Below are 57,671 nucleotides of genomic sequence, written 5' to 3'. Positions count from 1 at the left end.
ACTGTGTGACGAACAATTGGAAGCATTATGTGATTACCAGGCTACGACGTCTGCAGCAACTGCCCATTAATGAAAGCTGGCTAGCCAAATTGATTGTAGCCATGTTGGCTGTTGTTTGGGCAGTTATAACGATTATGCTGGTTTCAAGCACATTGTATAAAGTGGTAATGATAGGCACAGCAATTATTTTATTAATTGCCGCTGCTATCGTATTTACGAAAGCCTCCAAGCACAGCGATTATAAGAACGATCAGGCGGCTGTTGTGGCCGCTATGATTCGGTCCGAGGCTGTTCCGCTAGTTATACTTGATCAAAGCTTTACGATTGTGGAGACGAACGAATCTGCAGATTATGTGTTAGGATTTCCGCATGAAGAAAATATTGGAAGCTATTTCTTTAATCGGGTCGATGCAGGCAGCAAGGCTGCCTTTCAACAGCTCGTAGATCAAGCGCTGCAAAGCGGAGAGGCAACCAAGCAAAATATGACGATTACGCATCGTACCGGCTTTCCTCTCGAGCTGCAAATCGTATGCTCTCCGGTGCTGAAGGAGGAAGCGCATTCAGGCGTTATTATCGTTATGCATGATATGAGCGACCGTAAGCGGAATGTTGAGCGAATCCGGTATATGGCCTACTATGACGATATGACCGGCTTGCCTAATCGCACCTTGTTCCAGATCAGGCTGGCTGAGCTGCTGGCGGCAGCACGCGAGGAAGAAAGCATGCTGGGCATCTGCTACTTGGATTTGGATCGATTTAAGCTCGTTAACGCGTCGTTTGGACGGGAATTTGGCGATATGCTGCTGCTTCAAGTAGCAGAAAGACTGCATCGCGACTTGCAGGATCAGCATTTTGTCGCGCGCATGGAAGGCGATGAGTTTGCTATTATTTTTACGCAGATAGATTCGGAGCTGCAGCTGCTGGAAAGGTCGCGCGAGCTGCTTAAGGTGATTGAGAGCCCCTACGATCTCAAAGGCTTTCCGCTCCATATAACGGCAAGCATCGGCGTTGTTTCAAGCAGTATGAATGAGGATGACGGATATTCGCTGTTCAAAAAGGCAGACATGGCGCTTGCCAAGGTGAAGGAAAGCGGCAAGAACGGCTGTATGCTCTATTCAGAAGGCTGGAACAATTCCTCATTAGAGCATTTGACCCTGCAGCATGAGCTGTATCATGCCATTCAGCGCGAAGAATTTGTTCTTCATTATCAGCCCCAGTATGATCTAACGAGCGGCAATATTGTCGGAATTGAGGCGCTTATTCGCTGGAACCATCCAGAGCGCGGTCTGCTGTCCCCTGGATCATTTATTCCGTTTGCAGAAGAGAGCGGTATGATCATTCCAATTGGAAATTGGGTGTTATATGAGGCCTGCCGCCAAAACAAGCTTTGGCAGGATCAAGGCTTGGCCAAGGTGCCTATATCCGTCAATTTGTCTATCAGACAGTTTGCGCAAGATGATTTAGCCAATAGCATTGCTAATGTGTTGAAGGAAACGGGACTTTCACCGAAGTACTTGAACTTGGAAATTACAGAGTCGATGACGACCGATGTTGGTCATATTACCCGATGCCTGCTTGCAATTACTAGCCTTGGCGTTGGCATCAGCGTGGATGACTTTGGTACAGGCTACAGCTCATTCCACTATCTCAAAAACTTTCCGATTGATCGTTTGAAGATTGATCGTTCTTTTGTAAGGGATATTAAACAAGATCCTAGCGATGCAGAAATCGTAGCCGCCATTATAGCAATGGCTCATAATTTGAATATTCAAGTTATTGCTGAAGGCGTAGAGACGCAAGAGCAAATCGAATTTTTAAAGAAGCATAATTGCGATGAGATTCAAGGCTTTTTCTGGAGTCCGCCAATTAATAGCGACAGAATGGAGCAATTGTTGATAGCATAATACTTGAGCAGTATTTTTAAATAACGGAATGGGCGAAGGCTATAGAGCTGCGCCCATTTTTTTTGAAAATATACGAAAGTATAAGTTTTTTTATCTTATACTTGTTCTAAAATTTCATTGGTAAACGCGCTCGTCCAAAGGATGGCGGAGCCGTTTATCCTTAGCTATTTTCGCTAAACAATATCTTCAATTTCGTAATGGTGGAAGGTGTAAACCTGCTTTTCATCAACATGATAAACAGTAATCAGCTGCTGCTCCTGGTCCATTCTAATAATGCGGCAAGGAATGCTTTTTTTAATGCCAAGACCTTTATTTATGAAAAGCCGAACAAGAGTATTATTGCTCATAAACAGCTGGACCTTTTGTAAAACGTCATTCGGGATTTGCGGGTCTGCTGCGGCTGGGGAAACCGGTTCCGCTGGAGCAGAGTTAATGTCAGGTAATGATGAAGCCGGATCAGCAGGTTGTACAGGAACAGCATGAATCGTGGCCGGAATAGATTTCTTCTGGTCTATAAGCTTACCTAATTGAACACCGGATAAAATGCGGTAGTCCAAAAATTCCCCCTGATTCATTCCATGTATAAGCTTCTCTAAAGCAGCGGCATGATGAACATCTTCAATTAATACTTCAAGATTGAAGATAAACGACGATTTCTCTTGAGCTGTTTGCTGCGAATTCATATAGAAATTCCCCTCACAATCATAAAAATTAACTGCCCTTAGTACTATAACATTTTTTTAAATAATCTTATATACCTATGGCTGGTTTTGAAGATCATTGGTTCTTTATACCTATATATACAATTGTCTAATCGCTTCAAAAAGACGGCGCATATAATAATAGTACGAAAAAAATTCAATGGTGCTGTCAAAGGAGGTGCAAAAGCGATGGTACGAATCGTACCTTTATCTCTGTCAGACGGTCAAACGGTTATAGGTGTTGAGGTGCTTCTGCCGCGAACTACTTTGCTTTCAATCTCAACGGATCGAGGATATATTATGTGCGGGGCGCTTGATGTGGCGCTGCTTAATGAAAAATTGAGGGAAAGGGGAATCGTTGCAGGCCGCGCTGTTGGTGTCCGCACCTTGGAGCAGCTGCTTGACGCGCCCCTGGAATCTGTTACTTATGCAGCAGAGCAGTTAGGCATTGTAACGGGTATGAAGGGCTATGAAGCATTAAAGCTGATGCTGTAGTCAACATTAAACAGCTTCACTGTCTCCCAAAGCGGATAGCAAAGCCCCGGAAGACATGCTTACAAGCAGATGTTCTTGCGGGGCTTCACTTATTTCACCAATAATTACCGTTTATCCTTATTCAAAAAGCTTGCGCAAATTTTGATCATAAGGAGCTTGCACAATGCCTTTTTCGGTAATAATCGCTGTTACATACTCATGAGGTGTAACGTCAAAGGCAGGGTTGTAAACTTTAATGTCTTTAGGCGCAGTCCGCTTGCCGAAGCCTTCTGTAATTTCCTCGTCATTGCGCTCCTCGATTGGAATTTCCGCTCCTGTCGGAGTTTCCAGATCAATGGTGGACATTGGACATGCAACATAAAAAGGTATGCCATGAGCTTTGGCCAGAACAGCTACGCTGTACGTGCCAATTTTGTTGGCTACGTCGCCATTGGCCGCTACACGGTCCGTACCGACGATAACCGCATCAACCCAGCCTTTGGACATGACCATGCCAGCCATATTGTCGCAAATCAATGTAACGTCAACGCCAGCTTGCTGCAGCTCAAACGCTGTCAGTCTTGCACCCTGCAGTACCGGACGCGTCTCGTCAGCGTAAACGCGAAGTGTAATGCCTTGCTCCAGCGCCAAATAAAAAGGCGCCAGCGCAGTGCCGTATTTGGCGGTTGCCAATCCGCCCGCGTTGCAGTGGGTAAGCACTCCCATGCCGTCCTTGAACAGCGAAAGGGCATGCTCTCCGATCGAACGGTTCGTCTCTTCATCTTCCTTATGAATGGCGATTGCTTCTTGTTCCAGCTTATCCTTAGCCTGTTCAAGTGCAACACCTTGTTCAGCAAAAGATTTGGCCGCAGCTTTCATGCGATCCAGCGCCCAGAACAGATTAACCGCAGTTGGACGCGACGTTGCAAGATATTCGGCCTCGCGAATGACGGACTCCAGCCACTCTTCGAGTGTGGCAGCATTGCGGCTGCCGAAAACGACGCCATAAGCCGCCGCGATTCCAATAGCAGGCGCTCCCCTTACTTTAAGATGACGAATCGCTTCCCATACCTCCACAGGCGTGGTAAGCGGCAAATAAACGATATCTTCAGGCAGCAGACGCTGATCTAACAGTTGTAAATGATCACTTTTCCAGATGAGTGATTGTAAAGCTTCTTGCTTGTGTGACATATTTCATAATCTTCCTTTCTAAATATCAATAAGACGACAAAAGTGTCGGAATTATATTTATTAGTATAAAGGATAGGACTGTTGTTTGTACATGGAATAGCTTAGCCAGCTGCATTTGAATGATGCAAAATTCGCTTGTATTCGTCAAGGGGATACAGCAAAAGGGATAGCTCCATTGATAATTATTCTAAACTATATTAGAATGATTATTGAGAATCAGTGAGAATCACCCGACTATCAATTCTTAGAGGATCAAATATTTCATGATTAACTCTGGAATTTGAATAATACCAACCATGGAGGGATCAGTATATTATGGCAACGCATTTTGTCATCGATGGGCTAAAAGCTGAAATCGAAGGAAAAGAAATTTTGAAGGGCATTAACCTTGAAATAAAAGGTGGAGAAATTCACGCGATCATGGGCCCTAACGGAACTGGTAAAAGTACGCTGGCTTCCGCATTGATGGGACACCCAAAATACGAAGTAACGGCTGGAACTGCTTTGCTGAACGGCGAAGATGTACTGGAGATGGGCGTTGACGAGCGCGCGCTTGCAGGCATGTTCCTTGCTATGCAGTATCCAAGTGAAATTTCGGGCGTTACGAACTCTGATTTCTTGCGCAGCGCTATTAACGCTCGCCGCGGTGAAGGAAATGAAATTTCCTTGATCAAATTTATCCGCCAGCTTGAAGGTGAAATGAAGGGCCTTGAAATGAACCCTGAATTTGCGCATCGCTATTTGAACGAAGGCTTCTCAGGAGGCGAGAAGAAACGCAACGAAATCTTGCAAATGAAAATGCTTGATCCAAAAATCGCAATTTTGGATGAAATCGACTCCGGTCTTGATATCGATGCGCTTCGTATCGTAGCAAGCGGCGTGAACGAAATGCGCTCTGAGGATCGCGGCTTCCTTATTATTACGCACTACCAGCGTTTGCTTGACTACATTACTCCTGACTTTGTTCACGTAATGATGCAAGGCCGCATCGTTAAATCCGGCGGTCCTGAGCTTGCTCATCGTCTTGAAAAGGACGGCTACGACTGGGTGAAGGAAGAGCTTGGGATTGTAGATGAGACAGTAGGTAAAGAATAAATCGGAGAAGGAGGCAATTCGAATGAGTACACAACTATCTGCTCCGATTAATCGCCAATCGGCAGAGGCGCTGGCTCGCGGCAATAAGGAGCCGGACTGGCTCGTACAACTGCGCGGAGACGCGGCTGAGCTTATCAGCACGCTTGCTTGGCCAAAGCCGGAGAAGATGAATATAGAGCGTTGGGAGCTGTCTGCAGTTGGCAGCTATCAAACATCTGAGGCTGTTTCTGCTGTTTCTGCTTTGCCAGAGCAAATTCGCGGCATGATTTCGGAGAAAAATAAAAATGTTATCGTTCAGCGCAATTCCACCAATGTATTTAAGGAATTGTCAGCTGACCTTGCCAATAAGGGTGTAATTTTTACGGATTTGGAAACTGCAGTGAAGGAGCATGGCGATCTTGTGAAGCCATATTTGTTCCAAGCAGTTGCCAAGGATGAGAATAAATTTACAGCATTGCAGGCTGCAACTTGGAACGGCGGCGTATTCCTATACGTGCCACGCAATGTTGAAGTAGAGGTGCCGCTTCAAGCGGTGCTATATAACGATAACGCCGAAGCTGCATTTGCCCCTCATATTATTGTAGTGGCAGAAGCGAACAGCCGTGTAACTTATGTTGACACTGTTTTGTCAGAAGGTGCGGCAAACGAGTCGGCATTCGTACACCCGTCTATCGTTGAAATTTATGCGAAACCAGGCTCGCTTGTCCGTTTCTCATCCATTCGTTCCATGGGAGCTGCCGGTGTAGATCTAAGCTATCGCCGTGCAATCGCAGAAGACGACGCGCGCGTAGAATGGATAATCGGTGATTTGAATGACGGCAACACTTTGTCGGAGACCAAAACGATTATGAAAGGCCGCGGATCGACTTCTGATACGAAAGTGATCAGCATCGGGAAAGATTCGCAGAAGATGAGCATTACAGCTCATGCCGTACATTTCGGAAAACATTCCGACAGCAATATGATTATCAGAGCCGTTATGAAGGATTCCGCTTCAGCGATTATTAACGGCATCACCAAAATTGAACATGGCGCTACAAAAGCGAACGGCGTTCAAACAGAGCGTGTGCTTATGCTAAGCCCGAAAGCCCGCGGAGACGCCAATCCGATTCTGCTTATTGATGAGGATGACGTTACTGCAGGCCATGCGGCAAGCGCAGGCCAGGTAAATCCTGAGCAGGTATACTACCTCATGTCTCGCGGTATTTCCAAACAGCAGGCTGAGAAGCTTATCATTAACGGCTTCCTTGCTCCAGAAGTAGCCGAGATCGCTGTAGAAGCAGTTCGTCAGCAGCTTGTGCGCTTGCTCGAAAGGAAGCTAGAAAGATGAACATAAATGCGATACGGGAACAATTTCCGATATTGCATCAAGAGGTAAACGGGCACCCGCTCGTCTACTTGGATAGCGCGGCGTCTTCTCAGAAGCCGCGTTCCGTCATTGATGCGGTTAGACGATACTACGAGCAGGATCATGCGAACGTTCATCGCGGCGTTCATACCCTAGGTTCTCGAGCGACTGACGCTTATGAAGGGGCGCGAGCGAAGGTAGCTGCTTTTCTAAATGCGAGCGAGCCAGAGGAAATTATTTTTACTCGCGGCACGACAACGGCGCTTAATTTGGTTGCTTCCAGCTATGCCAGGGCAAACTGTAAGGAAGGCGATGAGATCGTGCTCACGGCAGTCGAGCACCATAGCAATCTAATTCCATGGCAGCAGGCCGCGAAAGCAACCGGTGCAGTGCTTAAATATATTCCGCTTCAGCCAGACGGCACGTTCACGCTGGAGGATGCAGAACAAACGATTACAGATCGCACCAAAGTTGTTGCGATTGCATATATGTCCAACGTGCTTGGCACGATTAATCCGATAAAAAAATTAGCGGAAATGGCACATCGCAAAGGTGCGGTAATTGTAGTTGACGGCGCGCAAAGCTCCCCACATATGAGGGTGGATGTCAGAGAGCTTGATGTTGATTTTTATGCTTTATCCGGGCATAAAATGTGCGGGCCTACCGGCATAGGCGCTTTGTACGGCAAAAAATCATTGCTTTCAAACATGGAGCCGATTGAATTCGGCGGCGAAATGATCGACTTTGTCGATCTGTACGAATCAACCTGGAAGGATATTCCTTACCGCTTTGAAGGCGGAACGCCTATAATAGCAGGAGCTGTCGGTCTTGGAGCAGCTGTTGATTTTCTTGAAAGCATTGGTCTGGACGAAATTGATCGGCATGTTACAAAATTAGCTCAATATGCTTATGATAAGCTATCTGCAATAGATGGCCTTGAAATCTATGGACCGAAACAAAATCGAGTGGGGCTTGTTACGTTTAATCTGGACGATGTTCATCCCCATGACGTAGCGACTGTGCTTGATTCCAAAGGTATTGCAATTCGAGCTGGACATCATTGCTGCCAGCCGTTAATGCGATTTTTCAATGTTTCCTCCACTGCGAGAGCAAGCTTTTATTTGTACAATACCGAAGAGGAGATTGATCGGTTAGCCGACGCTTTAATTCAAACAAAGGAGTTCTTCGGTCATGCAATTGGATGATTTATATCGCAGAGTTATAATGGACCATTACAAAAACCCACGGAATCGCGGCGAAATGAATGAAGAGGTCGTCACGATTAATCTGAATAATCCTACATGCGGCGATAGAATTTCTCTTCAGCTGCAAGTAGAGGACGGAATCGTAACAAATGCGAAGTTTACTGGCGAGGGCTGCTCGATCAGTATGAGCTCTGCATCAATGATGACAGAAGCGATCAAGGGCAGGTCCTGCGAGCAAGCATTGGACATGGCTAACCGCTTCTCATCTCTGATGAAAGGCGAAGCTGTAGAGTTCGAGGAAAACGAAGATCTCGAAGCTTTGTCTGGCGTTAATAAATTTCCTGCAAGAATTAAATGCGCGACACTGGCATGGAATGCACTTCGCAAAGGAATCGAAGAGAAGGGCTAGCAGGGATAATCCGCTAATCGTTCAGCCAGGTAGTTACTATAAAAGAGGAGTGTGATTCAAATGGCAAAGACAATGCCGGAAATGGAAGAGTACAAGTATGGTTTCCGCGATGAGCATAAATCTATTTTCCAATCAGGAAAAGGCTTGACGGAAGAAATCGTACGTACAATTTCCGAAATGAAAAATGAGCCTGAGTGGATGCTTGAGTTCCGTTTGAAATCATTGGAGCAGTTCAACAAAATGCCGATGCCGCGTTGGGGCGGCGACCTTGACGGGCTTGATTTTGATGACATTCAATATTATGTAAAGCCATCTGAGAAGCAAGGGAAAACGTGGGAAGAAGTTCCTTCAGAAATTAAAGAAACCTTCGATAAGCTGGGAATTCCGGAAGCGGAGCAAAAGTTCCTTGCAGGGGTATCCGCCCAGTACGAATCTGAGGTTGTATATCACAGCATGCAGGAGGATTTGGAGAAGCAAGGGGTTATCTTTACAGATACAGATACTGCCCTTCGCGAGCATCCTGAACTGCTTAAAGAATATTTTGGTACAATTATTCCTCCAAACGACAATAAATTTGCAGCGCTTAATAGCGCGGTTTGGTCCGGCGGCAGCTTTATTTACGTACCAAAAGGTGTTAAGTGCGAAATTCCTCTTCAAGCTTATTTCCGTATTAACTCGGAAAATATGGGTCAATTTGAACGTACGCTTATTATTGCGGATGAGGACAGCTCTGTTCACTACGTAGAGGGTTGTACTGCTCCAGTGTACAGCACGAACTCGCTTCATAGCGCTGTTGTTGAAATTTTGTGCAAAAAGAACGCTCGCGTTCGTTACACAACGATTCAGAACTGGGCGCCTAACATTTATAACCTTGTTACGAAGCGTGCTGTTGCCGATGAGAATGCAACGATGGAATGGATCGATGGCAACATCGGCTCCAAGCTGACGATGAAATATCCAGCGGTTGTATTGCGGGGACGCGGTGCAAAAGGTATGGTTCTGTCGATTGCGGTTGCGGGCAAAGGCCAGCACCAGGATTCCGGTGCCAAAATGACGCATCTAGCGCCAGATACAAGCTCTACAATTGTATCCAAGTCGATCAGTAAGCATGGCGGTAAAGTAACTTATCGCGGCCTAGCATCCTTCGGACGCAATTCCGATGGCGCGAAGTCTAACGTGAAGTGCGATACGCTAATTCTTGACAATGAATCTACTTCTGATACAATTCCGTATAACGAAATCTTCAACGATAACATTACACTAGAGCATGAAGCGACAGTGTCCAATGTATCCGAGGATCAATTGTTCTATCTGATGAGCCGCGGCCTAAGTGAAGACGAGGCTACTCAGATGATCGTAATGGGCTTTATCGAGCCGTTTACAAAAGAATTGCCAATGGAATATGCCGTTGAGATGAATCGTCTTATCAAGTTCGAGATGGAAGGCTCTATCGGTTAACAAATAATTCCTGCCAAGTAATATGCTGCATAATCCGTGGTTGAACTCGGACATAGCATAGAGCTTGGCAGGTTTTTTTAAATATAAGAAAGTATAAGTTTTTGTAACCTTATATCTGTTCTTATATTTCATCGGCAAACGCGCCTGTCCAAAGAACGGCGGGGATTGTTCGATCACATTACATAGTTGAAAACCTGGCTGACGGCCTGCTCGCCAACATCCTCCCATTTGGTTTTGTTAGCAATTTGCCCGTCTGTATCGAGCGGGTCCTGGAATTGATTTAAGCCGACAGCACTTGCAAGTGAATTGGCATCTGTGTCTAGCCCTATATTAACAACATGTTTTACGACATATGGCGTTTGGAACATAATATAGGCATCCGGGTTATCCAGTTCTCCTTCCAAAACAGTGAAAGGCAATCTCAAATAAATAGTTTCCCCGGCTTCCCTCCATAAAATAGAATCAAAAAAGCCTTGTTTATAATCCCAATTTCCGCCCAAGCAATAGCCGTGCTTTTCAAGATCGCTTTGAATATTGCCAAAGTAAGCCCGTTTGCCCTCAAGGCCAGTTTGCAGTTTAATCATGCGAAAACCTCCATATCATCGAAATGGTTAGATATGAGGTATTTTCTCCTGAATCAGGCAAATCATACTGAACGGAATAAATAATGCATTTGCGTTTGCGCTAGGTTAGAATTTGTTCAGAATGGTGACAGTCATCCAATCAAAGGCTTCATGCTTGTCATATATATAGGTGAAGGCTATGTAACGCTGTTTCATCTAAAACAAGCATTACGCGAAAGGGAGCTGATTAGGATGAGTACAGAAAGCTATGCAGGTACGCCTCAGCTGATCATAGATCCTGGCCATGGCGGGACGGACAGCGGGGCTGTTGGCAATGGCATCACTGAGAAGAAACTTACCTTGGATATATCGTTATATCAATACAAACGATTCCAGGAGCTGGGGATAAGGGTCGCTCTGACAAGAAACAGCGACACGACGCTTGATCCCAGTCCAAGAACAACCAAGGTGAAAAATAGCGGCGCCAAGCATTGTCTCTCAAATCATATTAATGCAGCATCCGCATCAACCGCATTGGGAGCCGAAATAATTCACAGCATTCATTCCAATGGAAGATGGGCGAAGCTTATTGCTGAGCAGCTTAAAAATGCCGGTCAGGTTTTAAGGCCGACGCCGACTTATTCCAAGGCGCAGTCCAATGGTCAGGATTATTTTTATATGCAACGTTTAACGGGTTCTGTTGAAACAGTAATTACTGAATATGGGTTTTTAACGAATAAAGAAGATGCAGTGAGATTGCAAAAAAATTGGGAAAGCTATGCGGAAGCAGCGGTAAAAGCTTATTGCTTATACGTCAGCCATCCATATACGCCTCCTGGAACTAAGCCTGGAGAAACGGGGGAGCCTGGTCAGCCTGAAGGACCAGGCAAACCGGAAGAACCAGTAGAGCCGGAAAATCCAGGCGAAACGATTGAAGGATTTGAGGACATTGCTGGCCACTGGGCTCAGGATAGCATTGTGAAGGCAATCAGAAGCGGATTAATGAATGGCGTAAGCACAACCCGCTTTGCTCCTGATCAGCCGCTTACTAGAGCACAAATAGCGGTCATATTGGATCGGGCAGGATTAAGCGGCAACGATTAAATAAAAAACAGGCCGATAGGGACGGTGTGTCTCTTCGGCCTGTTTGTTCTCTTTTACTATGAAAGCGATTAAAATTATAGGTACACGTGAACAATTTCGTATTGGCGTTCTAACGTCAGATCAATAAATTCATCGTCTATTCTGACAAGCGGTCTGAAAAATTCAGTAGGATGAGTCATTACAATAATACCGTACTTATCATTGTTGAGCTTTACTTTTTTGCCGATAAAATTAGGTATCATATGGCGGATAAACATATGTGTTGTCGTCGGATCAAGCTCCTCGAAGCTTAGCCGATGCAGCTCTCTGAGTACGAAGAGCAGATCTCGTTCCTTTTGGTATACCCTTGCCGAGATCATGGCGCTGTAAATGTCGACAACAGCGATGATTTTGGCGATGGGATGAATGGCCTCTCCCTTTAGTCCATGGGGGTATCCGCTGCCATTTACCCGCTCGTGATGCTGCAAAGCGCCAAGTGCGATAATAGAGTCTGGCATTGAGTTGTTAATAATCTCGTAGCCGTAAATCGTGTGCAGCTTAACGTTTTCGAATTCTTCAGCCGTCAGCTTATCCGGCCTGTTAAGTATTTCGTAGTCGATTTTGCTCTTGCCAATGTCATGCAAAAAACCAGCCTTACCGATAAGGGAGGCGTCCTGAGGTGAGTAGCCCATCCAGGTAGCAAGATAATAGGAAAGCATGCCAACCTGTACGGAGTGCTGATATGTATAGTTATCGGTAGTATTGAGCAGCAGCAGCATAGAAACGACATCGCGTTCAAGCTGCAAATTATTTAATAGCGGATCGATGGCTTTGGAAACCTCGTCATCATCAATCTTGCCTTCATTTAAAGCCTTCTCAAAAAATGTTTCAATACTGCGGATAGTATGTTCATAGATTGGCTTTACATTTGGAAGCCATTTTGGACTGACAGTTGATTCGAGAGTACGGCTTGCATTTGGTACAGCAGCTCGGTCTTCGATTTCCACAAAATCAATTTGATGCTGCAGCAATCGCGAGATTTCTTGTTTGTTCAGGGTTGTACCTTTTGAAAGCACGTGTAAGCCATAATGGTTAAACACATCGTTCTTAAGCTTATCTCCATCAATTAAGTCCGTAATATGTACTCTCATTAAGACACCTCAGTCAACATTAATGAATATGCGCTATTTTAAGCTTATAAACATAATGGTAACAAGCATTTGATAGGATGGCAATAAGAGGAATTGAAAAATAAGACATAATACCTAAATTTTCAGCAAAATAAGACCTTGATTTTAATTTAATAAGTTAATTAGACTGCACTGTTAAAATGTTCTTGAGTATATTTGTCGGAAGATGCGTTTTCAATGAAAGTGTGTCATAGCTATGCAAGCGAGGCTCGTTTGTATACAAGCACAGACAACAATATTATAATAAATGAGTATAATGAACGTTTGTCATGCGTATTTACGTAAAACGGATTGGATATATATAACTAGTGGACAATAGTACATATATAAGTAGAGCTATAGGCAACGTTGAAGCTGCAGCAATAAGGAGGCGTACTTTCTTTGAACGATAAAGCAGATGCACGAATTGTACTATATCATAGCAATGATATTCATAGCCGTTTGGAAAATGCCGCCAGGATTGCATCAGCAATAGCACAGGAAAGACGACTGCTTGGAAGCGAACGGGTGCTTGCTGTCGATTGCGGCGATCATATGGATCGGATGAGGCAGGAAACCGAGGGAAGCGATGGCGCGGTCAATGTCGCCCTATTGAATGAAGCAGGGTATGAGGCTGCAACGATTGGCAATAATGAAGGACTTACCTTTTCCAGAGATACGCTGCATGATACTTATTACAACAAGACCAAATTTCCAATTATATGTGCAAATATGCTTCAAATAGAAGATGGCATACAGCCGGAATGGCTGCAGAAGCAGCTTATTATTCAAAAAAACGGGTTGAAAATTGGACTGACCGCAGCAACAGCTAATTATTCCGAAGTATATGCGCTGCTGGGCTGGAAAACGACAGAGCCGCTGGAAGCGATCAGGGAACAGGTGGAGCTGCTTCGGCCTTATGCAGATATCGTCATTGTCATATCTCATCTCGGCTTGCCGCTGGATAAAAAAATGGCGGAAGAAATTCATGGCATTGATCTTATTTTAGGCGCGCATACACATCATCTGTTGGAGGAAGCGCTCGTTATGAATGAGACAACCATTTGTGCTGCGGGCAAATTTGGCGATTATGTTGGCCGTGTTGCGATAAGCTGGGACAGCAGCGCCAGGAAGCCGATGTTCGAGGCAAGCTGTGTTCCTACCAGCGCATTCGAAGAGAAGGAGACAGCCGCAGAAATAATTGAACAATATAAAGCAGATGCAAGAAAGATGCTGAGCAGAACGATTACCCATTTGGATGAAGCGCTTGGCGCACGACTGGAGCGGGAGTCTGAGCTGCCAAATTTGCTTGCAATAGGGCTAAAGAATTGGACTGATGCGGAGATTGGTCTAGTAAATACAGGACAGCTGCTGGGCGGGTTAGCTATAGGAGAAGTAACGGCGGGCGAACTGCATGCGCTTTGTCCGTCGCCTATTAATCCTTGCCTTGCTGTGCTGGAAGGCAAGGATCTGCGTACTGCGCTGGAGCAGGCCTTGCAGGAGGAGTTTATATATAAGCCGATTAAAGGCTTTGGCTTTCGCGGAGAACGTCTTGGAACGCTTGCGGTGGCGGGAATTCATATCCTATATGATGCAAGCCGTGCACCCGGCAGCCAAATTGTGCAGATCGACATTAACGGCGAGCCTTTGCAGGAATCGCGCTGCTATAAAGTAGGCACAATCGACATGTTCAGCTTTAGGGTAGGCTATGAGACGATTGCCAACGCTGCTTCCTTTCAGTTTTTTATGCCGGAGTTTATCCGTAATGTGATTGAAAAAGAGCTAGGCTGCCCGCAGTCGCTGCGCAGCTGTAAGAAGCAGCATTGGACAGCTGCTTCACATTATAATAATTGATAAGTTAAACTTTTTGTGATGCGGCAAAAAGAAAGAATTTAGTGGAGAAATGTCGAATTTTATAGAAAAAGGTTGCGAATTTTTCTTTTTTCACGTACATTTAAGCATAACAAGACAGTTCGTTTATGTGTTCTATTTTTCTGTTTTTCATAGCTGCAACAAGCTTGGGGCTTGACCGGTTATGAAGGGAGACATCATGAGAATCATCATAATGGAGACTAGTGGGAAGGACCGATCGTATGCGCTTGCTGCCGATTTCAAAGTGTGTGCCTGGTATGAAGCTGGCCAAAAAAATATTTTCAGAGGAAGGCATTGTTTTGCTTGGCGAGAACATGGAGCTGAACAGCAGACTGATTACACGGCTTGAGCAATGCGGAATTCAGTATGTATATATTGAAGATCCCCGAACTGATGATATACAGTTGCCAACACTTATAAGCGAGGATACGTTTAGAGTAGCAATAAAGGAAATTCGCACTAATTTTCGAAGTATGATGGATCGCCCAAAGCAGAGAAAAGGCGTTACATATCCTTATATTGCTCAGCCCTTCAAAGAAATGATGAGCATGATTATAGATGACCTTTCCAACCACAAGGATGCTATGATTATGCTGATGGATATGGGCTCTGTAGATCATTATTTATTCCAGCATTCACTCAACGTATGTGTGTATACGACGTTGTTAGGCCTGTCGAGCGGATATGACCGGGAAAAGACAATGACGCTTGGCATGGGGGCGTTATTGCATGATATCGGCAAGACGCAGATTACGACGAATGTGCTGAAAAAGCCCGATCAGCTGACAGCTGAAGAGTATGAAATTATGAAGCAGCATACGAGCATTGGTTTCGAGCTGCTCAAGGACGAGCCGAATTTGCCGCTAATCGTTGCGCATTGCGCATTTCAGCATCATGAGCGGCTTGACGGAAGCGGTTATCCAAGAGGCATTAAGGGAAATGAAATACATGAATTTGCCAAGTGGATCGGCATCGTCGATTCGTATGATGCGATGACGACCAATCGTGTGTATCGAGCTCCTATGCTGCCGCATCTTGCTGTAGAAAGCTTGTATGCAGGTTCGGGCACATTATATGAGCAGCGCATGCTCCAGCAATTCCGCGATAAGGTAGCCATTTATCCAGTCGGCATAACCGTACATTTGCAGACGGGTGAAACCGGCGTAGTCGTTGATTTAAATCATTCATATCCTCATCGGCCAATCGTAAGAGTACTTTACAACGAGGCTGGCGAAGCGCTCAAATCTCCCTATGAAATTGATTTGTCCAAGCAGCTGACGGTTATGATTGACTCTGTTAATGATCACAAGCCAGATGTATCGATGGTGTCAGGTATATAGAAAGGAGCCGCGAGGCTCTTTTTAAAAAAATTCCAAACTTGATCGCATAGGACGCCGCCAGGCGTTTTTCTTATTGTTCAGATTCTATGAGCTTATCATTTTCATATATATATAATAAGGCTGGTATTGGTCTAAGTGCTGTGCTGGAGCGGAAAAGCCGTATTTGCTTCCAGCTAGCATGAATATTACAATAGAATAATAATATTAGATGTCAGGTGTTGAAATAATGAGTATAGTTGATGTGCAAACCGGTAATGACAAACATAAAATCCAGCAGAAGCTATCTCCTGCCTATGATCCGTGGGACCCAATTCGTTCCATCCGGCAATATGGTTCTCATAGACTAACGAGTGTTGAAATGACGGTAACGAATTTGTGCAATATGCGCTGCGAGCATTGCGCAGTAGGAGATACGCTCGTATATATCGAGCCGGACAAGCTTCCGCTGAAACAAATGCTCGAGCGTCTCGAGGAAGCGCAATTTTTGGAGACGATCAGCATTACTGGCGGCGAGCCGTCCTTTTCTGAAAAAACAGTAAAGGAATATATGCTGCCCTTGCTGAAGTATGCGCGTGATCGGGGGCTGCATTCACAAATCAATTCCAACGTGACGCTGCCATACAGCAGATACGACATCCTGGCTCCTTATTTGGATGTGATGCATATTTCGTTTAACTATACGTCTGCCGAGGACTTCCATCAGATTGGCTTTGCCAATGCAGGCCATGAAGTATCAAGCAAGGCCACTGCCAAAATGTACGAGCGTATGATTGAAAATGCGCAAAGGCTAAGCGAGACCGATGTGCTGGTATCAGCGGAATCCATGATCAATTATCGCACGCATGACAAGATTGCAGACATTCATCGGCTTATTGTAGAAATGGGCTGCAAGCGTCATGAAGTGCATCCGATGTATCCAAGCTCCTTTGCGAAAAATTTGCCGATGATCTCGCGCGAGCAAATGCTTGCAGCGATTGAACGGTTATTGGACAGCCGGGACCGTTCCGTATGGATGCTGTTCGGCACGCTTCCTTTTTATTCCTGCAGTGAGCAGAAGGCAGAGCGGGTATTGCTGAACAGGCTCGCAGCCGAGCCGAATGTGACCGTCCGCAATGATCCAGACGGGCGCAATCGTCTTAACGTCAACCTGTTTACAGGCGATGTATTTGTAACTGATTTTGCTGATGTGCCCGCGTTTGGCAATATTGCTGACTCAAAGCTGGATGAACTGTTCAGCCGTTGGCTTGATCATCCGCTCGCAGCGGGTGTCAACTGCCATTGTCCTGCAGCCGCCTGCTGCGGACCGAATTTGCTTGTAAAGGATATGTACTATAAGGATGTTGATTTTTTAACGCGAAGCGCTATTTTAGATGAATAGGACGAGGTATATTCATACAAAAAGGGGTGAAAAGGCTTGTCTGTTAAAGCAATACTGTCGATTGCAGTTGCATTGCTTTTGTTATACCTGATTTTCACAGTAGGCGCTCCATTTTTACTGGCGCTTGTCATCGCGATTTTTCTAGAGCCGCTCAATAAGCTGTTTATGCAAAAGTTCAAGATGAACCGTCTGTTCGCGGCTACGTTGTCGAGCTCATTGTTCACGCTGATTCTGCTGGGAGCGATTGCGCTGCTGGGCGTGAAAATTGTTGCCGAGCTGATTGCATTTTTTCAAAAGGTTCCGCTTTATTTCGATAACGCCAGTTCCTATGTAGACCAGCTCATGCAAAATGCAAATTTGCTCTATGAGAACTTGCCTCCGGACGCAGCAGCGGCTTTGGAGGAATGGGTATCAAGCCTTACGTCAACCATTACACAGATGGCCGGCTCCTTGTCGAAATCTGTAGTATCGATTGCGTCAACTTTACCAGGAATGTTTATATTCTTTATCGTATTTCTTGTCGCAGTATACATGTTCAGCTTTAGTCTGAATACGATGAAGCAATCGTTTCTGTCCTTTTTTGAAGAAAAATCCCGTCCACAGGTGGATCAGGTTTTAACGAATTTGAAAAAATCGATATTCGGATTTATTCGCTCGCAATTTATACTAAGCGCTTTGACCTATATTATTTCTTTTGTGGGACTGCTGATTTTGGGCGTTAAGTTTCCAATGGCGATTGCGCTGTTAATTATCGTAGTTGATATTTTGCCGATACTTGGCACCGGCTCTGTACTTGTTCCATGGGCTGCTTTTCTTTTGCTGACGGGTGACAATTACACGGGAATCGGGCTGCTGGTGCTGTTCCTGGTCATTACTGTATTCCGCCGGATTGTCGAGCCAAAAATATTGGGAGATTCGATAGGAATTGGCGCTCTATCGGCATTAATAAGCTTGTATGTCGGCTTTAAGCTGGTCGGCGTAGTCGGCGTATTTCTTGGACCGCTAGTCGTCATTATTTATATGGCGGCACGGCAGGCTGGCTTGTTTCAAACTAAAATAAAACTATAGCAAGAGTTGACAGCAGCTTTTTAAACGAGCTATAGTCGTATAAGGAAATCCACTAGGGGCGCCTTCAAGGCTGAGATAAAGCGAATGCTTTTGTCCCTTAGAACCTGATCTGGGTCATGCCAGCGTAGGAAAGTGGAAGGTCAAAAGTAGCGGAAGCTGCTTTTGCCAAAGCTTCATAAGGTTTATTTGTGCATGCAGGCAAGTTGAGTTGTCGGCTGCATTGATCGCTTTATGATGCATTCAACTTTCGCATATGTCTGTATTGGCCTCCAGGTGGGATTTTAACTATTCCATTCAGGAGGTTTTTTGTTATGTCAGCAAGCAATAAGCCGCTGCCAGGCAGCAAAAAAGTGTTTATTACAGGAAGTGATCCGTCTATTCAGGTCCCGATGAGAGAGATTGCATTGGCAAGCAGCACTGATCGCAGCGGAACCGAATATCCGAACGAGCCGGTTCGCGTGTATGACTCCAGCGGGCCTTATACGGATGAAAGCTACATAGCGGATGTCCGGGCAGGCTTGCCGCTATTGAGAAAAAAGTGGATTGAGCAGCGCAGAGATGTTGAGCGCTATGAGGCAAGAGCGATAAGGCCGGAGGATAATGGCTTTTCCTCCGAGGATTCGATGCTTAAGCGCGGAATCGAGCAATTTCCACTAGTTAATGCCCGGCCTTATCGCGCACTGCCAGGTAAAAACGTGACTCAGCTCCATTATGCGCGCAAAGGCATAGTAACACCCGAGATGGAGTTTATTGCTATACGAGAAGGCATGGAGCCGGAATTTGTCCGTGACGAGGTTGCGGCGGGCAGAGCGATCATACCGGCAAACATTAATCATCCTGAGAGCGAGCCTATGATTATTGGCCGGGGCTTTCATGTAAAAATAAATGCGAACATTGGGAACTCTGCTGTAGCCTCTTCGGTTGAGGAGGAGGTAGAGAAGATGAGATGGGCCGCGTATTGGGGCGCGGACACGATTATGGATTTATCTACAGGTAAAAATATTCATACGACGCGCGAGTGGATTATCCGCAATTCACCAGTGCCGGTAGGCACCGTACCGATTTATCAGGCTTTGGAGAAGGTAAACGGCAAGGCGGAGGACCTAAGCTGGGAAGTGTTTCGCGATACGCTGATTGAGCAGGCTGAGCAAGGCGTTGATTATTTTACAATTCATGCTGGCGTGCTGCTGCGGTATATCCCGCTTACAGCAAATCGAGTGACAGGGATCGTGTCCCGTGGCGGTTCGATTATGGCAGCCTGGTGTCTGGCTCATCATCAGGAAAATTTTTTGTATACGCATTTCGAAGAAATATGCGAAATAATGAAAAGCTATGATGTAGCATTTTCGCTGGGGGATGGGCTTCGTCCAGGCTCCATTGCAGATGCCAATGACGAGGCGCAATTTGCGGAGCTGGAAACGCTTGGCGAGCTGACGAAAATTGCCTGGAAGCATGATGTGCAGGTCATGGTAGAAGGGCCAGGCCATGTACCGCTCCATTTGATTAAGGAAAATATGGACCGTCAGCTCGCAGCGTGCGACGAAGCGCCATTTTACACGCTGGGCCCGCTGACGACGGATATCGCCCCAGGCTATGACCATATCACTTCCGCAATAGGGGCAGCCATGATCGGCTGGTATGGCACAGCGATGCTCTGTTATGTTACGCCAAAAGAGCACTTGGGCTTGCCAAATCGCGAGGATGTGAAGGAAGGCGTAATTACTTACAAAATTGCCGCGCATGCAGCGGATTTGGCAAAGGGGCACCCAAGGGCGAAGCAGCGGGACGATGCGCTGTCCAAGGCAAGATTCGAGTTTCGATGGCGGGATCAATTTCATTTGTCCCTTGATCCTCTGCGCGCGATGGAGTATCACGACGAAACCTTGCCTGCGGAAGGGGCGAAAACCGCTCATTTTTGCTCCATGTGCGGCCCTAAATTTTGCAGCATGAGAATTACCCAGGATATAAGAGAATATGCAGCAGAGAAAGGGCTTGACTCCATAGAAGCGATCGAAGCGGGCTTGCAGGAGAAAGCGGGACAATTTCGAAAGGCCGGGCATGAACTTTATGGTTAGCCGGCACGAGCTTTGGGAGGAGCGCTATTCCAGGCAAATCCGGTTTGCGCCGGTCGGTGCGGGCGGGCAGCAGCGGCTCAGCGAGTCATCCGTTCTCATTGTCGGCTGCGGTGCGCTCGGCGCCTCGCTGGCCCAGCATATGGCAAGAGCAGGCGTAAAGGAGCTGCGCATCGTCGACCGCGATTACGTCGAGCCCAGCAATTTGCAAAGGCAAACGCTATTTGATGAACGGGATGCGCTGCAGTCTTTGCCGAAGGCAATCGCTGCAGCTGCTAAATTGCAAAAAATAAATAGCCAGGTTGCAGTTGAGCCTATTGTCGCAAATGCTCATTCAGGTAACATAGACAGGCTGTTGGATGGCATGCAGCTTGTGCTGGACGGAACGGATAATGCAGCGGCAAGGCTGATGCTCAGCGATCGCTGCTTCGAGCGAAGCATTCCCTATGTGTTTGGAGGCGTAGCAGGCTCGAAAGGGATGAGCGCCCTTCTGATGAAGGGAAGCACGCCATGCTTGCGCTGCTTGATCGGCGGCGAGGAAGCGTTGGCGGCGGCAGATACATGCGATTCGGTCGGGGTGTTATCGCCGGCAGTAGAGATGGTCGTTTCCTTACAGGCAGCGGAGGCGATCAAATGGCTGACGGATAATAAGGATACCCTTCATGGCAGCCTGGTTTCGATTGATATATGGCATTTGCAGCTTCGGCGTTCACGTTTGCCAGCGGCGATCCAAAACTGCTTCTATTGCGGGAACATACAGCATGCCAGCACTTCTCACCATGCCGACAAAGCTTTGGAGAGAAGTGGGGCAGGCAAGCGGACGAGGCCGTTGTCAATTGACAGGGAGCAGTCTGCCTTGCTTTGCGGAAGGGATACGATTCAGCTGACGCTGACTGCTGAGCTGGAGCTAGGGCAAATGCAGCGCAGGCTGAATGCTGCGGGATGTGAAGTGACAAGCAACCGTTACTTAGTAAAAGCGGTGCTGCCAGATAAAGAAAAGCTGGTGCTGTTTGCGGACGGAAGAGTACTGGTTCACGGAACGGATAAGGTGGAAAGAGCGATTTCGCTATGCTTGGAGTACGTAATAGGCAATACGGAAAGGAGCGGACACTTATGAATAAAGATAAACTGGATTTTAAGCTTTATGCGATTACCTCAGGTGAAGCTCACAAGGACGGCAGAACGATGCTGCAGGTGATGGAGCAGGCGATCAAGGGAGGTGCTGGCATTGTTCAGCTGCGGAATAAAAGCGGCGATAAAGAGCTGATCCTGCAGCAAGCGAAAGCGCTTCGGACACTGACCAGATCGTATCGTGTGCCTTTTATCGTCAACGATGACCCTCATATGGCAAAGCTGGCTGAAGCCGATGGGGTGCATCTCGGGCAGGAGGATATGCCTATTGATCAGGCACGCGTTCTGCTTGGAAGCGATGCTATAGTCGGCATTTCCACCCATTCGCTGCAGCAGGCGCTAGCTGCGGAGCAGGCGGGGGCAGATTATATAGGCGTCGGCCCGGTGTTTGAAACGCCTACCAAGCCGGGGAGGCCGGCAGTATCCACTCGTTTAATAGAGGAAGTGGCTTCAAGTATAAGAATTCCATTCGTTGCAATCGGGGGGATTACGCTGGCTAATGCCGCGGAGGTGCTGGCAGCAGGGGCTGCAAGGCTATGTGCAGTACGGGCAATAACAGACAGCGCTGAGCCGGAGCAGGCTTGCAGGCGACTTTGCGAGCTGATCCATGCCAGTAGAAAGTTGCGAGAGATCAATAGTTTTCCAATAAATATATTATTAAACGGAAAGCTGAAAGAGACATATGCTGCCTCTGTGAGCGAGCTGCTTGACCAGCTTGGGCAGCAGCATAAGATTAAGCATCTTATCGTTGAGCTTGACGGCTGTCTACTGTCGAGAGCTGCATGGAATGAGCGGCTGTTGAAAAACAATTCGCATGTGGAGCTTATCCAATTCGTGGGAGGTGGCTAGACGTGATGAACGGTAAAATGGCAGCTCTTGAAATAGGGGGCAAAACATTTCGCTCCCGATTAATGTTTGGAACCGGCAGGTTTCCAAGTCCAGCTGTACTGCAGGATGCTCTTACGGCATCAGAAGCTGAGATTATAACTTTTGCAGTGCGCAGAATGGATTTGGAAGCTGTTGAGGATGATTCGATTATGCAGCATATTATTGATCGCCCTCTTCAATTTTTGCCCAATACATCGGGCGCGCGAAATGCGGAGGAAGCGGTCAGGATAGCGCAGCTTTCTCGCAGCGCAGGATTAGGGGATTGGGTGAAGGTTGAAATAAGCGCACATCCGCGAACCTTGCTGCCTGATCCGGTTGAAACTTTGAAAGCAACGGAAATGCTCGTGCAATCAGATTTTGTTGTACTGCCTTACACAACGGATGATCCTATGCTTTGCCGCAGGCTGGAGGAAGCCGGAGCAGCGGCAGTTATGCCTGGCGGCTCACCTATCGGCACAGGGCTGGGTATTTTGAATCCTTACAATATAGGATTAATAATAGAGGACGCCAAGGTGCCTATTATAGTAGATGCCGGCATTGGTTCTCCAAGAGATGCGCTTGCGGCAATGGAGCTGGGAGCAGCTGGCGTGCTGATCAATACTGCAATAGCAAAGGCGCAAGACCCGGAAGCGATGGCACGCGCATTCCGGCTGGCAATAGAAGCCGGGGTGCTGGCAAGGTCGGCTGGAAGAATTGAACGCAAGCGGTACGCTTCTGCCAGCAGCTCGCTGGAAGGCAGCTTGTTTGATCAAGGAAGAGAAGGCGATATCGTCTTCATGCAGGAAAGGACAGGCCTCAAGCTATGAGTCAATCTGTCATTATATTAGGCGGAGGCATTATAGGGCTTTCTTGTGCATATGAGGCTGCAAAAAGAAACTACAAGGTAACGCTTATTGAGCCCGGCCGGCTTGGCGGGCAAGCCTCAGGTGCAGCAGCAGGCATGCTTGCGCCATATTCTGAGCAGCTGGAGCAGCCGGATGCATTTTTTCAGCTTTGCCGTCAAAGCTTGCTGATGTATGAGCGGTGGACGCAGGAGATAGAGCAGCTGTCCAAGCATTCCGTAGGCTTAATAAATTGCGGCAGCTTATATGTATGCAAGCATGAAGCGGATATACAGCCGCTTCTGACAAGGCTGCTTTGGCAAAACGAGTGGCAGGCAGGTATGGAGCAGCTGGAGCGGGAGGAGCTGCTTCAGCTGGAGCCGCAGCTAAGCAAAGATATTGTTGCTGGCCTGTACAGCCCGGCTGAAAGCCATGTAGACGCGCCGCAACTTGTCCGAGCTCTTATAGCCTGCTGTCAAATGCTGAGGGTAAGGCTCATTGAGCAAGCAGGCGCGATTGAAGCGGTAGAGCAGACTGATGCTGGTATTACTGTGAAGTATGCAGCTGAATTAAAGAGTATTCGTGCAGAGCGGTTAATCGTTTGCTCCGGTGCGTGGACCTCTTTGTATGAAAGCTCCTTTAACCTTGCACTTCCCGTTCATCCTATTCGCGGACAAATATGTGCATATAAAAACAACGCAGTAACGCCGGCTCATTTAATATTCAGCGCTCACGCCTATTGGGTAATGAAAACGGACGGCAGATTAATATGCGGAGCATCGGAGGATGTAGCCGGTTATAATACAGAAACAACGGAGCAAGGTATTGGCCGGCTCGTTCGTGCAAGCGAAAACTGGCTTCCGGCACTAAAGAGGCAGAAGCTGTACAGCAGCTGGGCTGGCTTGCGCCCGGCGACGAAGGACGGGTTGCCATTAATAGGTCCGATAGACCGTACGGGCCGCATCATAATAGCAGCAGGACATTATCGGAATGGGATTTTGCTTAGTCCTGTTACGGCTCTAATAGCAGCTGATTTGTTAGACAATCATTTGAGCAGCAGCATATCGCCCTTCCATCCAGCAAGATTTACTAGAGCTGCCATATAAATCACAAACAGGCTGTACAGCTACTTACTAAAAGCTGTACAGCCTGTTTGTTTGATTAGGGCTCTGTTAGTTCCCAGCGAATAATGACAGCAGCTTCCGTCAAGCCTCCTCCAAAGCCATACAGCAGCAGCTTTTGATTAGGCTGCACATGACCCTTTTTGAACGCTTCATCTATAGCGAGCGGAATGGAGGCCGCTGACGTATTTCCATAGTACTCCATGCTGGTTAAGGTTTTTTCTGGCGCAATGCCCGTTCTTTGTTGAATAGCTTCGACTATTCTCATATTCGCGCTATGCGGAACGAACCAATCGATGTCTTCTGCTGAGAACCCATAATCCTGCAGAATGCGTTGGATGCCTTTTGACACTTGGGTGACTGCCCAGCGATATACTTCCTTGCCATTTTGAACGAGCATGCCGTTTGTCACAATATCGAATTGATTAATGGATGAGCTCAGACTGCTTCGATAAACATGATGGCCGGATGCGCCGTCTGTATGGGAATAAGCAGCTAATAAACAGCCCTTCTCATTTCCCGTATTCTCCATAATTATAGCGCCTGCACCGTCTCCGAATAAAATACAGGTCGTACGATCGGTATAATCGGTTATTTTAGATATGGCGTCGGCGCCAATAACTAGCACCTTACGGTACAAGCCGGTGAGCAGCAAGCTGTTGCCAAGCTGTATGCCAGCGGTAAAGCCCGCACAAGCTGCGCTTATATCAACGGTTCCACAGCTGCCGATTTTGAACTCGCCCTGTACCCTTGCTGCCATGCTTGGGAAAAAAGTATCAGGCGTACTGGTCGCTACAATAATGTAATCAACATCCGATAAAGTAACTGGAAAACGATCCAGCATATTTCTAACTGCAGCAAATATGATATCGCTTGTAAATTCATCAGGAGCTGCTATTCGTCTTTCCCGAATTCCGGTTCGCTGCACGATCCATTCGTCGCTTGTATCAACCAGTTGTTCCAAATCAGCGTTGCTGAGAATGCGGCTTGGCACATAGGTGCCGATAGCGGTTATTCGTGCATGTGATTGGATCGACTTCAAATGAGTGGCTGACATAAATAAAACCTCCTTTAACAAACGCTTAGTATCTGGTATTAGTACCTAGTACCAATATAAATGCAAACTGCCTTTCCTGTCAATTGTATCCCTTACACCCATATATGATGCATCAAACATAGCGCATATATCGCATCATAAAAGCTCAGTCTAAACGTGTGCGAACAATAACTACAACAAATACAGGAGGCTTACAATGCGTAAATTATTATTGCTTATTACTTCTGCGGTGATGATGGTTGCTATTCTTGGCGGTTGCGCAATGACAACTAAAAATGATGGAATCAGGCAAAGAGATATGACTATCGATGGAACAACCATTATTAAAGATAAGCGATTCGCAGATGATCAGAAAAATGAAATGAACCATATTAATGGCGTTCAGCAAAATGGCAACAATTTGATTGGCAATCATAAAAATTATCGTATGGAAATGAGCAAGGAAATATCTGATCGTTTATTAAAAATTGAAGGCATTAAATCTTCTTATGTTATGCTTACGAACAACAATGCTTATGTTGCCGTATCGTTTGAGGATGAAAATCTTCCACAGCAAAATAATAAAATGATGAGCCGCACAAATCTAAGCCAGATGGGCAATCAAGCGGTCGATATGCATAAAAAAATGAATACAATGGCTACAGGTGATGAAAAACTGACGGGTGACATTAAAAATAAAGTAGCGGATACAGTGAAGCAAATGAGCCCTCAAACAGATCACGTATACGTTTCTGCTAATCCGGATTTTGTAGGCCGTATGAAAGGATATATGACGGATGTTTCATTAGGCCATCCAATTCAAGGCTTTATCACTGAATTCAACGCAATGGTTGACCGTGTGTTTCCGGCAGTATCAGGTACGGATGCCAGCAATAATCGTGGTTTTTCTAATAAAGGCGGCCGTATTTTAGAATAGCGCAGGAAAAAATTGTCCCAGAAGCCTGACGTGCAGCTTTTGGGACAATTTATTTTGAATGATAAAAATCTAAAAGTTTTTTCTATAAACTTGTTCTTATCATTTATCGGTAAAAGCGTCTTTCAAAGGAAGGCGGAGCCGTATATCCTTGTTAAAAGTAATTTTCTATTTATTAACAATCATTGACCAGCCCGACCGGATTGGATAAAGTAATTGTATGGCGATTTTACAATAACGAGGTGAGTGACCTATTAAACGATTTTTTTCTTTTACGATTATCGGCTTAATACTAATGCTGAATTTTGTCATGCCGGTTGCCGCGGACAGCACCATTGCGCTGCGCAATGGCAATATCGAACAGGTTACAAACGGCGTGGCGGACGGCTGGAGCCATGCAGCCTGGGATCAAGGCGTAGATACAACGATTTATACGGTCGACCAGACCGAAAGCTACGAAGGTCATTCCAGTTTATTTATACATAACCAGCTTGAAAACCATGCGCGGTTTACTCAAACCGTCCCGGTGAAAAGCAGCACGACTTATCGAATTTCTGCATTTATAAAAGCTGAAGGCTTTAGAAGCGACTCAGCTGGCGCACATATTCAAATTGAGGATGCGGCGCTTTTTTATCCTCACTTGCTCGATACTGCCGGACAATGGCAGCAGCTCGAAATTTATGTGAAGACAGGCAAGAAGCAGAAAGAGATTACGATCGGGCTTAGCGCTGGCGGTTATGGCCGTTTAAATGCAGGGAAAGCCTGGTTCGATCAAATCGAAATTCAGCAGGTCAGCAAGGCGCCGACCGGGGTGGAAGTGTTCTCGGCTGAGCCCAGCGTTAATAATAATGCTTCCGACTCATCGGAGCAGGCGGTTAGGCCGATTTCAATGTGGCCGATTATGCTGATCGCAGCTGTATTCTCCTTGTTTTTTTACGGATTTGCCATTCGTAGAATGGATCAAGCAAGCGTTCAGCTTAAGCCGGAAAAGACAAGCAAACTAAATTTATTAGCTGCCTTACTTTTAGCAGCGCTGGCGATTCGGGTTATTATTGCCGTTATGTATCATGGTTATCCGAATGACGTTGCCTTATTTAAATATTGGGCACAGCATGCGGTCAACAACGGCATATTTGGATTTTACAGTACCGAAATTTTTATAGATTACCCGCCGGGCTATATGTATGTTTTATTTCTAGTTGGCAAGCTTCATCAATGGCTGTCGATCGATTATAATTCAGCGCTGTCGCTTCTGTTGATTAAGCTGCCAGCCATACTGGCAGACTGCGTTGCTGTATATTTAATTTATCGTACAGCACGTGCCAAATTAAGCGAGAAAGGCTCTTTGCTGCTTGCTCTGCTATACGCCTTTAATCCGCTTATTGTAACGGATTCAGCTGCTTGGGGTCAGGTTGATTCGATCTTTACGCTGCTTTTGGTGTTGTCCGTACAGGGCATGGCCGAGCGAAGAATCGTCAAAGCTTCAATCTGGTTTGCTGTGGCAGCGCTGGTGAAGCCTCAGGCTTTTATATTTATGCCTGTACTGCTGCTTATGCTGCTGCATCGCAAGAAATGGAAGGAATTGTTGACGAGTGCGTTTGCCGGCTTTGTTACATTTTTGCTGTTAGCAATGCCATTTTTCGCTGGACATGGCGGAATAAAAGCTTTAATTGATTTGTACAAGGAGACTCTATCTTCCTATCCATATGCAACGTTGAATTCATTTAACGTGTACATTTTAACCGGCGGCAACTGGGCCGGATTATCTGAAAAATTTTTACTTATACCCTATTCGGCATGGGGATTATTAGGGGTTTTTGCAGCTGTCCTTTTAGCCGTTTATTATTCCGTAACAGCTAAGCAATCCGGTAAAATAACGGCGGCTTTAGAGGACGAAAGAGTTACTCGTTCTTACTATTTAGCAATGATACTCATTGCGGTAGTGTTTATTTTTGTAACCAAAATGCACGAGCGATATATGTTCCCTATCGTTTTGTTGTCTGTTTTTGCATATATTCAATCGCTTGACCGCAGAATGCTGCACATATTTTTCGGCTTTTCCATGACGAATTTTATTAATGCCAGCATTGTGCTTGCTTACAGCAAACAGACAGCACAAATTCCGATTGAGGGCATAGCTATTTTATGCTCGATTGTCAATATAGCTCTGCTTCTGTACATGCTTTATGCAGGCTTTGATCTGTATGTGCGCGGGAATCGAAAAAGCTGCCAATTGATGGATCAGGGAATGCAGGACAAAAATACTTTGGATGCTATAGGCAGTGGCAAAGGCTCGTTAAATGGGACCGATAAAGCGAAATTCCTGCGTAAGGACCGAATCATTATGCTGGCTATTACTGCGATTTATGCAGCTGTAGCGCTTATTAATTTAGGCTCGACAAAAGGACCAGTCACTGTTTGGCAGCCGAAGAGCAGCGGACAAAGCTTCTATGTTGATTTGGGCGAGACGAAGCAGCTGGAGCGTGTAACAAGCTTTGGCGGCGTAGGCTCGGGCAAGTATGCCTTGGAGTTTGCGCTTGAACCGGATCAGTGGACCAATAAGATCGATGTAGAAAGCACGCATGTTTCTGTTTTCGCCTGGAATAGCGTTGAAGTCAACACAGAAGCAAGATATGTGAAGCTGACGGTAACGGGGTCAGGCTTCTCTATGCATGAGCTGGGCATCTATGAAACAGGTGCAACCAAGCCGCTGCCAATTGCGTCAATAGTAGATGCAGACGCGCAAGACGCGCGCAGAGGCAATGTTGCGCAGCTGTTTGACGAGCAGCAGCTGATGATCAAAACGAATCATTTCTATTATGGCAGTTATTTTGATGAAATTTATCATGCGAGAACCGCTTATGAAAATATTGAAGGCATCGTTGCTTATGAGAGCACTCATCCGCCGTTAGGCAAGCTTATTTTGGCGATCGGAATCAAGCTGTTCGGCCTTAATCCATTCGGCTGGCGTATCGCGGGTACGGTGCTGGGCATTGCTATGCTGCCTATCATTTATTTGTTTGCACATCGCATTTTTGGCAGAACGATATACGCAGCGCTGGCTGCTGCCTTATTTGCCGTAGATTTTATGCATTTCTCGCAGACGAGAATTGCAACGATAGATGTGTATGGCGTGTTTTTTATTATACTCATGTTTTATTTTATGCACCGCTATGTGCAGATGAATTTTTATCAGGACAGGTTTTTGCGCACCTTGCTCCCGCTTGGTCTTGCGGGACTTATGTTCGGCTTGGGCGTGGCAGCCAAGTGGATTGCTGTATACGGCGGAGCGGGACTTGCCGTTATGCTGGCGCTGTCGCTAATCGATCGCTATAAGGAATATGCTGCGGCTAAACGATATTTGCGCAAAGACACTGCTGATAAATCAGAGGATGCGGATATAGCAGATGCTGCTGTGCAAGAAAAGCAATGGAAATTGGCTGAGCTTGCTCAAATCAAGAAGAAGTTTCCGCGTTATCTCTTCTCGACACTAGCGGTTTGTCTCATCTTTTATGTTGCTGTTCCGCTAGCTATCTATATGTTGTCGTACATCCCTGTATTGAAAGTAATGGACGGCGGCTATACGCTCAAAGCATTTATTGAATATCAAAAAAATATGTTCAACTACCATAGCAATCTCGTTTCCTCGCATCCCTTCAGCTCCTCTTGGTGGGAATGGCCCTTTATGAAGCGGCCGGTTTGGTATTTCTCGGGCAATAATTTAGGCGAAGGCATGAAAGCAACTATTGTTGCGCTTGGAAATCCGATTCTATGGTGGACTGGTTTATTTGCCATACTTGCTACAGTATGGTTAAGTGTAAAGCGCCGCGATAAAGCGATGTATACGGTATGGGTCGCGTATTTCTCGCAATATATACCTTGGATGCTTGTCACCCGCGAAACATTTTTGTACCATTATTTTGCGATGGTGCCTTTTATGATCATAAGCATTGTTTATTTGTTTAAACTAGTAGAAGAGCGTTATCCGAGGTTTGTTACAATACGCAATATTTATTTGGCAGCAGCAATCGGACTATTCCTGCTCTTTTATCCAGCTTTATCGGGACTGACTGTACCTAAATGGTATGTGGATTATATACTGCGCTGGTTCCCAAGCTGGGTATTCTAATCTAATTGCAGGAGGAAAAGCAATGAATTCTACAGCTGTAACATACAGCGTAATTGTACCTATGTATAACGAAGAAGAAGTAATTGAGCATACTTACCTTCGCCTTAGCGAAGTGATGAAACAAACGAAAGCGGGCTTTGAGCTCATTTTTGTGAATGATGGCAGCAAGGATGGAACGGTACAAATTATAGAAAAAATTAAACGAAATGATTCCACCGTCCGATTGATCGATTTCTCGCGTAATTTCGGTCATCAAATTGCGATAACTGCAGGCATGGATTATGCGCAAGGGCAGGCGATCGTCGTTATTGATGCCGATCTGCAGGATCCGCCGGAAGTTATTTTGCGGATGATCGAAAAGTGGAAGGAAGGCTATGAGGTTGTATACGGCAAACGCCAAAAGCGCAAGGGTGAGACGCTGTTTAAAAAATGGACGGCGATGATGTTTTATCGGTTGCTGCGCAGTATGACCAATGTGGAAATCCCTGTTGATACGGGCGATTTCCGTTTGATTGATCGCAAGGTATGCGATGTATTGCGCGGCTTGAAGGAGAAAAACCGGTTCGTCAGAGGCTTGATCAGCTGGATTGGCTTTAGACAAACAAGCGTTGAATACGTGCGTGAGGAGCGCTTCGCGGGCGAGACAAAATACCCGCTAAAAAAAATGATCAAGTTTGCGCTTGACGGCATTACCTCGTTTTCCTATAAGCCGCTCAAAATTGCCAGCTATGTTGGCTTTGCGCTTTCTTTAGGCGGATTTATATATTTGCTGGTTGTCATCTGGCAAAGGCTGTTTACGGAGACGACCGAATCAGGCTGGGCATCCATCATTGCTATCAATCTTATATTCAACGGGATTATTTTAATGATTCTTGGTGTGATTGGGGAATATATCGGCCGTATTTATGATGAATCCAAAAACAGACCGCTATATATTATTAGACATGCTGATGGCAGCATAACTCAAGAGCAGCAGCCTGCTGCGGAACTGGAGAAGCTTCGCAATGAGTAGCGAGCCGGCTGCATGGAGAAAGACGGGGCTGCAATTCGTTTTGTTTAATATGGTCGGTCTTCTGAATACAGCGATTGATGTTGCCGTTTTCTCACTTCTGCTCGCTTTTTCCGTTCATGCCAGCGCAGCTCAGGCTATCGGCTATATGGCAGGGATGCTTAACAGCTATCTGCTTAATAGCCGCTTTACGTTCAAGCAGCAGAGCCAGCATTTGACGAGTCTGCATAAAGGCGCACGCCGTATTCGTTTTATCATTTGGAATTTAAGTATGCTGCTGTTATCGGTTGTACTAATGGCCATCGCTATTGAATGGCTTCATATGAACGCGGCTATTGCCAAAATTGGCGTTACACTATCAGTGCTTTTTATTAACTTTTACGGCAATAAGCGCTGGGTGTTTATTAAACAGCCAATTGCAGAGGAAGGAGAGGGAAAAGCATGAAGAAGTGGATTGCCTATGTTTTGATCGTCGTTGGTTTGCTCATCGTTGTTTATCCGGTAGGCGCTCAGTGGTATGATAATCGTATTCAGGAAAAGATGCTCGAGGAGTGGGAGCAGGAGCTGCTGGAGGAAAGCGCGGAGCTGACGGCACAGGACCAATTTAATACGCTTACTGCTTTATTTGATTCGGAGCCCGGCAATTCAGAGGTGGAAGCGGCAGTAGAAACTTCGCCAGAGCCAGACCCGGAACCATCGAAAGAGCCGGAAAAAGAAGCTCTGCCTGATCCGATTGCAACTATTAAAATTCCAAGCATTAATTTAAGCTTGCCTGTCCTAGAGGGAGCAACACAAAAAAATATGAAGTATGCAGCTGCTCACCTTACAGAAACAGGAAAATTCGGTCAAATCGGCAATGCTGCTATTGCTGCTCACCGCATGAAAACAAAAGGCAGGCTATTTAATCGCCTTAATGAAGTAGCTGAAGGCGACAGCATTAAAGTAACGGCAGGCGGCAAAACGTTTGATTACACGGTATATAAGGTATCGATCGTGGAGCCAACGGATGTTTCCGTACTTAATTATAACAAAATTGATAAGCTGCTGACGCTGATTACTTGCAATCCTGTCGTAAATCCAACTCATCGCTTAATCGTGCATGCCAAAATTTCAGAATAAATAAGGAAGGGCTTTTCATGCAGCCATGCTGCTGAAAGGCCCTTTAATGTCGCATCATTTATATAGCAATTGCTAAGAGAAATTACCTGATGAATCAGATATGCAATTCCCCAAGCCTAATTAACTCAACAACCGCTTGTGAACGACCCTTAACATTAAGTTTCTGCATGACATTCGAGATGTGGTTTGAAAGTCGTTGCGATATGCTTAAACGTAGTGCATACCTGGATGTTGCCATCTTTTGCAACGTTAATATCACTGATAAGCTCATGCAAGTGAAAGCGAAGCTTATCGAATTGCTCCGTTTCTTCGAACTTGAGCATGATCAGGTCTGAGAGTGCCTGCTTTACTCTAAGTTCGGCCTCTGCTTTATTTTTTTTATTCTTTTCTGCATCAGGCAATTGGTTTAATTGCAGCTCCTTATGAGCAATATCCGCCTCGATATGCCTCTTTTCAAATTGATACTGCTTTTCATCCAATGTGCCATTTATCCATTCCTTTCTTAAGCTAAGCAGCAGCATACGATTCATTTCCAGCGTTTTTTCAAGCCTGTTCATGCGGTTATTTTGTTTGCTGTCATTCGTGTCCGATTGATGAATGAATTGCTCATACAGCTCCGGTACAGTCCGGACAGCGCGCATTTGCAAGCTTAAAAATTGCAGAAGCCGCTGCTTGAAAGCTTCATAGGGCAGCCAATAGTGATTGTCACAGCCCTTTGCCCCTTGTCTCCGCCTTTTGGAGCAAATTAAATATCGGTAGATTTTTGTAGATTTGCTGGAACGCCGGGTAGAGGTCATCGATACCATAGCTGAACGGCAATGGCTGCAATAAATAAGTCCTGCCAACACATTTTTGATTTGCCGGACGCCGCCCCTTGTACCTCCGCCGCGCAGCAGCCTCAGCTCTTGTGCTGCTTGAAATTGCTCAGCGCTAATGATCGGCTGATGAGTAACAGGTTGCCTGGCTTTTTCCCAGAGCTCTTTTTCGCGTGGAACTAGCTTTCTTGTCCGATTGGTCATATCGCTGATGTCATTATAAATAATGGCTGTTTCATATTTGCCGAACACGTTGACGCCTGTATACGCTTCATTTTGTAATATGCGCTGCAGCGTGCTTACTCCCCATAGGCCGCTGCGCGGAGAAGGAATGCCCTGCTCATTTAAATAAGCTGCAATCGCCCGCTCACCCCATTTTTGCATCGTATAGAGCTTGAATATTAACTGCACAACGGGCATCGCATCAGGATTTGGCACTAATGTTTTTTTGTTTGAAATGACAGATTTTCTATAGCCGAACGGGGGAATGCTTCCTGTGTAATTCCCTTTAAGCGCTGATTGCCGTTTGCCGCGGCGTGAGCTGAAGCTGATTTGCTCACTGTGTTTTTGATTGACGGCCGCAATAATTTGAAATTTCAATTCATCACGATCCACATCGGAATCATAGCCTTCATCGATGGCCACTAATCGCTTGCCAAGCGTATTAACGAGCATTCTTTTAAGTGAAATAGAGTCGAGTGTATCTCTGGAAAATCTGGAAAGCGATGCGAAGATAACATTGTCGAATTGGTGCTGCTGCGCTTCCTTCAGCATGTGCTGAATGGCTGGCCTTGTCACAATATTTGTGCCGGTATCACGGTCTTCATAAATATAGCGTTCATCGATTTGCAGCTGCAGCTGCCTTGCTTTTTCACGGCAGACAGCTTCCTGATGCTCTGGACTGTATTGCTGGCTTTCCTTGGTGGAGCTGACCCTTACGTAGATAGCGGTTATATTTGATTTTTTAATCAGCATAATGATCCGTCACTTCCAGTGGACTCTTGAACGTTTCGCGATAAAGCCTGCGGGGAAGACGTATTCTCGTATAAATTTTTATTCTGTATGGCATGCTGTCCATGATGGTCCATTTGTTCTGCTTCTGCTGCGGCCATTCGATCGATAATCTGTTCAAGCTCCGAAGCTCCTTCGTGAAAGGTAATGGACAGCTGGCGCTGCTTGTCGGCCGGTTTTTGCCGCATACGATCACTCCTTTTCAAAGGTTTCTACAAATGTATTCTTTTGCTGGCTCGTACTATGCGAATAGCTGCAGAACATTCCATTTTGATCGCGTTTTTTAGGACAATATGCACTTTCCTAAAAAATTCTATTTGACAACTTTCGACACAGGTTTTATTATAGGTATGCAAACAAGTAATCGGTTACACATTGTTTCAAAATTGTGATTATTACCAAAAACATTGCTGTTACAGCCTGGAAAGCTCTTCTAAAAGCGAGTACAGGCATAATTTTTAAGTAATAGTAAACCGGTTACACATTTTGTTTTAGGGGGGGGCGCATGTCTACAATCCGAGACGTAGCCAAATTGGCGGGTGTGTCCGTGGCCACGGTGTCCCGGGTGCTGAATAAGAGTGGTTACGTAAATAAAGAAACTGAGCGTGCAGTGAAGGAAGCTATTGATTTATTGCAGTATGTTCCTAACACGGTAGCCCGCGGACTGGCCATTAAAAGAATGGAAACGATTGCTCTCGTCGTTCCCGACATCTCCAACCCGTTCTTCGCTGAACTGGGCAGAGCAGCAGAGGATATAGCACGTACGTACGGCTACAGCATTATTTTATGCAACTCTGACAATGAAATGGATAAGGAACAATCTTATATTACGATGTTGAAAAAGCGCTATGTTGATGGCATTTTGTTTGCTACTAGCACGCTTCGAACAGCTGATGTAAATATGATGAACAGCGCGAACATTCCGCTTGTCGTTCTGGATAGAGCGCCGAGGGAAGGAACATGCTATGTAGTGCGCTCAAAAAATTATGATGGAGCTAGACTTGCTGTCCAGCATTTGCTTGACGAAGGATGTAAAAAAATCGCCCATATTTATGGGCCGCAGGCTGCGCCTACAGCGATGGAAAGGCTGCAAGGCTATGAGGCGATTGCCAAAGAGCAAAATTGGTATTCTCCTAGCTTAATGGCAGATGGCGGCTTTAATATTAAAGGCGGAATGGAAGCGGTAGCACAGCTGCTGGAACGTCATCCGGATATAGATGGAATATTTGCTGGCAATGACTTAATGGCGGTAGGCGCATTAAAGCAGCTGCAGCGAATGGGAAAATCAATACCTGATCAAATTAAACTATGTGGATTTGACGGCATCGAGCTGTCTCAAATTACTGAGCCGGAAATCACAACGATTGCCCAGCCGATTTATAATATGGGAGCTCTCGCTACCAGATTGCTTATTAAAAAAATTGAAGGCGTTCAAATTGAAGAGCAAAACTATGAATTTGATGTCGAACTAATTGTTAGAGGCTCCACGAGAAGGGAAAGAGGTTCATGAAAGGACCAAGCATTACAATTATCGGGAGTTTAAATATGGACATTGTCGTAGAAGCGGATCGGCTGCCTGAGCTAGGAGAAACAGTATCCGGACGAAGCGTCCATTTTATTCCTGGCGGCAAAGGTGGAAACCAAGCCGTAGCAGCAGCTCGTTTAGGCGCAGAGGTCGACATGATCGCTTTTATCGGCAATGATGCGTTTGGTGAGACACTCATTCAGTCTCTGACATCCAGCGGTGTTTTAGTAAAGAGAATTAAGCAAGTAGAAGAAACTTCAACAGGCATGGCATCCATTCTTCTGGCAGAAGATGATAATCAAATTGTCGTTGTGCCGGGAGCGAATGCATATTGCCTGCCCGAGTCTATTGAAGATTTGGAGCAAAGCATTGCAGCATCTGATTTGGTGCTGATGCAGCTCGAAATACCTTTGGAAACTGTAAGCGCTGCAGCCGAGCTGGCAGAAAAGCATAGTAAGCCGGTCATCCTGAATCCGGCTCCTGCAGCAGAGCTTCCGCAGGCGCTTTTGAAAAGAGTAAATTATATTACTCCTAATCTTTCAGAGTTATATTTGCTTACTGGTTTGGACCCGAATTCCGCAAGCCTGGAGGAAGCAATGGATGCGCTGCTGGAGCAAGGGCCGGAATGCGTTGTTGCAACGCTAGGCTCGGAAGGATCGGCCTTCAAGCGCAAGGGAGACATTTTAAAGAAGGTGCCTGCGCATAAAGTTCCGATTGTGGATACAACAGGAGCGGGAGATGCCTTTAATGCCGGATTGGCATTTGGCATTAGCTCCGGCTACAGTCTGGAACAAGCCGTAACCTTTGCTGGCAGTGTATCCGCACTCGCGGTATCAGCCTTTGGCGCTCAAACAGGCATGCCTAGCATCGAAGCAGTTAATAAATTTATATATTCGTTAACGAACTAACTGCGAGCAATTATTTTAAAAAACATTACGGAGGGTCAAGCATTATGAAAAAAAGCATTTTTGGCAAGTTTGGCGTAGCACTGTTAGCCTTTGCAATTATTTTGGGAGGCTGCGGATCAGGCAACTCAGGCGGCACAAAAGGTGAGCCGTCCAATAACGGCGGGGATACAAAAGCTAAGCTTCAAGTCGGCTATTATGTAAACGGTAACTTAGGCGACAGCGGATTTTTTGACTCTGCTAATGAAGGCCTGAAAAAAGCCGAGCAAGAGCTTGGCATTGAGTTTAAAGCAGTTCAAGGCGGCGCCAACCAGTCTGACTGGCCGATCGGTCTTGAGTCGATGGTTTCCAGCAAGAAATACGAAGTAATTGTTGTGGGCACAAGCCAAATGAAAGAAATTACAATCGATCTCGCAAAACGTTACCCGAATCAAAAGTTCATTTACTTCGATGAAACAATTACAGATGAGCCAAACATCTACTCTGTTAAATACGATCAAAAGGAAGGTTCTTTCCTTGCAGGAGCTTTTGCAGCGATTGTAACAAACAGCAAAGAGCTTGATAAGGCAAATCCTGAGAAAACGATTGGTTTTCTCGGCGGTATGGATATTCCAATTATTAATGATTTCAAATCAGGCTATGAGCAAGGTGCAGCATATGTTGATCCGGAAGTGAAAGTTATTTCTTCATTCGTAGGCGACTTTACTAACGCACCAAAAGGCAAGGAGCTCAGTATGGCCCAATTCAATTCACAAAAGGTTGATATTCTTTATACAGTAGCAGGCCCATCCGGTATCGGCGGTCTTGAAGCAGCTAAAGAAGTGAATAAATATGCAATTGGCGTTAACAGCAACCAAAACAATGTGCAGCCGGGCCACGTTCTAACATCTATGCTTAAAAACGTAGGCAGCTCTATCTACCGTGCGATTGATCTGTACCAGAAAGAAACACTTCCATTCGGCACCAATGAATCGCTGGGCTTTAACGAGGATGGAGTAGGTCTTGCAAAAGACGATCTTTACAATCAACATGTGCCGCAAGCTATCCGCGATCAGGTGGAAGAAATTCAAGCGAAGTTGGTTAGCGGTGAAATCAAAGTAAACTAGGGGGTTTCACGATGGCAGACCTGCTGGAAATGCGCAATATTCATAAAGTATATCCGAACGGTACAAGAGCCAATCAAGGTGTATCCTTCTCTGTCCGCCAAGGCGAAATTCACGCCTTGGTTGGTGAGAATGGCGCAGGAAAATCAACACTTATGAAAATATTGTTTGGTTTGGAAGCGCCGACAGAGGGAGATATTTTGTATCGGGGCGAAAAGATTGCACTGAAAAGTCCGAAGGATGCAATTAAATATGAAATTGGTATGGTTCATCAGCACTTTATGCTTGTCCCTTCCTTCACTGTAGCAGAGAACATTGTGCTAGGTATTGAACCTCGCAAAGGTGTGTTGTCGGATCGGGGAAAGGCGGTAGCTGAAACAGAGCGGCTAATTCAACAATTCGGACTAAAAGTAGATCCTATTGCCAAAGTAGAGAACATTTCCGTAGGACTGAAGCAGCGCGTCGAAATCTTGAAGGTATTGTATCGCGGAGCCCGGCTTATCATTCTTGATGAGCCGACCGCGGTTCTTACTCCGCAAGAAACGGATGAATTGTTCCAGTCACTGAAGAAGCTTGTTCAAGATGGCTATACGATTATTTTTATTACGCATAAGCTCAATGAAGTAATGGGCATATCGGATCGGATTACGGTACTAAAAGCGGGCAAAACAATCGCGACGCTAATCACATCGGAAACGAATAAAGAGGAAATTTCAAGATTGATGGTTGGCCGTGACGTTCTTCTGCGTGTTCAAAAGGAACCGGCTAAGCCAAAGGAAACTGTATTGTCTTTTGAAAATGTAAGCTGCTTGTCGGATACAGGCAGTCAGGTGCTTAAAGATGTGTCGTTCCAGGTTCGAGCCGGAGAAATATTTGGCATTGCTGGTGTAGAAGGCAATGGACAAAGTGAACTGATTGAAGTCATTACCGGTTTTAGAAAAAATTCAAAAGGGAAAATTACTTTCTTGAATCATAATTTGGCTGAGCATACGATTCGCGAAATCCGCAACATCGGCATTGGTCATATTGCCGAAGATCGTCAAACACGAGGCGCTTGCTTGACTTCCTCCGTGAAGGAAAATTTAATTCTTGATTTATACCGTGATCCGGCATTTCGCAAAGGACCGTTTTTGAATCAGAAGAAAATTCGCGAGCATGCCCAGCGGTTAATTCAGGAATTTAACATTTTGACTCAAAGCGAAGAGACATTAGCAGGCTCTTTATCCGGCGGAAATATTCAGAAGATCGTTGTTGCTCGCGAAATTTCCAAAGATCCGAAGCTGCTTATTGCTGCCCAGCCAACTCGTGGTGTTGATATTGGCTCCATAGAGTTCATTCATAGGGAAATTGTTAAAAAACGCGATGAAGGAACAGCCGTGCTGCTCGTATCTGCTGAGTTGTCTGAGGTAATGAGTCTTAGCGATCGAATTGGCGTTATCTATAATGGAGAACTAGCTGTAATTTTAGAAAATTCCGACGATTTGACGGAAGAAGAGCTTGGCTTCTATATGCTGGGTGTTAAAAAACAAGAAATGAGGGTGAACGCCACATGAAACAGAGAAGTGCAATTTACCTTGACCTGCTAGGCATACTGCTGGCTATTGTGGCGGCCCTGTTAATTGGTATTGCAGTTATTCTAGTAGTAAGCAATGAGCCGGGGGCGGCATTGCGGTCCTTGTTTATTGATCCTTTTACAAGCCTGTTTAGCTTTGGTTCTGTACTTAACCGTATGGTTCCGCTCGTATTTACGGGTCTGGCTATCGTGGTCGTATTTCAAAGCGGAGTATTCAGCATGGGTGCTGAAGGCCAGCTATATATGGGTGCACTGACAGGTGCGCTGGCAGCTGTTTATATTCCTGGACTATCTCCATGGATTCACATTCCGTTAGTTATTCTAGCTGCTATAATCGGCGGCGGATTGTATGGTTTTATCCCGGGCTTTCTTAAAGCAGTATTTAAAGCGGATGAAATTGTATCCACGCTCATGTTTAACTTTATTGCCGTGCTGTTCGTATCTTATTTGTTGAACTATGTATTTAAAGATCCTGAAAGCGGCGGGTTTGCACGCTTGCCCTATGTGGAAAGCAGTGCAAAGCTTGGACAAATTATTCCGGGCATGCCGACTCATGCAGGCTTCCTGATCGCAATTGTAGCATCTATCATTGTGTATATTTTAATGTACAAAACAAAAACAGGTTACGAACTGCGCACAGTCGGAAAAAACCCTTTATTCGCTGAATACGGCGGTATAGCAACTAAAAAGGTCATCATTCTAAGTATTGCAATCAGCGGTGCGCTTGCCGGCTTGGGCGGAGCCGTTGAAGTAACGGGCATGCACGGCACGCTTAAGGATAATTTCTCTGTCGGTCTTGGCTTTGACGGAATCATTGTCTGCTTGCTTGCACGCAACCATCCAATCGGGGTATTGTTATCCGCATTCTTCTATGCCTATCTGCAGGTTGGCGGACAAGCTATGCAAGCGAACAGTGACGTTCCTCGCGACATTGCTATTATTATTCAAGCGCTGCTTGTTCTATTTATTTCTTCACAAGCGATCTTTGCTTATTTGAAGCAAAGAAAAATGCGTTCCGCGCAAGGGGGTGCTCCGGTTGCTAAATAATATTTGGGAGCAGACAGCAAATTTAACGTTAATTGTTATATTATTGCGCACACTGCCGCCAATTTTGCTTGGAGCCTTGGGCGGACTAATGACAGACCGGGCAGGCGTTATCAACATTGGTATTGAAGGCTTGATGCTCGTATCCGCATTCGTTTCGATTGCAATAGGCTCAGCTACAGATAATTGGTTTCTTGGAGTAGCAGGCGGCACAATAGCATCTATGCTGGTCAGCTATGGAATGGCTTTCTTTTCCTTAAAGATGAAGGTAGATATTATTATTGCCGGATTTGCTGTCAATATTTTTGGCGCCGGAATAACCGTCGTGCTTATGAGCATTTTCTTTCATTCACATGGCAACTACGTTCCTTCTGTTCCAGTAAATATACCGAATATTGTAATTCCATTCCTTGATAACATTCCGGTAATCGGCAAGCTGCTAAGCGGCCATAATCTAATGGTGTGGGTTGCTATTCTGGCTACTGTCTTTTGTTTTTATTTGCTGTACCGGACACCTTATGGAGCGCATTTGCGCGCAACAGGCGAAGAGCCAAGCGCAGCACGTTCGCTTGGTATCCGTGTTGACCGCATTCAATATTCTGCACTAATTTGGAGCGGCTTCTTCTCCGGTCTGGCAGGCGCATACTTGTCCATGGGAATGACAAGCATGTTTGTTAGAGACATGACGGCAGGTACAGGATTCCTTGCTCTGGCGGTCGTTATTTTTGGCAATCGACATCCGTTCGGTATATTGGCAGGCTCAAGCGTATTTGCGCTTGCTAATGCTTTAACGATGATTATTGAGACGACACCCGGGAACGTCGTTCCGAGCCAATTCATTAAAATGGTTCCTTACGTAGTTACAATTGTTGCGCTAGTTATTTACGCAATCAGAAAGAATAGAAAAGTAAGCCTAGCATCATAATTTAATTTCGGAGGCCATGCATATGTCAGCAATACAAAAAATGATTATCGATGCGGACACAGGCATCGACGACTCAATTGCAATTTTACACGCTTTAAAAGCTGCAGATGTAAAGCTGGAGGGCATTACGACTGTATTCGGTAATTCAAGCGTAGAGCAGGCTACAGATAATACGCTTCGCCTTATTCAGCTGGCACAGCCAGACTATGAGGTGCCGGTAGCAAAAGGGGCTGCGAAGCCATTAGTGCGCGAATGGGGGGGACCCGTCGCCCATGTCCATGGCAACAATGGAATCGGCAATGTCGAGCTGCCGCCATCCGAGCAGCAGCCGCTTGCAGAATCAGCAGCACAATTTATCGTTCGGAAAGCAAATGAAATGCCGGGTGAAATTACATTGGTAACGTTAGGCCGTTTAACGAATGTAGCGCTGGCGCTGGAGCTTGACCCTGAGCTGCCAAGCAAGCTGAAGAAAACGGTTATTATGGGAGGCACTGTATTTGCTCCCGGCAATGTGACTCCTGCAGTTGAAGCGAATTTGCGCGGGGACCCTGAAGCGATCGACCGTGTTATCCGTTCAGGCATGAACATTACGCTCGTTGGACTTGATGTAACGATGAAAGCGAAGCTGAACAAGCAGCATCTTGAGCAGCTTGCACTGGTGTGCCGTCCGGAAAACGCTGCAATCGTTGAGTACATGCAGGGTGCGCTGCAATACTACTTCGGCTTCTATCGTCAGGTAGACAATTTGATGAATAGTTGTCCGCTTCATGATCCGCTAACTGTTCTCGTTGCCCGCAAGCCGGGAATTGTAAAAACACAGCAAATGAAAGTGCAAATTGAATGCGAGGGCAAGGTAACAGCAGGGGCAGTCATTGCTGATTTGCGGACAAAGCCGAGCGAGGGAGACGACATTACTGTTTGTCTTGGTGTCGATTCAGAGCAGGTTGTTCATGAATTGCTGTCTGTATTTTAATCCATTTATTTGATTGTTTCATTATTTCGAAAGGGATGTATACTGTGAGTCGCAAGCTTAACGGAATGAACGATGCTATGGGATCGCTGCAGTGGCTGGTTTTCATGCTGGCTAATGCCGTAGCGCTGCCCATCGTAATCGGACAAATTTATCATATGTCACCTACAGAAACGGCTATGCTGATGCAGCGTACATTCATCATCGTCGGCGTCAGCTCCTTTTTGCAAGGCTGGCTTGGACACAGACTTCCCATTATCGATGGACCGGCGGGCACTTGGCTCGCCGTTTTCATTATTATGGGAGAATCAGTTACCAAAGCAAGTGAGGGCATCGGCACATTAAGGCTGCTGGAAGGCGGAATGATTGCTGCTGGCCTGTTTATGATCATGCTGGGCGCCACGGGGCTGGTCAAGCGGTTACTGCCGATTTTCACACCGCTAGTGACAGGCAGCTATTTGCTGCTGCTTGCTTTCCAGCTTAGCGGAACCTTTTTGCGCGGAATGCTTGGCATTAGCGGCGAGTCGCAGCAAGCTCAGTGGGGAGCAGGCTTTATCGGGCTGCTAGTTATAGCGATCGTTATATTATTGTCAATCAAGGGAAAAGGCTGGCTGCAAAGCTATGCCCTGCTTATAGGCATAGTTGCCGGCTGTCTGCTTTACTATGCCACCGGACAAGGGCATCTTGCTGCCGGGCAGGGCGCATGGTTCAGCTTGCCTGAGCTGTTCGCTTGGGGCATGCCGCAATGGGATGCGGGTATGATTGTATCTGCATTGCCTGTAACATTAATATTACTGTCTAACACAGTTGCCAGTATCAGCTCTATGAAGCAGCTGGATAATGGAAGCGCGCTGCCCGGCGGGACGGAGATGAAGCGAGGCACGATAACCGGCGGATTTTCTCAGCTGCTATCCTCCGTTTTTTCAACTGTCGGCATGGTTCCCCTATCCGGATCAGCAGGCTTTGTCAGCTTGACCGGACAAAGGGGCAAGCGTCCGTTCCTGCTTGCATGTCTGCTGCTCGCAGCCGTTTCCTTATCACCTGCAATTATTACGCTGCTCACGATGCTGCCAGGGGCAGTTGCCTACGCAGCTGTTATGGCTTCCTTCGTACAGATGGTCGGCATTGGCTTTCAAACGCTTATGCGCGATCCGCTGACCAAACGCCGTATGATGATAGCAGGCATAGGACTTATGCTTGGCATTGGTTCTATGTTTCTTCCGGTTGCGACCTTCCAGAGCCTGCCTTCCGCTATCCGCTACATTGTCGGCAACGGCATGCTGCTTGGAACGATGATTATCATTATATTGGATCAAATATGGAAAGAACCGAAGGAAGCTTAGTCATCTGCAATCATGGACATACATATATGTAAGCCTCATTGTAATCATATATGTAATTTCATTGTAAGCCTCATTGGAATGATATTTGTAATCCTCATGTAAGCCGTTCAAACCACATCTCCTTCGAGATGTGGTTACGAACGGTTTTTTCACTTATAAAAAGCTGCTGCGCAATGTCGCGAGTCGTTTTATCTTGAACCAGAAGTTCAAATACTTCACGCTCGCGGTTAGTTAACAAGAACTTGCTTTTATGGTCGTTTCCCCTCAATTTGTTTCACCCCTCCTTGCACGGGTATTTATAGTTTCAACAAGGTTAAGGGATACAGTCAAAATATAATATGAAACTGTGATAATAATGGTGCTGCCTCCATTCAAATTGGGCGTTTGCGTATACAGTTATTAGCTCAAAAGCAATCGTAGTAAGTTAAATGCAATATATCAAAGTACATTATATTAGCATTACTGGAATGGGTGAATTGTGAATAGGGCAATAAGCAGTACAAAGGGATGCTACTGCGATCAAGTTTGGGATTCCGACCGCTATTGTAGTCCAATTTTTGTTGTACGAAAAAAGCGCCAACGTACCACAAAATTAATGCTCCTCAGTAAGCTACATCGCCAAGTACCTCGCTGTAACGAATCCCTATTGTCTTATTGTGCGAAAAAAGCACCTTTTCAAATTGTAACGAAGATCAGATGCCTTATTAGCTTAATTCGATGCCCAAAACGATGGTTTGTTCACACATAGCGCCGTCAGGATGCGTTACATTTTCGAAACAGCTATTTTCGAGCAAATAGCGCGTCTCAGCTTCGTTAGAGCCGGCAACGAACGGAGAGCAGCCAATTTTTTATACTTATTCCGGATTTTTTACACTTTTCCATGTTTCACAACTCCATGCCATTGTATAAAAAATCGATTGATTGTTATATCGTTATAACGGGTTGGAGCGTCTAGAATGAAGTTATAACAAAGCAGCATGCTAATGTGTTTAGACCGTGAGACGTCCGGTACAAGAAAAAGGAGAAAGCTAGCACGAAGATAGGGAGGATAAGCATGTCGCAAGCAACTACGGAACATTCGCAGACGGCAGCTCCAATACCGAAAAAGCCGGTAAAAAAAAGCAATTTCAAACGATTAATGAAGCAGCTTGACATTCAGTTAATGGTATGGCCGGGGCTGCTGCTAGTATTTGTATTTTCCTATATCCCCATGTATGGCGTAATCACGGCATTTATGGATTATAACCTCTTTACAGGAACTAATATTTTTGTGAATCCATGGGTTGGATTTAAGCATTTTGAAGCATTTTTTAATGCTCCAGATTTTAATATCATTTTGCGAAATACAATCGTGATCAGTTTATTGAAATTTGTTATTGGATTTCCTGCTCCTATTATATTAGCTCTCATGCTGAACGAAGTACGCCACATGGCTTTCAAGAGAATTGTTCAAACGATTACCTATTTGCCGCATTTTATGTCTTGGGTCATTGTAGGCGGGCTAGTGATGTCACTTCTATCAACCGAAAATGGGAGCATTAATATATTGCTCGAGAAGACCGGTACGATTGATGAGCCTATCAATTTCATGTCTATAAAGGAGTACTTCTGGTCCATTCTTATTACGACCAATATATGGAAGGAAATTGGTTTTTCCTCCATTATTTACCTGGCTGCTATAGCAGGCGTCGACCCGCATTTGTATGAGGCGGCAGACATCGATGGCGCATCGAAATTCAAGCAAATTTATTTAATAACGATTCCGACAATTATGCCGGTTATAAGCATTTTTATGATACTAGCTATGGGCAGTCTCCTGAATGCGGGCTTTGAGGATATTTTGATATTGGCACAAAATCCGCTCCTCCGGCCGGTGTCTGATGTTATCGATACTTATGTATACCGCGTCGGCCTGCAAAATCAGAAGTACTCCTACGCAGTCGCGGTAGGTTTATTCAAAGCGATTGTCAGTATAGGGCTTCTCACTACAGCCAACTATATCGCGAGAAGATCGGGCAACAGCTTATGGTAAAGCAGCGACATACAAAAGAGGTGAATACAGCTTGAAAATTAAACATTTGGGTGCCAGTGACAAAGTCATGGTTGTCTGTATATATATCTTTCTTACTCTGCTTTCATTTTCGGCCTTATACCCTTTTTGGAACGGGCTGGTTGTTTCGCTGAATGAAGGCTTGGATACAGCCAAGGGGGGAGTAACCTTTTGGCCGAGAATATTCACTTTTGAGAACTATCAAATTGTGTTTGAGGATAAGAAACTGGGCAATGCCTTTTTTATCTCCGTTAGCAGGACGATTGTCGGTACGGTTACAGCCTTGTTTATGACTGCCCTGTTAGCATATGGGATGACGAAGTCCAACTTGATGGGGCGCAAACTGTATACATTTATTTTTGTATTCACGATGTATTTTGGCGGCGGACTCGTACCGACATTTTTGCTGGTAAAGTCGTTAGGACTGATGAACAACTTCCTTGTTTTCATTATTCCATCGTTAATAAGTGTTTGGAACATGATTGTTATGCGCACGTTCTTTAAGGGGCTGCCTGCTGGGCTTGAAGAGTCGGCACAGATTGATGGCTGCAGCAATTGGGGGACATTCTTCCGCATCGTATTGCCGCTGTCTGGACCGGTTCTGGCAACGCTTGGCTTGTTTACAGCAGTAGCGCATTGGAATGACTGGTTTATGCCTTCCATTTATATTACAAATTACGATTTGTGGCCGGTTCAAACGGTGCTTCGCCGCATATTGAATGCAAATTTAATAACGGAGCAGATGGGCAGTCTGGATGCGATGACGATTGAAAAAATGGCCAAGAAAAGTATTACATCAAAGTCATTGATTAATGCAACGATTATGGTTGTGACATTGCCAATTATTATGGTCTATCCGTTTGTTCAGCGTTTTTTTGTAAAGGGCGTAATGGTTGGCTCTTTAAAAGAATAGCAAAGGCAATATGATTCTGGTTTGAAGCGCACAGCGCATTGAACATATATTGAGTGAGAGGGGTAATTACAGTATGCAAAACAAAAGAAAGCCGCTTGTTGTGTTAATTATGGCGGTATTTGTTCTGGCCACAGTGCTGTCAGGCTGCAGCGGGAAAAAAGGGGAAGGCGGCAACAACACTTCTTCACCGCCACCGACAAGCACAAATACCGCAACTCCTGGCAATACGGATCAAAATAAGGAAGATGAGCCATGGGTATTCGGCTCCGAGATGCTAGAGTTTTCCGCCTATGCCCATTACGGCTGGCTGGATTTCCCTCTGGAAATGGATGAGGTCCCTTTTTGGAAGTATTTGAAAGCAAATAAAAATGTAAATATTAAAACGATACAAGCTCAAGGCAATCATGCTCAGCTAATGACTACGATGATGGGTTCAAATACTTTGCCGGATCTGATCTATATGGACCGTTATCATCCGGACTTCGATCGTATGTATAATGCTGGGAAGCTCGTAGCATTCGACGATTATTTGGACAAATACCCTAACTTGAAAAAGTGGATGAATGCACAAGATATGGAGCTTCTGCGTTCTCCAGACGGAAAGCTTTATAAATTCCCTAACTGGTACAGCACTAAACCGACTGGCAATGCAGGTTATGTTGTGAATAAGAAAATATATGAAGAGCTGGGCTCACCTAAATTGGAGACGACGGATGATCTTTACAACTATTTGGTAAAAGTAAAAGAAAAGTATGGTTCAGAAGTAGTGCCTTTCGAGCCGGACCGCACGCAGGATGCTCAAGGAATCGGTGTATTGTATACCGCTTTTGGTGAAGATCTCATGTACAAATCTTTAAGCGCTGATGTGCTTGGCGTTGTAGATGGAGATAAGCTGACCTCCTTGTTTACTTCGGGGCCATTCCGCGAATCGCAGAAGTTTGTATCCAAGCTTTATCGCGAGAAGCTGATCTCTCAAGAAATGTTCACTCAAGACAGAGGAATGGTACTGGAGAAGCTCTTGACAGGCCGTGTAGCCGTTTATGCAGGAAGCTCACCTACTGCTTACGCATCACAAGCTCATTATGAATTGCTGAAGGATGATCCAAATTCAGGCTACTTTATGATTTGGCCGATCCGTAAAGAAGGTTTGGACAAAAATAAAATTCATCCGGGCGGTTATGACACGCTTGGCTGGAATGTAAGTGTTATTACGACGAGTGCCAAGGACCCTGAGAAAATTTTTGCATTCCTTGATTATTGCACGAGTCCGGAAGGAATGACCGTTCAATTCTTTGGAGAAGAAGGCAAGTATTGGAACGGCTTTGATGAAAACGGCTATCCTAACTTTACAGATGCATATGATATTGCGGATGTAGCGGATATTCAAGCAAAAAATGATGTCGTTACGATCGCAGGCAACGTCGATTATATTGACCCGGCCAAAATGAAATTTGAAAATTCTCAGCCGGTAGAGAAGCAAAACTGGCAGGCTCGTTATCAAAATGAAATTACATGGCCGTCCGCCAACGATATTACGGTATTCAATAATAGAATGAATCCTGAGGCTGACAGCACTCTTGGAGATATTAGACAATCGATGCTAGACTTGTTTATGCAGGTGCTGGCAGATTCCTCAACAGCCAAGAGCGATGAAGAAGTTGACAAAATCCTAGACAAAGCTGAAGCAGACGCTAAAAAGCTAGGGTATGATGATCTGCTTGAATGGCGTACTCAGATCATGAATGAGAATAAGAAAATACTTGGAGTCAGGTAACGAATACTGCTAGTGGATATCCCAAGCGATGATTGAAATCGCTTGGGATAAATCCGTCTAGTCTGCTTGCTTTTAAGCCGTTTGTTATATAATGTGAGAATATAGAACGTATTTCCTAATTTATATAATATTCGGCAAAAGGAGGAACCGGTTTGTGAGTTTTATAAAAACATGGCTGTTTGGAATGACAGCGTTTACGATTTTTGGAGCTGTACTCACCAGTTGTTCTGCAACGAAGGTTTCACCTATACTACCTGTTGATTCTGTAAAGAAAAAGCAGGAGGGAATCGAACTAGATTTGTCGAAGGGCAAGGAAATGGATGATGAAGGTATACAGCAGCAGACATACACGGTTGACGGGTTATATAGGCTTGGCTCCGAGCCGCTTAACGTAACTTTTTATGCTCATTACGGTTATTATTCCATGCCGAATTGGGGAGCAGACCCGTCTTCCAGATGGATACGCGATAATTTGAACATTCATGTTAAGCCGATTAGCTCTGGTGGCAACGGGCCAATGACCTTGCAAAATATGATCGCCAGCAAACAGCTTCCAGATATTATTTGGGGAGATCGGGATGCTGATTTGGAGAGACTACGAGAAGCTAAATTGTTAGTGCCGCTTGACGATTACATAGAGAGATATCCGAACTTAAAGCGATGGGCAGACGAAAAAGTGTTGAATCTGCTTCGTTCCTCTGACGGACATATTTATTATTTTCCGAATTACTATACTCGAGAGCCTAACGGCAATGCCGGCTATGTGGTGAATAAAAAGATATACCGCGAGCTGGGCGAGCCAAAGCTGGAAACAACCGATGATTTGTACAAATATTTAAAAATGGTTAAAGCCGCTTACCCGAATATTGTTCCATTTGAAACGGGCTTAGCGAAAGAAGGGCACGGGATTGATCAAATTTTTTCTTCATTCAAAGAGAGCAATTATAGCTTTACCCGTATTTTCGCAGTTACGAAGGAAGACAGAATGGTATCCATTTACGAAGACGAGGGCTTCAGAGAATCTGCCCTATTTGTTGCAAAGCTTATGCGGGAAGGGCTGATGACGATCGATGCGCTTACGCAAACAGAGGATCAGCTTAGCGAGAAGCTGATGAATGGAGCTGTCGCTGTATATGCCAGCGCAGATCCTATGAAGATGGTTATGCCTGCGCAAGCAGAGCTTGCTTCACGAAATCCGGAGGATGGGTATTTTTTTATTCCGCCGATTTACAAGGAAGGCTTAGATAAGGGCAAAATATACCCAGGAACCTACAATCTGCTCGGCTGGAATGTAGCAACAATTACGAAAAGCGCCAAGGACCCGGAAGCAATATTTGCCATGCTAGATTGGATGACGGGACCGGAAGGGTCCAGTATTCAAATGTGGGGGCCGCCTGGAGAGGACGGCTATTGGAATGGCTTTAAGGAGGATGGCATTACTCCTATTTTTACAGAAAAATATAGTGAGGATCCTGAAGGGCTGGCACAAATTCAAGCCATTTCTGGAGATATGATTTGGGTGGGCAATACGTATTTTATTGATAAAACGAAAAGTGAATTTGAAGCGACCTTGCCAGAGGAAAAGCGAAATTGGGCCAGCTACTGGCAAAGTAAAATAACGTGGAAATCTCAGGGGGATGCAACACCTTTTATTAATTTGTATCCGATGCCGGATACAGAGGTAGGCGATATTTACCGCAAGGTTAAAAATATTTGGTTAAAAGCAAGAGCGAGAGCGATGTTTGGAACAACGGATCAAGAGGTGCTGAATATTTTGGACCAAGCGCATAAGGATTCTATGGACGCTGGCTTTCAGCTGTACTTGGATTATATTACAAAAAGATGGCATGAAAATGTTACGCTGCTGAATTCAGAGCAATAGAATAAGCTTTGATGAAAGGAAGATTAACATGTACAACGTATTGTTGGTGGATGATGAAGAGCTGGACTTAAGAGGGATGCATCAATTTATTCCTTGGTCTAAGCTGGGCATGGTTGTGAAAGGTACGGTTAATAATGCTTTGTCTGCTTGCGATATTATAAAAAATGAATCGATAGATATATTGGTCAGCGATATTAATATGCCCTATATGTCCGGCTTAGAGCTAGCCAAAATCGCTCAAGAGCGTTCGCCTAATATAAGAATTATTTTTGTAAGCGGCTATCAGGAATTCAGTTATGTACAGCAAGCACTTTCCCTCAAAGCTTACAGCTACGTGCTAAAGCCTATGGATGATAATGAACTGATCACATCTTTATTGAAAATTAAGCAGGACTTGGATGAAGAAATTAAGCAGAAGGAAGTGGAAGAGGCTTATCAAAGCTTAATTCCGATTGCCAAAAATGAAATGCTTACCCGCTTGCTGGAAGGCGATATGAATGGGGATTACGAGGCTCTCTCTCAGTTCACAGACAGTCAGGATTTTCATAAGCTCCGCTGGCCGCTGAGGGCGGCTGTACTCGAAATGGATAGCTTGGCATGGTCAAGAAAAGAACGTACGGAGCATGAGCTGCCGATTACTCAGCAAAAGCAGCGGCGCGTATTTTTGCAGCAGGCGACTGAAGCGATGAAGCTGTGCGGCCATCATTTTTACTGCAAGCTTAATGCGCAGAGGGTAGCTGTCTTGCTTGAGGAGCGGGACTTGGATAATACGGTAAAGCAGCTTTATACACTGCTTCAAGAGCCGGTAAACACATCGATTACGATTGGGCTGGGCCAGCCTGTCATGCAGCTTGAGCTTATGCCGGAGTCTTATCAGCAGGCAATTGAAGCCATTGAAAGCAAAATGTTTTTGGGCAGGGGCGCTGTCATCAAATTCGAGGAAGTAAGCAGTGAGCCCGAAATGCTCGATGTCAGGAAGATGGAGGCTGGTATTGCATCGCTGCTGACAGCCATGACAGAATACCGCTTGGTCGAAATCTATGATGAGCTTGAAAAGCTGTTTCAATTAATAAGCACGATGCGTTCCAGATTTACCGTTCACCATTTGACCAATCATTTTATAGGAAAGCTGGAGCAGCATTTGAATTCTCTCGGAGAGGATTTATTTGATCTGATTAATATGGACATCAAGCAAATGGATATTTTGCTGCAATTCGAAACCGTTCAGGAAATTCGAATTTGGCTGATGCACCGTATTTATGAAATATCGGAGCAGCTCAACGCCAAAAATAACAACCAGAGCAGCAGATTTATCCGCAATGTACGATCAGTCATTAAACAAAAAATGCATGAAAATATTACTTTGAAAGATATTGCACAAGTGTTTTCCTTTTCGCCAAGTTATTTAGGTTTTTTAATTAAAGAGAAATCTGGCTGCACCTTCAATGAGCTTCTGGTTAATATGCGAATGGAACGCGCTTGCGAGCTGCTCAAGGAGCCGGGATTAAAAATCTATGAAATCGCAGATCAAGTTGGATATCGCTATTTGCCTTATTTTAGCAGGCAATTTAAAGACAGATTCGGGGTAACGCCGCTTGAATACCGCAAAAAGATGACTTAGTGCAAGGGAGCAGGGCAGCTATGGCTCAAATTCAAATAAATAAGCAAAAAAGAAAAACTACATATATTCCAATTGCCTATAAATTAATGCTGTCCTATATGATTTTTATAATTGTTCTGGTTACCATCAACGGGTATGTATCCCATGTTATCTATGATTCTTCTATACGCAAGCAAACCAAGATGAACGTGCAGGGAACCTTGCAGCAGGTTCGGGACAATGTTAATTATAAAACGAGCGACTTGATGCGGATCTCTTCTATTATTTACAATGATTATTTTCTCGTACAAAATGTAAAGGCAGAAAATTTGTCGCTTGGCGAGCAGTATTTGCGCATGGAGCAGGTAGTTATTCCAAAGCTGGAAAGTGTTGTGAAGGCGATTGGATTTAGCCAGCGTCTGTTTATTTATTTCGGCAATGAAACGATACGCGAAGTATATCAATTCCGGGCAGACGGGGCAGATGCGACTCCAGAACAACAAACCTATGATATTTATCATTTAAAGCGCATTAAGGATAGCAGCTGGTATAAGGAGCTGCCAGATGAAATTTATGGTGAAACCTTTATATGGAAACAAATTGAAGATGAAAAGCAGCAGAGCCGCATCTCTTTAATCCGCCGCATGATCGATACGAGCAATCCGGTGCGCTTAAGTGAAATCGGTATTATGCGCTTTAGCGTCCGCTTAGCTGATTTATTTGAAAGCGTCGATTATTCAGTTTTGGGGGAAGGCAGCAACATTGCTGTTTATGACAGTAATGGAGAACGTTTATTTGCTTCAGGCTTTGAAAATAATGAGGAAATACAGGATACTAAGTTTTTAACGATCGAAGAACAGATGGCCGATCAGAATTGGACGATCGTCGCCAATGTGCCGCTCACGCTGCTCGATAAAGAAGCACAAAAAATAAAGTCCTTTATAATAGGCATTTGTGTGCTTTGCTTTATTTTGTTCACCTTTGCTGGTGTTTTTATATCACGTTATTTTGCAAAAAGGATTACGAAATTCGTAGCGATCCTCAATGCTTTTCGGCATGGCGATCTGCACAAGCGGATTACCTACAGAGGCAAGGACGAGTTTTCACAAATTGCAACGGCGCTCAATGGCATGGGGGAGGATGTAGAGGCGCTTATCCGCAAAGTGTATTTGACGCAGCTGCAAAAAAAAGAAGCCGAGCTTGAAATGCTGCAATTGCAAATTAATCCGCATTTTTTGTATAATACGCTGTCATCTATTAATCAGCTCGCTAAATTTGGCGAGAATGACAAGCTGCAGCGCATGGTCGTCCAGCTTGCCAAGTTTTATCGCCTGACGCTTAATTCCGGAAAAACCTTAATACCTGTGTACGCTGAAATTGAACAATCCAACGCTTATCTTGATATACAGAAGGTCAAGTACGGCAAGCGTATGGAGGTCGAATTTGATATCGCTGTATCCATTTGGCCGTATGAAACGATTAAGCTTATTTTGCAGCCGTTTATTGAAAACGTGCTCAAGCATGCTTGGTGCGGAGACCGCATTTATATGCGCATTTGTGCCCATAAGGTTAAGGATTGTATCCAATATAAAATAATAGATGACGGCATTGGCATGTCCCCGCAGCGTATAGCTGAAATTTTTGATTTAAGCAATGACAGCGAGACGGGGCATGGCATCCGCAATATCGATCAGCGCATAAAGCTGCAGTATGGCGAGCGGTATGGTGTTACGATCATTAGTCGAATAGGAATAGGCACTACCGTTCAAATTGTTATTCCAGCCCGCGAACGATCGATCAAATCTTTTAATACAGGACACGAAGTACCTTGAAAATAGATAAATATAGTTCTCTTAGATTAACTTTGTGCTATGATGTAACAGAAGCTAATGTAATTTAACTGGAAATTGATAGTAAGAGAGGCAAGATGTGAAGAATGCAGCGCAAAGTATGGTTTATGGCAATTGGCATCATTATTATTCTTATTCTAATTAACAACACTGTGTATTACTTTATGACTAAAAAAACATTAGAAGAAGCATTAAAGCATGAGCTCCTCTCGTTAGGCAAGCAAATTGAGCTCACCATCGAGCAGACAAGGCTGGGCTCTGAGAAATTCGAAGAGCAAATAGGCCGCGAACTGCGGGCTTCCGCAATAGCAGCACAGTATGCATTGGATCCGGACGTTGACAATGTTACAAATGAGCAGCTTAAGGAGCTCAGCCAGAAGCTGGATATTAAGCATATCAGCCTGCTTAAACGTATACAAGACGATATAGTGCTCTATCGATCAAGCGACGATACCCAGATTGGCAAAAGCACGAAAACATGGGTGCCGTGGTTTAGCTATTTTAATCAATTATTTGATAACTATAATGTTAAGGGCGAGTGGCTGGGTCAGACGCTGAATCATTTTTGGAGCGGTCCATTTGAAGTATCTTCAACCGATGTGCAAAATATTTACAAATGGGGCTACTATTATGATGGCTCGACCAATTATATTATTGATCCCTATGTTCACTATGAAACGCTGAATGAATTTAATGAAATAACAGGCGTAGAACGCCTGCTCGATGATTTGGTGGAAGCTCAGCAGTCGCTTATTGAAATTATGGCCGTCAATCCGCTAACTTTCCCTGACGGCATTCAAACCGAGCAGGATGACGGACAGTACAAGGATCATATCGTCCAGCGGCCGATTATATACGGTCAATATACGGTTCAGCTTGATGAAGATATTCAAGCCGTACAGTCGGCTTATTATAATAATGAAATTGTAACGATTGAGAAAAAAAGCAAGTACGGTCATGTCTACAAAATGTTTATTCCTGTTTCGGTGAAGGACAAGGGGATCAGCATTACGGATCCGAACGGCACACCGATGGATCAGTACGTGTTGTCCATTGTGTCTGATTACAATATGATCAATCTTGCGCTGAATAAGCAATTTTTCAATCTTGGCGTCGTTATTATATTGCTGACTGCTTTAAGCTTCCTCATTGCAATTGCAGCGATGAGACAGATCAAGCAATCACAGGACAAGGCTGTTCGTGTAGCCCAGGAGACATATGTCGAAGAGATTAATGGACTGTTTCTTGCCATTAGAGCGCAGCGCCATGATTTTCTCAATCATGTGCAGACGATTCATTCCTTAGCCAGTCTCAGCAAGCATAAAGAGCTTCTTGCCTATACGAAGGAGCTTACTGATGAAATAAGGGTGATGAACGATATTATTAATATCGGCAATCCTGCTATTGCTGCTCTTATTCGTTCCAAAATTTCACAAGCCGAGACGTATCGCATTCAATTTGCCTGCACCTTCAATGATTTGAATATGTCCGAGATGGGCGCCAAAACGCTTGATGTGAACCGTATCCTTGGCAATTTGATAGATAACGCCTTTGATGAAGTGATGAAGTATGAGGAAAGCGAGCGTCAGGTGCATCTCATTTACAGCCAAAAAGCCGGCCATATTGACATTGAGGTTGGAAATATATGCTTGGATGCGGAAGCAGTTGCAGCTTCGCCGCTATTTAAAAGCGGCTATTCCACCAAGCATGACCATCATCAAGGCATAGGTCTGTCTATCGTTAAAGGGATTGTAGATCGCTATCGGGGTGAAGTAAACGCGGCGGCTGCCGCGGAAAACTATTTGATTTTCACAGTAAAGCTCCCAATATAAGTTTTAATAGGGCAGATTTAAAGCAATCAAACATCAACCGTTGGAAAGTTATTTCGCGGTTTGGTGTTTTTTTGTTAAAATAGAGGGATACAGATAAGGCAGGTGAAATGATTTGTTATATCTCGCCGATGAGCAGCAGAAAAAGATAGAAAACTTTTTGAAAAGCAGCTTGGTCCAAGTGATTATTAAGCGCGGATGGTCTTACTATACATCAAAACGAATTAAACGTATGGAGCTGACCGTACATGAAACGATAACAGCATATGCGGAAGGTACAGACATATACGCAGTTGTTATTGATTTAGATGAGCTGCGCTACAGCAGCTGCTCATGTCCTTTTAAAGGTACGTGCAAGCATATCGCCGCCGTATTTTTTCAAGCTGTTGCAGAGCAGGCAGGCGGTCATAAGGCAGCTGAGCAAGCCTATTTTCGTTTGCTGGGCTTGACTAAGGCCAGTGCGGCTATTTCTGTTAATCGAGATATTTCGGATCAAGCTATACAGGCCCCATTCATTGGTTTTGGGGACGGCAGACCTGAGGAGAGCGATAAACTCCTTGTATGGCGGGAATGGATGGATAAACAATACGGCGAGGTATGGCGCACCTGCCGCCATTCGCTCCATCCGCTGCAGCCGGTGCTGACTGGCCTGAAGGCTGTTGCCAGAGACTGGTCCTTCAAGGCGCAAAAACTGTTTTGGTGCTATGCGATCCTTTATGTTTTGGAACAGGCTGAAAGGGCTATTTCTTTAGCAGATTCTTTCAATCGCTACTATTATGAAATGGCTTTCCTACGTATGTCCGAGCCGTGGCTCGCGCAGTTTCATGAGCTGATTGACGATTTGGATCCTGGCAAATTGTCTGATAAGGATTGGGAATGGAGTTTAACGATTGTCGGTGAGCTGAAACGCAGAGCGCTGCTCTTGGATCGGCAGCTGCTTGAATGGGATTATATTTACTTAGCCGCCCTGCAAGCCTTCGGCAAGCAGCCCGAGTGGCTGCGGAATGAAGAGCAAGCGATCGGGGAAATGCTGGAGAGCAAGGCTGGCGCTGCGATTAATCAAACATTTTTGCGTATTGCGGCAGGCAGCATTGCATTTGATCGCGGAGAGTATGAAAACGCGCTGAATCATTTCAGCCTAGCTGATTTTGACCGGGCGCAAAAAGCTATTTACCGTTCTGTAGATAGGCTGCTGGAAATGAGACAGGAAGCAGCTGTTGAAACATGGATGGCTTATATATTTGAGCAAGTGCAGCAATCGCCTGGCAAGCGGTCTGTAGGACCGTTTATGCAGCTGTGCACATCAGCGGATGAAGCTTACCCAGAGCAAAAAATATGGTCGGATTACATGCTGGGCTTGCTGCCTCAATCTTATATCAGACTTTCAGAGCATTGGATGCGGCTTGGCCGCTATCAGGATTGGGCTGATCTGCAGCTGCTCTCTGGTGTTAAGATCGAAGCTATATCTCCTGAGGAAGAGAAAAAGGTTTCCAAGCATGCGCCGCAGCTTATGTTTCCGCTGTACCATCAATCTATTGAAGCAGCGATTCAAAGCAGAAACAGGCAGGGCTACAGGCTTGCCGTAAAGCAATTGAAACGGCTGTCCAAGCTATATTCAGCATCGCCATTTGCCAGCCGCTGGCCAGTGTTTATTGAGCAGCTGACGGATAAATACCAGCGATTGCGCGCATTTCAGGAGGAATTGTGGAAAGGAAATCTATTGCAATGAATGCAAAGCTAAATAGGCAACAGCTTGTTGTATCAGGCTTCTGGGCAGGCAAAACAGGTGATTATAGCATGATGCTGTACACGCCAGACCGTATGGCTGCTGCTAAGCTTAGCAGCATTTTGTTCGCATGGCACAGCTCTTCCTGGTATGGAACAAGCACGGAAGAAATCGTAGTTGGAGAGAGGCTGCTTATAAAGCTGACACCTTTGACTGCGATCGACTATTTGTCCGATCCGCAGCCGGTAAAGCTGGTCAAGGTCAAGTGGAGCGACCAATTGCAGGTGTTAATGAAGCTGGCGGGGCTTTTTCGCG

Annotated in this window: 47 protein-coding genes, 1 pseudogene and 1 riboswitch (1 of these 49 only partly in view); of the genes and pseudogenes, 39 read left to right on the top strand and 9 right to left on the bottom strand. The window is 45.2% G+C overall.

What is annotated here, in order from left to right:
- The first annotated feature begins 5 nt into the window (after window positions 1-5).
- Window positions 6-1,904 carry a putative bifunctional diguanylate cyclase/phosphodiesterase gene (locus tag ACRRU2_RS14295; RefSeq protein ID WP_432502578.1) on the top strand — a complete coding sequence of 633 codons (1,899 nt, stop codon included), beginning with the start codon at window positions 6-8 and terminating at the stop codon, window positions 1,902-1,904.
- 173 nt (window positions 1,905-2,077) lie between these two features.
- On the opposite strand, the gene ACRRU2_RS14290 is transcribed toward ACRRU2_RS14295, so the two are convergent.
- Entirely contained in the window at window positions 2,078-2,587 is a 510-nt protein-coding gene (locus ACRRU2_RS14290; protein ID WP_331701350.1) for a hypothetical protein, read from the bottom strand.
- 207 nt (window positions 2,588-2,794) lie between these two features.
- Between ACRRU2_RS14290 and ACRRU2_RS14285 the strand changes: the two genes are divergently transcribed.
- Window positions 2,795-3,100: a YunC family protein gene (locus ACRRU2_RS14285; protein WP_331701351.1), complete on the top strand. Its 306-nt coding sequence runs from the start codon at window positions 2,795-2,797 to the stop codon at window positions 3,098-3,100.
- 117 nt (window positions 3,101-3,217) lie between these two features.
- Here the strand turns inward: ACRRU2_RS14285 and mtnA are convergent, their stop codons facing one another.
- Entirely contained in the window at window positions 3,218-4,270 is a 1,053-nt protein-coding gene (gene mtnA, locus ACRRU2_RS14280; RefSeq protein WP_432502574.1) for an S-methyl-5-thioribose-1-phosphate isomerase, read from the bottom strand.
- A 315-nt stretch (window positions 4,271-4,585) separates the two neighbouring features.
- On the opposite strand from mtnA, the gene sufC reads away from it, so the two are divergent.
- The 5 genes from sufC to sufB are packed head-to-tail and all read left to right on the top strand — an operon-like array spanning window position 4,586 to window position 9,785.
- Entirely contained in the window at window positions 4,586-5,365 is a 780-nt protein-coding gene (gene sufC, locus ACRRU2_RS14275) for a Fe-S cluster assembly ATPase SufC (protein WP_331701353.1), read from the top strand.
- Window positions 5,366-5,387: 22 nt separating this feature from the next.
- Window positions 5,388-6,695, top strand: a complete 1,308-nt coding sequence (gene sufD, locus ACRRU2_RS14270) for a Fe-S cluster assembly protein SufD (RefSeq protein ID WP_331701354.1) — start codon at window positions 5,388-5,390, stop codon at window positions 6,693-6,695.
- Window positions 6,692-7,918 (top strand): cysteine desulfurase, encoded by a 1,227-nt coding sequence (locus tag ACRRU2_RS14265; protein ID WP_331701355.1) that lies wholly within the window; start codon window positions 6,692-6,694, stop codon window positions 7,916-7,918. The genes sufD and ACRRU2_RS14265 overlap by 4 nt, the downstream gene beginning before the upstream one ends.
- The gene (sufU, locus tag ACRRU2_RS14260) at window positions 7,905-8,327 is read left to right on the top strand and encodes a Fe-S cluster assembly sulfur transfer protein SufU (RefSeq protein WP_331701356.1); all 423 of its coding nucleotides are present in this window, start codon (window positions 7,905-7,907) and stop codon (window positions 8,325-8,327) included. Before ACRRU2_RS14265 ends, sufU begins: the two co-directional genes overlap by 14 nt.
- 60 nt (window positions 8,328-8,387) lie before the next feature.
- Window positions 8,388-9,785, top strand: a complete 1,398-nt coding sequence (gene sufB, locus ACRRU2_RS14255) for a Fe-S cluster assembly protein SufB (RefSeq protein ID WP_331701357.1) — start codon at window positions 8,388-8,390, stop codon at window positions 9,783-9,785.
- Window positions 9,786-9,958: 173 nt separating this feature from the next.
- On the opposite strand, the gene ACRRU2_RS14250 is transcribed toward sufB, so the two are convergent.
- Window positions 9,959-10,369, bottom strand: a complete 411-nt coding sequence (locus tag ACRRU2_RS14250; protein WP_331701358.1) for a YugN family protein — start codon at window positions 10,367-10,369, stop codon at window positions 9,959-9,961.
- Between the two features lie 231 nt (window positions 10,370-10,600).
- Between ACRRU2_RS14250 and ACRRU2_RS14245 the strand changes: the two genes are divergently transcribed.
- Window positions 10,601-11,452 (top strand): N-acetylmuramoyl-L-alanine amidase, encoded by an 852-nt coding sequence (locus ACRRU2_RS14245; protein WP_331701359.1) that lies wholly within the window; start codon window positions 10,601-10,603, stop codon window positions 11,450-11,452.
- 74 nt (window positions 11,453-11,526) lie between these two features.
- Here ACRRU2_RS14245 and ACRRU2_RS14240 read toward each other — a convergent pair whose 3' ends face one another.
- Complete coding sequence (locus tag ACRRU2_RS14240) at window positions 11,527-12,582, bottom strand: HD-GYP domain-containing protein (protein ID WP_331701360.1); 1,056 nt, start codon at window positions 12,580-12,582, stop codon at window positions 11,527-11,529.
- 420 nt (window positions 12,583-13,002) lie between these two features.
- Here ACRRU2_RS14240 and ACRRU2_RS14235 point away from each other — a divergent pair, with 420 nt between their 5' ends.
- From ACRRU2_RS14235 to thiO, 9 genes are all read left to right on the top strand, one after another.
- The gene (locus tag ACRRU2_RS14235) at window positions 13,003-14,454 is read left to right on the top strand and encodes a bifunctional metallophosphatase/5'-nucleotidase (RefSeq protein ID WP_432502569.1); all 1,452 of its coding nucleotides are present in this window, start codon (window positions 13,003-13,005) and stop codon (window positions 14,452-14,454) included.
- Window positions 14,455-14,693: 239 nt separating this feature from the next.
- The gene (locus ACRRU2_RS14230; protein WP_331701390.1) at window positions 14,694-15,812 is read left to right on the top strand and encodes an HD-GYP domain-containing protein; all 1,119 of its coding nucleotides are present in this window, start codon (window positions 14,694-14,696) and stop codon (window positions 15,810-15,812) included.
- Between the two features lie 226 nt (window positions 15,813-16,038).
- Complete coding sequence (yfkAB, locus tag ACRRU2_RS14225; RefSeq protein WP_432502567.1) at window positions 16,039-17,190, top strand: radical SAM/CxCxxxxC motif protein YfkAB; 1,152 nt, start codon at window positions 16,039-16,041, stop codon at window positions 17,188-17,190.
- Between the two features lie 36 nt (window positions 17,191-17,226).
- Window positions 17,227-18,258 (top strand): sporulation integral membrane protein YtvI, encoded by a 1,032-nt coding sequence (gene ytvI / locus ACRRU2_RS14220; RefSeq protein ID WP_432502565.1) that lies wholly within the window; start codon window positions 17,227-17,229, stop codon window positions 18,256-18,258.
- Between the two features lie 44 nt (window positions 18,259-18,302).
- A riboswitch (TPP riboswitch) is annotated at window positions 18,303-18,406 on the top strand.
- A gap of 163 nt (window positions 18,407-18,569) precedes the next feature.
- Window positions 18,570-20,333 carry a phosphomethylpyrimidine synthase ThiC gene (gene thiC / locus ACRRU2_RS14215; protein ID WP_432502563.1) on the top strand — a complete coding sequence of 588 codons (1,764 nt, stop codon included), beginning with the start codon at window positions 18,570-18,572 and terminating at the stop codon, window positions 20,331-20,333.
- A complete protein-coding gene (locus ACRRU2_RS14210; protein ID WP_331701365.1) occupies window positions 20,317-21,447 on the top strand; it encodes a ThiF family adenylyltransferase in 1,131 nt (376 codons plus the stop codon). The genes thiC and ACRRU2_RS14210 overlap by 17 nt, the downstream gene beginning before the upstream one ends.
- A complete protein-coding gene (gene thiE, locus ACRRU2_RS14205; protein WP_432502560.1) occupies window positions 21,444-22,310 on the top strand; it encodes a thiamine phosphate synthase in 867 nt (288 codons plus the stop codon). Before ACRRU2_RS14210 ends, thiE begins: the two co-directional genes overlap by 4 nt.
- 5 nt (window positions 22,311-22,315) lie before the next feature.
- On the top strand, window positions 22,316-23,155 hold the full coding sequence (locus ACRRU2_RS14200) for a thiazole synthase (protein ID WP_331701391.1): 840 nt from the start codon (window positions 22,316-22,318) through the stop codon (window positions 23,153-23,155).
- Window positions 23,152-24,276, top strand: coding sequence for a glycine oxidase ThiO (gene thiO / locus ACRRU2_RS14195; protein WP_432502558.1), 1,125 nt, complete (start codon window positions 23,152-23,154; stop codon window positions 24,274-24,276). Before ACRRU2_RS14200 ends, thiO begins: the two co-directional genes overlap by 4 nt.
- 55 nt (window positions 24,277-24,331) lie before the next feature.
- Here the strand turns inward: thiO and ACRRU2_RS14190 are convergent, their stop codons facing one another.
- Window positions 24,332-25,348 (bottom strand): ketoacyl-ACP synthase III, encoded by a 1,017-nt coding sequence (locus ACRRU2_RS14190; RefSeq protein WP_432502556.1) that lies wholly within the window; start codon window positions 25,346-25,348, stop codon window positions 24,332-24,334.
- 196 nt (window positions 25,349-25,544) lie between these two features.
- On the opposite strand from ACRRU2_RS14190, the gene ACRRU2_RS14185 reads away from it, so the two are divergent.
- From ACRRU2_RS14185 to ACRRU2_RS14165, 5 genes are all read left to right on the top strand, one after another.
- Window positions 25,545-26,264, top strand: coding sequence for a YhcN/YlaJ family sporulation lipoprotein (locus ACRRU2_RS14185; protein ID WP_331701369.1), 720 nt, complete (start codon window positions 25,545-25,547; stop codon window positions 26,262-26,264).
- A gap of 292 nt (window positions 26,265-26,556) precedes the next feature.
- On the top strand, window positions 26,557-30,390 hold the full coding sequence (locus ACRRU2_RS14180; RefSeq protein ID WP_432502553.1) for a glycosyltransferase family 39 protein: 3,834 nt from the start codon (window positions 26,557-26,559) through the stop codon (window positions 30,388-30,390).
- Window positions 30,391-30,412: 22 nt separating this feature from the next.
- The gene (locus ACRRU2_RS14175; protein WP_432502551.1) at window positions 30,413-31,402 is read left to right on the top strand and encodes a glycosyltransferase family 2 protein; all 990 of its coding nucleotides are present in this window, start codon (window positions 30,413-30,415) and stop codon (window positions 31,400-31,402) included.
- Window positions 31,395-31,844 (top strand): GtrA family protein, encoded by a 450-nt coding sequence (locus ACRRU2_RS14170; RefSeq protein ID WP_331701372.1) that lies wholly within the window; start codon window positions 31,395-31,397, stop codon window positions 31,842-31,844. The genes ACRRU2_RS14175 and ACRRU2_RS14170 overlap by 8 nt, the downstream gene beginning before the upstream one ends.
- Window positions 31,841-32,518, top strand: coding sequence for a sortase (locus ACRRU2_RS14165; RefSeq protein ID WP_432502549.1), 678 nt, complete (start codon window positions 31,841-31,843; stop codon window positions 32,516-32,518). The genes ACRRU2_RS14170 and ACRRU2_RS14165 overlap by 4 nt, the downstream gene beginning before the upstream one ends.
- A 94-nt stretch (window positions 32,519-32,612) precedes the next feature.
- Here the strand turns inward: ACRRU2_RS14165 and ACRRU2_RS14160 are convergent, their stop codons facing one another.
- From ACRRU2_RS14160 to ACRRU2_RS14150, 3 genes and pseudogenes are all read right to left on the bottom strand, one after another.
- Complete coding sequence (locus ACRRU2_RS14160; RefSeq protein ID WP_432502547.1) at window positions 32,613-32,789, bottom strand: LuxR C-terminal-related transcriptional regulator; 177 nt, start codon at window positions 32,787-32,789, stop codon at window positions 32,613-32,615.
- A gap of 397 nt (window positions 32,790-33,186) precedes the next feature.
- A pseudogene (locus ACRRU2_RS14155) lies at window positions 33,187-34,308 on the bottom strand (recombinase family protein); the annotation flags it as partial.
- Window positions 34,302-34,532 carry a hypothetical protein gene (locus ACRRU2_RS14150; protein ID WP_432502545.1) on the bottom strand — a complete coding sequence of 77 codons (231 nt, stop codon included), beginning with the start codon at window positions 34,530-34,532 and terminating at the stop codon, window positions 34,302-34,304. The pseudogene ACRRU2_RS14155 and the gene ACRRU2_RS14150, both read right to left, overlap by 7 nt.
- Window positions 34,533-34,849: 317 nt before the next feature.
- On the opposite strand from ACRRU2_RS14150, the gene ACRRU2_RS14145 reads away from it, so the two are divergent.
- Genes ACRRU2_RS14145 through ACRRU2_RS14110 form a run of 8 tightly spaced genes read left to right on the top strand, consistent with a single transcriptional unit; the run spans window position 34,850 to window position 43,732 of the window.
- Window positions 34,850-35,854 carry a LacI family DNA-binding transcriptional regulator gene (locus tag ACRRU2_RS14145; RefSeq protein ID WP_432502543.1) on the top strand — a complete coding sequence of 335 codons (1,005 nt, stop codon included), beginning with the start codon at window positions 34,850-34,852 and terminating at the stop codon, window positions 35,852-35,854.
- Window positions 35,851-36,777: a ribokinase gene (gene rbsK, locus ACRRU2_RS14140; RefSeq protein ID WP_432502541.1), complete on the top strand. Its 927-nt coding sequence runs from the start codon at window positions 35,851-35,853 to the stop codon at window positions 36,775-36,777. The genes ACRRU2_RS14145 and rbsK overlap by 4 nt, the downstream gene beginning before the upstream one ends.
- Before the next feature lie 44 nt (window positions 36,778-36,821).
- Window positions 36,822-37,880, top strand: coding sequence for a BMP family lipoprotein (locus tag ACRRU2_RS14135; RefSeq protein ID WP_432502539.1), 1,059 nt, complete (start codon window positions 36,822-36,824; stop codon window positions 37,878-37,880).
- A gap of 11 nt (window positions 37,881-37,891) precedes the next feature.
- Window positions 37,892-39,430 carry an ABC transporter ATP-binding protein gene (locus tag ACRRU2_RS14130; protein ID WP_432502537.1) on the top strand — a complete coding sequence of 513 codons (1,539 nt, stop codon included), beginning with the start codon at window positions 37,892-37,894 and terminating at the stop codon, window positions 39,428-39,430.
- Window positions 39,427-40,497: an ABC transporter permease gene (locus ACRRU2_RS14125; protein ID WP_432502535.1), complete on the top strand. Its 1,071-nt coding sequence runs from the start codon at window positions 39,427-39,429 to the stop codon at window positions 40,495-40,497. Before ACRRU2_RS14130 ends, ACRRU2_RS14125 begins: the two co-directional genes overlap by 4 nt.
- Window positions 40,487-41,419, top strand: coding sequence for an ABC transporter permease (locus ACRRU2_RS14120; RefSeq protein ID WP_432502533.1), 933 nt, complete (start codon window positions 40,487-40,489; stop codon window positions 41,417-41,419). Before ACRRU2_RS14125 ends, ACRRU2_RS14120 begins: the two co-directional genes overlap by 11 nt.
- A gap of 22 nt (window positions 41,420-41,441) precedes the next feature.
- On the top strand, window positions 41,442-42,392 hold the full coding sequence (locus ACRRU2_RS14115; protein WP_432502531.1) for a nucleoside hydrolase: 951 nt from the start codon (window positions 41,442-41,444) through the stop codon (window positions 42,390-42,392).
- 44 nt (window positions 42,393-42,436) lie between these two features.
- Window positions 42,437-43,732: a purine/pyrimidine permease gene (locus tag ACRRU2_RS14110; protein WP_432502529.1), complete on the top strand. Its 1,296-nt coding sequence runs from the start codon at window positions 42,437-42,439 to the stop codon at window positions 43,730-43,732.
- A gap of 94 nt (window positions 43,733-43,826) precedes the next feature.
- On the opposite strand, the gene ACRRU2_RS14105 is transcribed toward ACRRU2_RS14110, so the two are convergent.
- On the bottom strand, window positions 43,827-44,000 hold the full coding sequence (locus ACRRU2_RS14105; RefSeq protein ID WP_432502527.1) for a LuxR C-terminal-related transcriptional regulator: 174 nt from the start codon (window positions 43,998-44,000) through the stop codon (window positions 43,827-43,829).
- Window positions 44,001-44,786: 786 nt separating this feature from the next.
- Between ACRRU2_RS14105 and ACRRU2_RS14100 the strand changes: the two genes are divergently transcribed.
- The 9 genes from ACRRU2_RS14100 to ACRRU2_RS14060 all read left to right on the top strand — a co-directional run.
- Window positions 44,787-45,764 carry an ABC transporter permease gene (locus ACRRU2_RS14100; RefSeq protein WP_432502525.1) on the top strand — a complete coding sequence of 326 codons (978 nt, stop codon included), beginning with the start codon at window positions 44,787-44,789 and terminating at the stop codon, window positions 45,762-45,764.
- Between the two features lie 67 nt (window positions 45,765-45,831).
- Window positions 45,832-46,695 carry a carbohydrate ABC transporter permease gene (locus ACRRU2_RS14095; protein ID WP_432502599.1) on the top strand — a complete coding sequence of 288 codons (864 nt, stop codon included), beginning with the start codon at window positions 45,832-45,834 and terminating at the stop codon, window positions 46,693-46,695.
- 73 nt (window positions 46,696-46,768) lie between these two features.
- Window positions 46,769-48,469, top strand: a complete 1,701-nt coding sequence (locus ACRRU2_RS14090) for an extracellular solute-binding protein (RefSeq protein ID WP_432502523.1) — start codon at window positions 46,769-46,771, stop codon at window positions 48,467-48,469.
- Window positions 48,470-48,623: 154 nt separating this feature from the next.
- The gene (locus ACRRU2_RS14085) at window positions 48,624-50,351 is read left to right on the top strand and encodes an extracellular solute-binding protein (RefSeq protein ID WP_331701377.1); all 1,728 of its coding nucleotides are present in this window, start codon (window positions 48,624-48,626) and stop codon (window positions 50,349-50,351) included.
- A gap of 28 nt (window positions 50,352-50,379) precedes the next feature.
- Complete coding sequence (locus ACRRU2_RS14080; RefSeq protein ID WP_432502521.1) at window positions 50,380-51,972, top strand: response regulator; 1,593 nt, start codon at window positions 50,380-50,382, stop codon at window positions 51,970-51,972.
- A gap of 20 nt (window positions 51,973-51,992) precedes the next feature.
- Window positions 51,993-53,783 (top strand): sensor histidine kinase, encoded by a 1,791-nt coding sequence (locus ACRRU2_RS14075; RefSeq protein ID WP_331701379.1) that lies wholly within the window; start codon window positions 51,993-51,995, stop codon window positions 53,781-53,783.
- A gap of 104 nt (window positions 53,784-53,887) precedes the next feature.
- A complete protein-coding gene (locus tag ACRRU2_RS14070; RefSeq protein ID WP_331701380.1) occupies window positions 53,888-55,633 on the top strand; it encodes a sensor histidine kinase in 1,746 nt (581 codons plus the stop codon).
- Window positions 55,634-55,745: 112 nt separating this feature from the next.
- Complete coding sequence (locus ACRRU2_RS14065; protein ID WP_432502518.1) at window positions 55,746-57,359, top strand: SWIM zinc finger family protein; 1,614 nt, start codon at window positions 55,746-55,748, stop codon at window positions 57,357-57,359.
- Window positions 57,335-57,671: the start of a DEAD/DEAH box helicase gene (locus ACRRU2_RS14060; RefSeq protein ID WP_432502516.1), read on the top strand. 2,618 nt of this gene lie beyond the right edge of the window; only the first 337 of its 2,955 coding nucleotides appear in the window; its start codon is at window positions 57,335-57,337; its stop codon lies beyond the right edge, outside the window. Before ACRRU2_RS14065 ends, ACRRU2_RS14060 begins: the two co-directional genes overlap by 25 nt.

This window comes from Paenibacillus sp. GXUN7292, from assembly GCF_050864975.1.
Classification (GTDB): Bacteria; Bacillota; Bacilli; order Paenibacillales; family Paenibacillaceae; genus Pristimantibacillus.
The sequence above is the reverse complement of the archived record's forward strand: the minus strand, read 5'-3'. Positions and strand labels throughout refer to the sequence as shown.

Excerpts from the sequence above, each read along its gene's own strand:
- ACRRU2_RS14290 (WP_331701350.1), bottom strand. The coding sequence starts at position 2,587 with ATGAATTCGCAGCAAACAGCTCAAGAGAAATCGTCGTTTATCTTCAAT.
- ACRRU2_RS14285 (WP_331701351.1), top strand. The coding sequence starts at position 2,795 with ATGGTACGAATCGTACCTTTATCTCTGTCAGACGGTCAAACGGTTATA.
- mtnA (WP_432502574.1), bottom strand. The coding sequence starts at position 4,270 with ATGTCACACAAGCAAGAAGCTTTACAATCACTCATCTGGAAAAGTGAT.
- sufC (WP_331701353.1), top strand. The coding sequence starts at position 4,586 with ATGGCAACGCATTTTGTCATCGATGGGCTAAAAGCTGAAATCGAAGGA.
- sufD (WP_331701354.1), top strand. The coding sequence starts at position 5,388 with ATGAGTACACAACTATCTGCTCCGATTAATCGCCAATCGGCAGAGGCG.
- ACRRU2_RS14265 (WP_331701355.1), top strand. The coding sequence starts at position 6,692 with ATGAACATAAATGCGATACGGGAACAATTTCCGATATTGCATCAAGAG.
- sufU (WP_331701356.1), top strand. The coding sequence starts at position 7,905 with ATGCAATTGGATGATTTATATCGCAGAGTTATAATGGACCATTACAAA.
- sufB (WP_331701357.1), top strand. The coding sequence starts at position 8,388 with ATGGCAAAGACAATGCCGGAAATGGAAGAGTACAAGTATGGTTTCCGC.
- ACRRU2_RS14250 (WP_331701358.1), bottom strand. The coding sequence starts at position 10,369 with ATGATTAAACTGCAAACTGGCCTTGAGGGCAAACGGGCTTACTTTGGC.
- ACRRU2_RS14245 (WP_331701359.1), top strand. The coding sequence starts at position 10,601 with ATGAGTACAGAAAGCTATGCAGGTACGCCTCAGCTGATCATAGATCCT.
- ACRRU2_RS14240 (WP_331701360.1), bottom strand. The coding sequence starts at position 12,582 with ATGAGAGTACATATTACGGACTTAATTGATGGAGATAAGCTTAAGAAC.
- ACRRU2_RS14230 (WP_331701390.1), top strand. The coding sequence starts at position 14,694 with ATGCGCTTGCTGCCGATTTCAAAGTGTGTGCCTGGTATGAAGCTGGCC.
- yfkAB (WP_432502567.1), top strand. The coding sequence starts at position 16,039 with ATGAGTATAGTTGATGTGCAAACCGGTAATGACAAACATAAAATCCAG.
- thiC (WP_432502563.1), top strand. The coding sequence starts at position 18,570 with ATGTCAGCAAGCAATAAGCCGCTGCCAGGCAGCAAAAAAGTGTTTATT.
- ACRRU2_RS14210 (WP_331701365.1), top strand. The coding sequence starts at position 20,317 with ATGAACTTTATGGTTAGCCGGCACGAGCTTTGGGAGGAGCGCTATTCC.
- thiE (WP_432502560.1), top strand. The coding sequence starts at position 21,444 with ATGAATAAAGATAAACTGGATTTTAAGCTTTATGCGATTACCTCAGGT.
- ACRRU2_RS14200 (WP_331701391.1), top strand. The coding sequence starts at position 22,316 with ATGAACGGTAAAATGGCAGCTCTTGAAATAGGGGGCAAAACATTTCGC.
- thiO (WP_432502558.1), top strand. The coding sequence starts at position 23,152 with ATGAGTCAATCTGTCATTATATTAGGCGGAGGCATTATAGGGCTTTCT.
- ACRRU2_RS14190 (WP_432502556.1), bottom strand. The coding sequence starts at position 25,348 with ATGTCAGCCACTCATTTGAAGTCGATCCAATCACATGCACGAATAACC.
- ACRRU2_RS14185 (WP_331701369.1), top strand. The coding sequence starts at position 25,545 with ATGCGTAAATTATTATTGCTTATTACTTCTGCGGTGATGATGGTTGCT.
- ACRRU2_RS14180 (WP_432502553.1), top strand. The coding sequence starts at position 26,557 with ATGCTGAATTTTGTCATGCCGGTTGCCGCGGACAGCACCATTGCGCTG.
- ACRRU2_RS14175 (WP_432502551.1), top strand. The coding sequence starts at position 30,413 with ATGAATTCTACAGCTGTAACATACAGCGTAATTGTACCTATGTATAAC.
- ACRRU2_RS14170 (WP_331701372.1), top strand. The coding sequence starts at position 31,395 with ATGAGTAGCGAGCCGGCTGCATGGAGAAAGACGGGGCTGCAATTCGTT.
- ACRRU2_RS14165 (WP_432502549.1), top strand. The coding sequence starts at position 31,841 with ATGAAGAAGTGGATTGCCTATGTTTTGATCGTCGTTGGTTTGCTCATC.
- ACRRU2_RS14160 (WP_432502547.1), bottom strand. The coding sequence starts at position 32,789 with ATGAGCTTATCAGTGATATTAACGTTGCAAAAGATGGCAACATCCAGG.
- ACRRU2_RS14150 (WP_432502545.1), bottom strand. The coding sequence starts at position 34,532 with ATGCGGCAAAAACCGGCCGACAAGCAGCGCCAGCTGTCCATTACCTTT.
- ACRRU2_RS14145 (WP_432502543.1), top strand. The coding sequence starts at position 34,850 with ATGTCTACAATCCGAGACGTAGCCAAATTGGCGGGTGTGTCCGTGGCC.
- rbsK (WP_432502541.1), top strand. The coding sequence starts at position 35,851 with ATGAAAGGACCAAGCATTACAATTATCGGGAGTTTAAATATGGACATT.
- ACRRU2_RS14135 (WP_432502539.1), top strand. The coding sequence starts at position 36,822 with ATGAAAAAAAGCATTTTTGGCAAGTTTGGCGTAGCACTGTTAGCCTTT.
- ACRRU2_RS14130 (WP_432502537.1), top strand. The coding sequence starts at position 37,892 with ATGGCAGACCTGCTGGAAATGCGCAATATTCATAAAGTATATCCGAAC.
- ACRRU2_RS14125 (WP_432502535.1), top strand. The coding sequence starts at position 39,427 with ATGAAACAGAGAAGTGCAATTTACCTTGACCTGCTAGGCATACTGCTG.
- ACRRU2_RS14115 (WP_432502531.1), top strand. The coding sequence starts at position 41,442 with ATGTCAGCAATACAAAAAATGATTATCGATGCGGACACAGGCATCGAC.
- ACRRU2_RS14100 (WP_432502525.1), top strand. The coding sequence starts at position 44,787 with ATGTCGCAAGCAACTACGGAACATTCGCAGACGGCAGCTCCAATACCG.
- ACRRU2_RS14095 (WP_432502599.1), top strand. The coding sequence starts at position 45,832 with ATGGTTGTCTGTATATATATCTTTCTTACTCTGCTTTCATTTTCGGCC.
- ACRRU2_RS14090 (WP_432502523.1), top strand. The coding sequence starts at position 46,769 with ATGCAAAACAAAAGAAAGCCGCTTGTTGTGTTAATTATGGCGGTATTT.
- ACRRU2_RS14080 (WP_432502521.1), top strand. The coding sequence starts at position 50,380 with ATGTACAACGTATTGTTGGTGGATGATGAAGAGCTGGACTTAAGAGGG.
- ACRRU2_RS14075 (WP_331701379.1), top strand. The coding sequence starts at position 51,993 with ATGGCTCAAATTCAAATAAATAAGCAAAAAAGAAAAACTACATATATT.
- ACRRU2_RS14070 (WP_331701380.1), top strand. The coding sequence starts at position 53,888 with ATGCAGCGCAAAGTATGGTTTATGGCAATTGGCATCATTATTATTCTT.